The 56,825-nt window shown below is 62.6% G+C and carries 52 protein-coding genes, 2 tRNA genes and 4 pseudogenes (1 of these 58 running past the window's edge); 33 read left to right on the top strand and 25 right to left on the bottom strand.

What is annotated here, in order from left to right:
• Both Q1L50_RS15020 and Q1L50_RS15015 read left to right on the top strand, forming a co-directional pair.
• Window positions 1-304, top strand: partial view of a hypothetical protein gene (locus tag Q1L50_RS15020; RefSeq protein WP_300340096.1) — the 3' portion only. It extends 41 nt beyond the left edge of the window; the window shows 304 of its 345 coding nt (coding positions 42-345); its start codon lies off the left edge, out of view; its stop codon occupies window positions 302-304.
• A gap of 10 nt (window positions 305-314) precedes the next feature.
• The gene (locus tag Q1L50_RS15015) at window positions 315-545 is read left to right on the top strand and encodes a hypothetical protein (RefSeq protein ID WP_300340167.1); all 231 of its coding nucleotides are present in this window, start codon (window positions 315-317) and stop codon (window positions 543-545) included.
• Here the strand turns inward: Q1L50_RS15015 and Q1L50_RS20060 are convergent.
• The 18 genes and pseudogenes from Q1L50_RS20060 to Q1L50_RS14925 all read right to left on the bottom strand — a co-directional run bounded on the left by Q1L50_RS20060 (window position 473) and on the right by Q1L50_RS14925 (window position 26,706).
• A complete protein-coding gene (locus tag Q1L50_RS20060) occupies window positions 473-985 on the bottom strand; it encodes an ATP-binding protein (RefSeq protein ID WP_366145245.1) in 513 nt (170 codons plus the stop codon). The genes Q1L50_RS15015 and Q1L50_RS20060 overlap by 73 nt on opposite strands.
• Before the next feature lie 781 nt (window positions 986-1,766).
• Complete coding sequence (locus tag Q1L50_RS15005; protein WP_300340095.1) at window positions 1,767-2,672, bottom strand: glutamate/aspartate ABC transporter substrate-binding protein; 906 nt, start codon at window positions 2,670-2,672, stop codon at window positions 1,767-1,769.
• Between the two features lie 45 nt (window positions 2,673-2,717).
• Window positions 2,718-3,728: a C45 family peptidase gene (locus tag Q1L50_RS15000; RefSeq protein WP_300340161.1), complete on the bottom strand. Its 1,011-nt coding sequence runs from the start codon at window positions 3,726-3,728 to the stop codon at window positions 2,718-2,720.
• 5 nt (window positions 3,729-3,733) lie between these two features.
• Window positions 3,734-5,254, bottom strand: coding sequence for a biotin carboxylase (locus Q1L50_RS14995; RefSeq protein ID WP_300340159.1), 1,521 nt, complete (start codon window positions 5,252-5,254; stop codon window positions 3,734-3,736).
• Entirely contained in the window at window positions 5,255-8,071 is a 2,817-nt protein-coding gene (locus tag Q1L50_RS14990; RefSeq protein WP_300340093.1) for an ornithine decarboxylase, read from the bottom strand.
• A gap of 114 nt (window positions 8,072-8,185) precedes the next feature.
• Complete coding sequence (locus Q1L50_RS14985) at window positions 8,186-9,601, bottom strand: DASS family sodium-coupled anion symporter (protein ID WP_300340091.1); 1,416 nt, start codon at window positions 9,599-9,601, stop codon at window positions 8,186-8,188.
• Complete coding sequence (locus Q1L50_RS14980; protein ID WP_300340089.1) at window positions 9,598-10,155, bottom strand: hypothetical protein; 558 nt, start codon at window positions 10,153-10,155, stop codon at window positions 9,598-9,600. Before Q1L50_RS14980 ends, Q1L50_RS14985 begins: the two co-directional genes overlap by 4 nt.
• Before the next feature lie 502 nt (window positions 10,156-10,657).
• Entirely contained in the window at window positions 10,658-12,397 is a 1,740-nt protein-coding gene (gene sulP, locus Q1L50_RS14975) for a sulfate permease (protein ID WP_300340087.1), read from the bottom strand.
• 193 nt (window positions 12,398-12,590) lie between these two features.
• Window positions 12,591-12,734, bottom strand: a pseudogene (locus Q1L50_RS14970) (IS3 family transposase); the annotation flags it as partial.
• Window positions 12,735-13,020: 286 nt separating this feature from the next.
• Window positions 13,021-13,345 (bottom strand): annotated as a pseudogene (locus Q1L50_RS14965) (polyphosphate kinase 2); the annotation flags it as partial.
• A gap of 37 nt (window positions 13,346-13,382) precedes the next feature.
• Entirely contained in the window at window positions 13,383-14,153 is a 771-nt protein-coding gene (gene ppk2, locus Q1L50_RS14960) for a polyphosphate kinase 2 (RefSeq protein WP_300340157.1), read from the bottom strand.
• Between the two features lie 294 nt (window positions 14,154-14,447).
• Window positions 14,448-15,866: an efflux transporter outer membrane subunit gene (locus Q1L50_RS14955; RefSeq protein ID WP_300340155.1), complete on the bottom strand. Its 1,419-nt coding sequence runs from the start codon at window positions 15,864-15,866 to the stop codon at window positions 14,448-14,450.
• Window positions 15,859-19,062, bottom strand: coding sequence for a multidrug efflux RND transporter permease subunit (locus Q1L50_RS14950; protein WP_300340085.1), 3,204 nt, complete (start codon window positions 19,060-19,062; stop codon window positions 15,859-15,861). Before Q1L50_RS14950 ends, Q1L50_RS14955 begins: the two co-directional genes overlap by 8 nt.
• 6 nt (window positions 19,063-19,068) lie before the next feature.
• Window positions 19,069-20,301 (bottom strand): efflux RND transporter periplasmic adaptor subunit, encoded by a 1,233-nt coding sequence (locus tag Q1L50_RS14945; RefSeq protein ID WP_300340083.1) that lies wholly within the window; start codon window positions 20,299-20,301, stop codon window positions 19,069-19,071.
• Between the two features lie 278 nt (window positions 20,302-20,579).
• A pseudogene (locus tag Q1L50_RS14940) lies at window positions 20,580-21,701 on the bottom strand (ABC transporter permease).
• 4 nt (window positions 21,702-21,705) lie between these two features.
• Window positions 21,706-22,632: an ABC transporter ATP-binding protein gene (locus tag Q1L50_RS14935; RefSeq protein WP_300340081.1), complete on the bottom strand. Its 927-nt coding sequence runs from the start codon at window positions 22,630-22,632 to the stop codon at window positions 21,706-21,708.
• A gap of 1 nt (window position 22,633) precedes the next feature.
• The gene (locus Q1L50_RS14930; protein ID WP_300340079.1) at window positions 22,634-23,602 is read right to left on the bottom strand and encodes an HlyD family efflux transporter periplasmic adaptor subunit; all 969 of its coding nucleotides are present in this window, start codon (window positions 23,600-23,602) and stop codon (window positions 22,634-22,636) included.
• A gap of 215 nt (window positions 23,603-23,817) precedes the next feature.
• Window positions 23,818-26,706, bottom strand: coding sequence for an Rne/Rng family ribonuclease (locus Q1L50_RS14925; RefSeq protein WP_300340077.1), 2,889 nt, complete (start codon window positions 26,704-26,706; stop codon window positions 23,818-23,820).
• A 403-nt stretch (window positions 26,707-27,109) separates the two neighbouring features.
• Between Q1L50_RS14925 and Q1L50_RS14920 the strand changes: the two genes are divergently transcribed.
• The 4 genes from Q1L50_RS14920 to Q1L50_RS14905 are packed head-to-tail and all read left to right on the top strand — an operon-like array spanning window position 27,110 to window position 30,030.
• A complete protein-coding gene (locus tag Q1L50_RS14920; RefSeq protein ID WP_300340075.1) occupies window positions 27,110-28,102 on the top strand; it encodes an RluA family pseudouridine synthase in 993 nt (330 codons plus the stop codon).
• Window positions 28,086-28,742 (top strand): HAD-IIIA family hydrolase, encoded by a 657-nt coding sequence (locus Q1L50_RS14915; protein WP_300340073.1) that lies wholly within the window; start codon window positions 28,086-28,088, stop codon window positions 28,740-28,742. Before Q1L50_RS14920 ends, Q1L50_RS14915 begins: the two co-directional genes overlap by 17 nt.
• Window positions 28,721-29,071, top strand: coding sequence for a Rieske 2Fe-2S domain-containing protein (locus Q1L50_RS14910; RefSeq protein ID WP_300340071.1), 351 nt, complete (start codon window positions 28,721-28,723; stop codon window positions 29,069-29,071). Before Q1L50_RS14915 ends, Q1L50_RS14910 begins: the two co-directional genes overlap by 22 nt.
• A 5-nt stretch (window positions 29,072-29,076) precedes the next feature.
• On the top strand, window positions 29,077-30,030 hold the full coding sequence (locus Q1L50_RS14905; RefSeq protein WP_300340069.1) for a S49 family peptidase: 954 nt from the start codon (window positions 29,077-29,079) through the stop codon (window positions 30,028-30,030).
• A 39-nt stretch (window positions 30,031-30,069) separates the two neighbouring features.
• Here Q1L50_RS14905 and Q1L50_RS14900 read toward each other — a convergent pair whose 3' ends face one another.
• Together Q1L50_RS14900 and Q1L50_RS14895 are read right to left on the bottom strand one after the other, a co-directional pair.
• On the bottom strand, window positions 30,070-30,780 hold the full coding sequence (locus Q1L50_RS14900) for an SAM-dependent methyltransferase (protein WP_300340068.1): 711 nt from the start codon (window positions 30,778-30,780) through the stop codon (window positions 30,070-30,072).
• 27 nt (window positions 30,781-30,807) lie between these two features.
• Entirely contained in the window at window positions 30,808-31,398 is a 591-nt protein-coding gene (locus tag Q1L50_RS14895; RefSeq protein WP_300340066.1) for a Maf family nucleotide pyrophosphatase, read from the bottom strand.
• Window positions 31,399-31,604: 206 nt separating this feature from the next.
• On the opposite strand from Q1L50_RS14895, the gene Q1L50_RS14890 reads away from it, so the two are divergent.
• The 9 genes from Q1L50_RS14890 (at window position 31,605) to Q1L50_RS14850 (ending at window position 38,137) form a co-directional block, all read left to right on the top strand.
• Window positions 31,605-32,009 carry a YceD family protein gene (locus Q1L50_RS14890; protein ID WP_300340064.1) on the top strand — a complete coding sequence of 135 codons (405 nt, stop codon included), beginning with the start codon at window positions 31,605-31,607 and terminating at the stop codon, window positions 32,007-32,009.
• Between the two features lie 21 nt (window positions 32,010-32,030).
• On the top strand, window positions 32,031-32,210 hold the full coding sequence (gene rpmF, locus Q1L50_RS14885; RefSeq protein ID WP_300340063.1) for a 50S ribosomal protein L32: 180 nt from the start codon (window positions 32,031-32,033) through the stop codon (window positions 32,208-32,210).
• Window positions 32,211-32,273: 63 nt separating this feature from the next.
• Window positions 32,274-33,287 carry a phosphate acyltransferase PlsX gene (gene plsX / locus Q1L50_RS14880; RefSeq protein ID WP_300340153.1) on the top strand — a complete coding sequence of 338 codons (1,014 nt, stop codon included), beginning with the start codon at window positions 32,274-32,276 and terminating at the stop codon, window positions 33,285-33,287.
• Window position 33,288: 1 nt separating this feature from the next.
• On the top strand, window positions 33,289-34,251 hold the full coding sequence (locus Q1L50_RS14875; protein WP_300340061.1) for a beta-ketoacyl-ACP synthase III: 963 nt from the start codon (window positions 33,289-33,291) through the stop codon (window positions 34,249-34,251).
• An 11-nt stretch (window positions 34,252-34,262) separates the two neighbouring features.
• Window positions 34,263-35,201 carry an ACP S-malonyltransferase gene (fabD, locus tag Q1L50_RS14870; protein ID WP_300340059.1) on the top strand — a complete coding sequence of 313 codons (939 nt, stop codon included), beginning with the start codon at window positions 34,263-34,265 and terminating at the stop codon, window positions 35,199-35,201.
• Window positions 35,198-35,944, top strand: coding sequence for a 3-oxoacyl-ACP reductase FabG (gene fabG / locus Q1L50_RS14865; protein WP_300340058.1), 747 nt, complete (start codon window positions 35,198-35,200; stop codon window positions 35,942-35,944). The genes fabD and fabG overlap by 4 nt, the downstream gene beginning before the upstream one ends.
• 119 nt (window positions 35,945-36,063) lie before the next feature.
• Window positions 36,064-36,300, top strand: coding sequence for an acyl carrier protein (gene acpP, locus Q1L50_RS14860; RefSeq protein WP_291992740.1), 237 nt, complete (start codon window positions 36,064-36,066; stop codon window positions 36,298-36,300).
• A 111-nt stretch (window positions 36,301-36,411) separates the two neighbouring features.
• Window positions 36,412-37,650 (top strand): beta-ketoacyl-ACP synthase II, encoded by a 1,239-nt coding sequence (fabF, locus tag Q1L50_RS14855; protein WP_300340056.1) that lies wholly within the window; start codon window positions 36,412-36,414, stop codon window positions 37,648-37,650.
• A 52-nt stretch (window positions 37,651-37,702) separates the two neighbouring features.
• Window positions 37,703-38,137: a protein YgfX gene (locus tag Q1L50_RS14850; RefSeq protein WP_366145244.1), complete on the top strand. Its 435-nt coding sequence runs from the start codon at window positions 37,703-37,705 to the stop codon at window positions 38,135-38,137.
• Here Q1L50_RS14850 and nadB read toward each other — a convergent pair.
• Window positions 38,109-39,692, bottom strand: coding sequence for an L-aspartate oxidase (nadB, locus tag Q1L50_RS14845; RefSeq protein ID WP_300340052.1), 1,584 nt, complete (start codon window positions 39,690-39,692; stop codon window positions 38,109-38,111). The genes Q1L50_RS14850 and nadB overlap by 29 nt on opposite strands.
• 198 nt (window positions 39,693-39,890) lie before the next feature.
• On the opposite strand from nadB, the gene rpoE reads away from it, so the two are divergent.
• The 14 genes from rpoE to nagZ all read left to right on the top strand — a co-directional run bounded on the left by rpoE (window position 39,891) and on the right by nagZ (window position 50,771).
• Window positions 39,891-40,490: an RNA polymerase sigma factor RpoE gene (gene rpoE, locus Q1L50_RS14840; RefSeq protein ID WP_300340050.1), complete on the top strand. Its 600-nt coding sequence runs from the start codon at window positions 39,891-39,893 to the stop codon at window positions 40,488-40,490.
• Window positions 40,491-40,493: 3 nt separating this feature from the next.
• Entirely contained in the window at window positions 40,494-40,952 is a 459-nt protein-coding gene (locus Q1L50_RS14835; protein WP_300340048.1) for a sigma-E factor negative regulatory protein, read from the top strand.
• Window positions 40,953-40,992: 40 nt separating this feature from the next.
• Window positions 40,993-41,409: a SoxR reducing system RseC family protein gene (locus Q1L50_RS14830; RefSeq protein WP_300340047.1), complete on the top strand. Its 417-nt coding sequence runs from the start codon at window positions 40,993-40,995 to the stop codon at window positions 41,407-41,409.
• Window positions 41,410-41,498: 89 nt separating this feature from the next.
• Window positions 41,499-42,941 (top strand): DegQ family serine endoprotease, encoded by a 1,443-nt coding sequence (locus Q1L50_RS14825; protein ID WP_300340045.1) that lies wholly within the window; start codon window positions 41,499-41,501, stop codon window positions 42,939-42,941.
• Window positions 42,938-43,189, top strand: a complete 252-nt coding sequence (locus tag Q1L50_RS14820) for a glutaredoxin family protein (protein WP_300340044.1) — start codon at window positions 42,938-42,940, stop codon at window positions 43,187-43,189. Before Q1L50_RS14825 ends, Q1L50_RS14820 begins: the two co-directional genes overlap by 4 nt.
• 92 nt (window positions 43,190-43,281) lie before the next feature.
• Entirely contained in the window at window positions 43,282-45,072 is a 1,791-nt protein-coding gene (gene lepA, locus Q1L50_RS14815; protein WP_300340152.1) for a translation elongation factor 4, read from the top strand.
• Window positions 45,073-45,086: 14 nt separating this feature from the next.
• Window positions 45,087-45,875: a signal peptidase I gene (lepB, locus tag Q1L50_RS14810; RefSeq protein ID WP_300340042.1), complete on the top strand. Its 789-nt coding sequence runs from the start codon at window positions 45,087-45,089 to the stop codon at window positions 45,873-45,875.
• A gap of 12 nt (window positions 45,876-45,887) precedes the next feature.
• Entirely contained in the window at window positions 45,888-46,253 is a 366-nt protein-coding gene (locus tag Q1L50_RS14805) for a DUF4845 domain-containing protein (protein ID WP_300340040.1), read from the top strand.
• Window positions 46,250-46,927, top strand: a complete 678-nt coding sequence (gene rnc, locus Q1L50_RS14800; RefSeq protein ID WP_300340038.1) for a ribonuclease III — start codon at window positions 46,250-46,252, stop codon at window positions 46,925-46,927. Before Q1L50_RS14805 ends, rnc begins: the two co-directional genes overlap by 4 nt.
• A complete protein-coding gene (gene era / locus Q1L50_RS14795) occupies window positions 46,924-47,814 on the top strand; it encodes a GTPase Era (RefSeq protein WP_300340036.1) in 891 nt (296 codons plus the stop codon). The genes rnc and era overlap by 4 nt, the downstream gene beginning before the upstream one ends.
• 62 nt (window positions 47,815-47,876) lie before the next feature.
• The gene (gene recO / locus Q1L50_RS14790) at window positions 47,877-48,593 is read left to right on the top strand and encodes a DNA repair protein RecO (protein WP_300340034.1); all 717 of its coding nucleotides are present in this window, start codon (window positions 47,877-47,879) and stop codon (window positions 48,591-48,593) included.
• Entirely contained in the window at window positions 48,590-49,363 is a 774-nt protein-coding gene (locus tag Q1L50_RS14785) for a pyridoxine 5'-phosphate synthase (protein WP_300340032.1), read from the top strand. Before recO ends, Q1L50_RS14785 begins: the two co-directional genes overlap by 4 nt.
• The gene (gene acpS / locus Q1L50_RS14780) at window positions 49,360-49,737 is read left to right on the top strand and encodes a holo-ACP synthase (protein ID WP_300340030.1); all 378 of its coding nucleotides are present in this window, start codon (window positions 49,360-49,362) and stop codon (window positions 49,735-49,737) included. Before Q1L50_RS14785 ends, acpS begins: the two co-directional genes overlap by 4 nt.
• Entirely contained in the window at window positions 49,734-50,771 is a 1,038-nt protein-coding gene (gene nagZ / locus Q1L50_RS14775) for a beta-N-acetylhexosaminidase (protein ID WP_300340028.1), read from the top strand. Before acpS ends, nagZ begins: the two co-directional genes overlap by 4 nt.
• 69 nt (window positions 50,772-50,840) lie before the next feature.
• Here nagZ and efp read toward each other — a convergent pair whose 3' ends face one another.
• Together efp and earP are read right to left on the bottom strand one after the other, a co-directional pair.
• Entirely contained in the window at window positions 50,841-51,398 is a 558-nt protein-coding gene (gene efp / locus Q1L50_RS14770) for an elongation factor P (protein ID WP_300340026.1), read from the bottom strand.
• A 36-nt stretch (window positions 51,399-51,434) separates the two neighbouring features.
• Window positions 51,435-52,631, bottom strand: a complete 1,197-nt coding sequence (gene earP / locus Q1L50_RS14765; RefSeq protein ID WP_300340024.1) for an elongation factor P maturation arginine rhamnosyltransferase EarP — start codon at window positions 52,629-52,631, stop codon at window positions 51,435-51,437.
• Between the two features lie 44 nt (window positions 52,632-52,675).
• Here earP and uvrC point away from each other — a divergent pair, with 44 nt between their 5' ends.
• The 4 genes from uvrC to Q1L50_RS14745 all read left to right on the top strand — a co-directional run bounded on the left by uvrC (window position 52,676) and on the right by Q1L50_RS14745 (window position 55,428).
• Complete coding sequence (gene uvrC / locus Q1L50_RS14760; RefSeq protein WP_300340022.1) at window positions 52,676-54,499, top strand: excinuclease ABC subunit UvrC; 1,824 nt, start codon at window positions 52,676-52,678, stop codon at window positions 54,497-54,499.
• The gene (gene pgsA, locus Q1L50_RS14755; RefSeq protein ID WP_300340020.1) at window positions 54,499-55,077 is read left to right on the top strand and encodes a CDP-diacylglycerol--glycerol-3-phosphate 3-phosphatidyltransferase; all 579 of its coding nucleotides are present in this window, start codon (window positions 54,499-54,501) and stop codon (window positions 55,075-55,077) included. The genes uvrC and pgsA overlap by 1 nt, the downstream gene beginning before the upstream one ends.
• A 104-nt stretch (window positions 55,078-55,181) precedes the next feature.
• A tRNA-Gly gene (locus tag Q1L50_RS14750) sits at window positions 55,182-55,257 on the top strand.
• 97 nt (window positions 55,258-55,354) lie between these two features.
• Window positions 55,355-55,428, top strand: a tRNA-Cys gene (locus Q1L50_RS14745).
• A gap of 459 nt (window positions 55,429-55,887) precedes the next feature.
• On the opposite strand, the gene Q1L50_RS14740 is transcribed toward Q1L50_RS14745, so the two are convergent.
• Both Q1L50_RS14740 and Q1L50_RS14735 read right to left on the bottom strand, forming a co-directional pair.
• Window positions 55,888-56,595, bottom strand: coding sequence for a hypothetical protein (locus tag Q1L50_RS14740; RefSeq protein ID WP_300340019.1), 708 nt, complete (start codon window positions 56,593-56,595; stop codon window positions 55,888-55,890).
• A gap of 124 nt (window positions 56,596-56,719) precedes the next feature.
• A pseudogene (locus Q1L50_RS14735) lies at window positions 56,720-56,825 on the bottom strand (IS5/IS1182 family transposase); the annotation flags it as partial.

Here is a 56,825-nt window from a genome sequence, read left to right as displayed (position 1 = left end):
CCAGTGGTCTGAAGATGTCGGTTCCCCGGGTGAACAGGGAGCCAGCCAGTATGCCGGCTTTGACCCGCTGCCGCGCCGGATCGGCCTGCGCCTGGCAATTCGCCCGCGCCTCGTCGAGCCGGCAGCCTGGAATGTTGAGGCCATGCTCGGTGTGATTGAACAGGCGCCGGGCGCTTGCTTCGATCAGCGATTTCTTCCCCTGCGGCGAATCGGCTGGGACCGGACAGGTCTTGATCCAGTAGCCCTCGTAGAGCACACGCTGTTCATCGGGGCAGTTTCGGAAAGAGAGGAATGCTTGCCATGAGCAAAAAGTCATGCGCGTCCTGGCCCGATTTCAAGGGGCCTCTTTCACGACGAAAGAAGGCTCTGGAACCATCACGCTGCCGAGCGGCGTGCGTGCGGGCGGTGCATCGGGAGGTGGGGAACTTTACTTTCTGCACCTCGGCAGCGCTCCGGCCGTGCGCGGGCGCTTTCAGGTTTCGGTGCTGAAGAAGATGCCGACCTTTGCCATTGTCGTCACGCTGCCAACACCGATTGAAATCTGACACGGTTTTTTTCGCTTGCCACCGATATGAAACTGATACACCCCCAATGCTCTGTGATGGCGGAGGAGGCCCCACCTCCGCGGCGCCGCTAAACCCGCGGCGGTGGGCTTCCTGGCCTGAACCATTCCCGCCTGCAGCTGATGCTTGAGCGGGTGGCTTTCCCCGGTGATCGGCACGATCCGCGCGTGGTGGAGAACGCGATAGAGCAGTGCCGCCGGCAGCGCGGCTTCCTGGGCAAAGGTGGTATGCCAAGTGCAAAGGCAAGTGGCGTGGAGATCTGCTTGTTGTGCGAATTTTCGGGTTTCCGACAATTGCGGAGGGCTACATGTGCGCGAGTTGGGCAAGCGGCGTCGGGATGCGCCAATCCAGTGGCTCCGCCCTTTCTCGCTACCAATCACATGGCGGCAACAGCGTGCAAGGAGGTGCAAGAGGCAAAGCATTGCGCATGGCGATGATCGGGCGCAATGCTTGCTGCTGTGCGACTTGCGCCCGGAGGTCGCCGAGGAACGCGGTTGCCACCAAGGATCACCTGCTCCGGGTCGCGCTGAGCAACCGGAAAACCAACACGCAGCACCACGAGCATTGCGCGTAGTCAATTTCCAGTCACTCGCCACGGGGCGTCTTGCTTCCATGGTCAATGCACCGTTGGCGTGGCGATGGGCTGTGCTAGCACGGCCCCTTCGTCGCTCGCCGAAGTGATCCAAGCAATGCGCGGAGGTCGGAAATACGCGCAAGGCAGGCGGTAGTCGAGCCTGCTGTCGTTTGTCCGTCGCGAGATCCGGTCGAGCCTCTTCTTTCTTGGGGTGGTGAATGCCCTTGGCGCAAGTGGAGTAGATGCCCGGGAGCCAGGTCAAGGGCAGCCTGACGAAGCTTCCCGTGACGCAGCGGAGCAGCTTGGCTTGACGGCGGTGGTCGCTCGCGAAAACTCGTCGTACTGCGGTTCCAGGTAGGGCAGAATTTTCAGCTTGCGCTTCAGGCAGCGGACCGCCAGCGGTTCGCCAATCAGCAAGCAGGACTGGTCTCGAGGCGAGGAGGGCGCGGGCGACCATCCATCGCCGGAAAGCGGGTCAGGCGGCCGGTCGCGTAGCTGGATCGGCGACTGCCAGCAACGCGAAGCGGGCGCCTGCGAGAGCCCGCTTCGCGACTTCACCGGATCCTTCGCGCCGTCAGGCTGAGACCGTAGTTCGGGAAGAGCAGATGGCCTTGCCCTTGCCGCGAAAGCTAATCGTATGCCTTGTCGTTGGGCGACTTGTACAGCTTCTTGAGTGCGTACGAGAGTGCGAAGTTGAGGTTCAGGCCCTTCGGGGGGATTGGCTGCAGGAACCACTTGGCGTAGAGCTTGTCCGCTTCGCCCGAGGTCATCACCTTGGCGAGCGCCCCATCGACGACCTTCTTGAAGGCCTGGTCGTCCTTGCGCAACATGCAGCCATAGGCTTCATACGACTGTGGCGTACCGACCACGACCCACTCGCCGGCGTTCTTGGCTTTTGCCATTTCGCCGTACAGCAACACTTCGTCCATCACGAAGGCCGCCGCTCGGCCGCTTTTCAGGGTCAGGAACGCTTCCCCGTGATCCTTGGTGCTGATGATCTTCATCTTCATGTTGTTGTCTTCGTTCATCTTGCGCAGCAGACGTTCGGAGGTGGTGCCGGCGGTGGTCACGACATTCTTGCCAGCCAGATCGGGAAAATCCTTGATTCCGGAGCTGGTCTTGGTCATCAGGCGGGTACCGACGACGAAGATGCTGTATGAGAAGCTGACCTGTTTCTGACGTTCCGTGGTGTTGGTCGTCGAACCACATTCCAGGTCGACCGAACCATTCTGGACCAGCGTGATGCGATTCTCGGAGGTGACGGGCACCAGCTTGACATCAAGCTTGGCGAGCTTCAATTCGGCCTTGATCGCATCGACGGCCTTGAGCATCATGTCCTGCGAGTAGCCGATGACCTGCTGCTTGTCGTCGTAGTACGAGAACGGGATCGACGATTCGCGATGGCCGAGTGTGATCACCCCGGTATCCTTGATCTTCTTCAGCGTACCGGTCAATTCCTGCGCCATAACCGGCACCGACATCAGGGTGGTGGCAAGCGTTGCTGCAATGGCGAGGCGCCGCAAAATTGTGATCATCGTCTCTGTCTCCTTCTCAAACGGAAAATTGGTCAGCCGCCGGCTTCAGTTCGGGCCGGTCGGGAAAACGATGTCGCGCTCGCCGGCCTGCGGCGCGCGCAACGACTGCTGCCATCGCTGGTCTTGCCAAAGGAGTTCGACGACGCGATTCGCCGGCTGGTAGACGGCACTGTAAAGCGTGCCGTAGCCGCGTCGGTAACTGGTCTGAAACAGCGGTGGCCGCAGCAGCGCTGCGGCAACGTCGGGCAACGAATGGGTCTTATCTACCAGATGTTCCAACTCGGTCAGCCGCTCGACGGCAGAAGTCGCCTTGGCGTGCTCGGGCCAATCCACCTTGTGCTGGAAGTTGGTGATCGCCCGACGGCGACTCACATAGGTCGCCACGTCGGGTCCCACGAACACGGTGGCCCAGTGTCCTTCAGTGTCGAGAAGGGTGATGCTGTAGGACATGTGCACCGGGACGCGTTTGAGGATAGCGCAGGCGTCGTCGACCGTGCTCGACACTTCCAGCAGGTAGCGCATCACCAGGGGGATGCCGAAGCCCTGGCCGGCTTGAGTTCTGCCCCCGAAACTCAGTGAGGCGGCCAGGCCCGCCTCGTTCATGCCATCCAGCGCGCCCCAAAGACAATCGCTCATGGCCAGCACCCGCTGACCGCACCAGCGGCTGGCCAGCCAGTTTCCTTCCAGCAACGCCGGGGCGTAATCGTAGTTGCGCACCAGTGCCGGGCCTTGCGTACCGAGGGGATCAATCCACACCGCCTGCGCGCAACCGGCGATGTAGGCCGGCGGGCACCACATGGACAGCGCCCGCGCCTCGACATCGCCACCACCAGCCAACTCGACCAGCCGCTCCCAGACGGGCACCAGTTCGGGCATGTGCTGGCGCAGGGCGCGCCGGCTTTCAAGGTAACTGGGGCGACCGAAGACGCCGCTGCGCAGGTACCAGTCGCGGTACCCCGGCCAGCAGCGTTCGAAAAGCGCCTGCCACGATGGGCCGGGCGCGTCCTCCACCAGCGCGGTAAAGCGCTGGTGGATCGGCAGGTCCGCGTGCGGCACGGCGGTCAAAGGATCTTGAAGGCGCCGGGCTCTGGTGCTGCCTCGTGCTCGGTGGTTACGATCGGTTTGCCGGCATAGTACTGCTTGATGCCGCGAATCCAGTCACGGGCGCGCAGGTTGAGCTTGAAGTTGTCGTCCATCGAACGACCGCGCGTGATCAGGATGCCCAGGTCGGCCCCCTCGTAACGATAGTCACCCGAGCCGGTGATGCGCAGGAAGAAGGCCTCGCGCTCGCTATCGATCGCCTGGCGGTTATAGTCGAAGCGCTGGAAGCTGACGCTGCCGTCTTCGCTCATGCGGTAGATCCCGGTGCCCGGAGCATGCGTGACCTGATCGACGTTCTTGTCGGTGTACTTCATCACCACCTGCGACCAGGAGTCGATGAAATGCGGCTGCGCCCAGCGCTCGTTGATCTCCCTGACGTTGAGGTCAAATGGCACGCCGGAGAATTCCAGCAGGTGGAAGAGGAAAAGCGGGGCGTCGGCATAGGCGAACGCCGCATGGTTGGTCATCGGACTGGCGCCGCAGACGCGCGGGTTCAGTTCGCCCAGGTAGACCTCGCCGTCTTCCTGGTCGATCAGGAAATCGAGGTCGAAGTAACCCCGATAACCCTCCTCGATCAACTGGTTGCCAAAGCGCTCGGTCATCTCCCGGACCTTGGCGCGGACGGCTTCGGAGAAGGCACCCGGAAAAACCTCGTTGCCACACCAACCGCCCTTGTAGGGCGTCAGTTCGCTGGCGCCGACGACTTCGGTAAGCATCGGCCCGACCAGCGTTCCCGACTGCGTGGCGCAGGCTTCGAGCGTCGCCCCACGGCAGTTGATGCGCTTCATGATCTTGATTTCGGGATCTTTGCAGATGTCGTCCTGGTGCTTGTTGAAGTCGTCTTCCGACGAGATGAAGAAGGTCGTGTGGCCGGAATCGCCGAAGGCCGACTGCAGGACCAGGTGCTTGCCCAGTCCGTGGCGTTCGGCAATCTCCATCAGATTGGCGAAGCTGCTCACCTTCTCAAGCGCATTCGGTACCGACAGTACGCCGGCCTTGTTGCCGATGCGCACCGTTTCCATCTTGTTGTCGCAGCGCTGGCGCAGCTTGGCCGGCGGAAACCAGACTTCCATGCCCAGTTCCTGGGCCAGCGCCTCGGTTTTCTCGTCGAACATCAGGAAGGTGGCTGCCGGGCTACCACCCCGGCGCTCGATGAAGTCGATTACGTCCTTGTGCTGCAACATGTAGTTATTGATGTCTTCGATCGATGTGAACTCGTCGTGCGGCGTCTCCTGCGGAACGAAGACGTTCGGATGCCGGCCATCGAAGCAATCGATGTAGCTGATGAACCGGAAGCGATTGACCCACTGGTCGATTCCGAGCAGATTGAAGTTGGTGGCGCTGATGAAATAGATCGGCCGCTCGTTGCGGTGGAACATCAGCCGCAGGTCGGAAATCGTCTTAACTTTGAAAGTCATCTCTGTCTCCTCTTGGTTATTGTCATAACAGGACTGCTGTGCTGGCGCCGGCCACCGGTCAATTCATTCGCTTTCCACCTGCGCCGCGGTTGAATTGATCTGGGCTTTCCAGACCGCGTTCGCCTGCCCGGCTTGCTCCAGTGCCGCCTCGGTATAGATGCGAAAACCGAGATCGGGCCGGAAACCATGGATCTCGCGCACGTCGAGCGCCTGCATGAACTGCAGTATTTCGGCGCTGATCACCTGCCCCGGCACCAGAATCGGGAATCCCGGCGGGTAGGGGATGACGAATTGCGCAGAGACGCATTCGCGCCCGTTCTTGATCGCCTGCGCCGTTTCTTCCATGGTCAGGTACTCGCAGTTGCCGTCTTCGTAGCCAAGGAAGAAAGCGCTGCGGACGTCGCCATCGCGCGTCTCGGTCCGCCCGTCGAGGCTGCGGCCGCGGAACGCCTGGTGGAAGCAGGAGAAGTTGGGCAGCGGCGGCAGCTCCAGGGTGAGCGAACGCACTCGTTTGTCATGGATGCGGCGTTCCGGGGTGCTCATGTCGGCCACCCGCTCGTCAACGTCGCCGGCGATCTTGACCAGCACGCCGAGCAGGTAGGCGATGGTCGAGCGGGTGGTGCCGATGTTGGTCATGAACAGCACCGTATTGCGCGAGGTCTTGTTGATCTGGATGTCGTACTTGTCCATCAGGTACTTGTTCTTGATCGTGTCACCATCCATTCCCGTCAGACCGATGGCCAGCGTCGCGCGACTCGGGTCGAGCGCAAACTCGTCGAAGCGCCAGGCTTTCAGCAGGTTCGCCCAGCCGGTATCGATGTTGTACAGCGATTCGACCTGCGACTCGCGAAACTCCTCGGGTACCAGATCGGTCACGGTCAGGAAACGGAAGTGGCGGCGGAGCAGCGGGTGAGCGGCCACGTGATCGCGGAGATTCATCGCCAGTTCGAGTTGGCGCTGTACCAGTTCGTAGCCTTCCATTTCGACTTGCCTTCGACCCACGTCGAGCGAGGCGAGGATCTGGTAGTTGGGTGAAGTCGAGGTGTGCGTCATGTACGCTTCATGGAAGGCCTCCTCGGTCTTGTCCTTGAAGTCCTGATCCCAGACGTGGATCATCGAGCCCTGGCGCAGCGACGTCAGCGTCTTGTGCGTCGACTGCGTGGCGTAGACGCGCACTCGAGCCTTGCCGGGGTCGGGCAGCAGACGGGTGTTCAGCACCTTCTCGTCGTCAGCCCAGGCGGCGTCGTCAAAACTGCTGGCGAACTCCGCGTAGCGTTTGGCATACTCCTCGCTCTGGAACATCTGCGTCAGCTTGGCGGCGCTTGCCATTCCCGTGCGTTGGCGGTAGACTGGGTGGAATCGGGCGAACGCGAACCAGGCCTCGTCCCACAGGAATACCAGGTCAGGCTTGATCGCCAGGCATTCGAGCATCAGCCGCTCGACGTTGTAGACGATGCCATCGAAGGTGCAGTTGGTCAGCAGCACCATGCGCACGCGGTTCAGCGTTCCCGCGCGGCGTAGCTCGAGCAGCGTTTCCTTGATGTGGCGGATCGGCACCGCGCCGTACATCGAGTACTCGTGCAGCGGATAGGCCTCCAGGTAGGTGACCTGCGCGCCGGCGAGCACCATCCCGTAGTGGTGCGACTTGTGGCAATTGCGGTCGACCAGAACGATGTCGTCGGGCCGGACGATCGCCTGGACGACGATCTTGTTGGCGGTTGACGTTCCGTTGGTGACGAGGAAGGTGCGGCGCGAGCCGAAGGCGCGCGCAGCGTACTCCTGGGCTAGCTTCAGCGAGCTGGTGGGCTCGAGCAGCGAATCGAGCCCACCCGAGGTGGCTGATGTCTCGGCCATGAACAGGTTCATACCATAGAATTCGCCGAGGTCGCCGATCCAGTTCGAATTCATGATCGACTTGCCACGCGCCAGCGGCAGCGCGTGGAAAACGCCGGTAGGCTGTTTGGCGTACTTGCGCAGCGCTTCGAAGAACGGCGTGTGATAGCGCTCGGCAACTCCCTGCATGAGCGAGTGGCCGAGTTCCAGCTTGTCTTCCTCGCCGAAGAAGATGCGGTTGAAGGTATCGCCCGCCTTCGCGGCGACGTCTTCGACATTGACGTCGGTCACCAGATAGAGGTCCAGTTCCGGGCGCAAGTGTGCGATCTGGCGACCCAACAGCGGACCGCGTTCGGATTCGGGCAGCAGTTCGCCGTCGACGTCGGCACCTTCAAGAAAGCGCCGCATTGTCAGTTCGGCGAAATGGATCGAGCGGTAGGGAAAGTCGTAGCGGATGACCACCGCCTGCAGGTTGAAGTTCACCATCGTGGCGACCAGTGCATCCTCGAAGGTCGGCACGACCACGACGTCGTAGACGAAATCGTCGTCGGCTCTGCGCTCGCTGCGTACACGCCGATGCAGCGACTCTTCTTCATCGGCCGGCATGTCGTCGACGACCAGAACCTCGAAATATGGGCAGCGCAGCTGCGCCCGGTACTCTTGCTCGCTCTCGATCTGCGAGGGCAGGTGGGCGTCATTCTTTGGCGCCGTGCCTTCGTGGCGGTACGTCAGCGAGGCCAGCGTCCGATGAATGCGGCGAGCGCCGACCGCGGCCAGCGCAAGATCGCCGCGGTCAATAAAGGTACACAGGTCGGTGAAGGCGCGGCGGCCCGGAAACGCCCAGCAGGCTTCAATCGGTCGCAAGGCTTCGGTCAAGGCTTGCACCGTCGTCAAGCGGTCTTCCCGACTGGGGTCATCAAGGGGCAACTTGGCGAGCTGCGACAGTTGATCGACCAGCCCGATCCAGCTTTCCGATCGAACTTCCCAAACACTGCGGTGGCGGCTCAGCGGGGCCGCACTGCGGCCAGTTCCGGGGTCCATACTCATATGACTTGTCTCCAGAAGTGCCGGCTGATCGCTGCTGCCGGCTAGGTGGGCGCCTTGGGTCGAATGAGACACCCGCGGTGAGCGCGCGGGCGGGGAATCGCCTGCTGGTTCTGACTAGCCGCCGACCCAGAGAATCCAGGGGGTGCCGATGACCAGAAACACCACAGTACAGAAGAGAGTCGTCGCCAGTCCCAGGCGATAGAGTTCTCCCTGCTTGAGATAGCCGCTGGCGACGAAGATGATGTTCTGGCTACCGCCTTGTGGCGTAATGACCGAAAAGTAGCTGCTGGCAAACAGGAGCGCGAAGGCCATCAAATGGACAGGAACGCCCGACTTTACGCCAACGTCGAGAAACACTCCGAGCAGCGCCAGAACCTGCGCATTCTGACTGACGAAACCGAAGTGGAGCAGCACATAGATGACCAGCAGGGCGACGTAGGCAACCGGCCAGGCGAGACCTTCGAGTCCCACCGCCAGTCGCTCGCCGACGTAGCCCATGAAGCCCATTTCGTTGAGCTGGCCGCTCATGCCGAAAAGCACCGCCAGCCAGATGAAGGTAACCAGCGTGCCGCCCTGCTTGCCCATGTCATCCATCGTGAGAACGCCGGTGATCATCAGCGTGGCAAGACCGGCGAGGGCAATTGCCGTCAGGTTCAGCTTGTACGGAGCGGCGAGTATCCAGCCGGTGACCATGACGGCGAAGGTGATCGCCGTAATCCATTCGTGGCGCGACATCGGGCCCATTGCACGCAATTCCTTGCGTGCGTTCTCCGGTGCATCCGGGGTGCTGGTGATTCCGGGTGGGAAGAGCTTGTAGAGCAGCAGCGGCAGGATCGCGATCACCACCAGGCACGGCACACTGGAAGCGAGCAGCCATGACCCGAAACTGATCGCCATCCCTTGTTCGGCGGCCAGCGACGCGCCGACCGGGTTGCCCGACGTGGCGGTGAACCACAGCGCCGAGGTAATGGCCAGGCTGGACATGCCGCAAAACATCAGGTAGCCGCCCAGGCGTCGCTTGCTCTCGTCGTCGGGGGTCGAGCCGCTGTTTTGCGCCAGGGCCAGGATGACCGGGAAGAGCACGCCTCCGCGCGCGGTATTGCTCGGGAAGCCGGGGGCGATCAGGGTGTCGGTGATGTAGATGCTGTAAGCCAGGCCGAGCGTCGATTTCCCGAACACCGTGATCACCCGCAGACTGATCCGCTTGCCGAGACCACTCTTGACCACCGCTTGCGAGACCAGAAAGGCCGTTACCACCAGGAGGACGATGGCGTTGGCGAACGCGCCGTAGGCCTTGGCCGGTGTCAGTGTGTTGGTGAGCACGACGATCGCACAAGCCACCAGCGACGACGTGAATAGCGGGAAGACATTGAGCACGACGGAAGTTATCGCCGACGCGAAGACGGCAAAGAGATGCCAGGCCTCGACGGTCAGGCCCTCGGGTACCGGCGTGAACCATAGGCCGAAGAACACCACCAGGAGGATCACCAACTTTACGATTCTTCCCGTTCCGAAAGCGGCTGTACTCATTTTGGACCTCCTGCAGTGGTGGGAGCAACCGCACTGGGCGATCCAAGGCGCGCCCAGCCACTCAGACCGACGACCCGCCCGGTCAACTCGTTGCCTTCGATAGCGCCGAGGCGCTTCCATTTGAAGCTGTATTCACCGCTTATCCCGACGTAGCGCCCGCTGCCGCCGACGAACTTTCCTTCGATCAACTGGCCGGGGCCAATCCCTTCGCCACTCAACTCGCTGAAGACCTTGTCGCCATGTTCGTCAGTCCACACACTGCGGCCCTGCATGCCGGTGGTGGTGTCGGAGAAGCCGATGAGGTGGGCTTGAAAACCGCGATTTATTCGTTGCTCGCCGCTCAGGAGCAACGAACCGCTGAGCTGGAAGACTGCTGCCTGCTGGCCCGGTCCGAGGTCCATGACCTGTCGGCTGCCAATGGTGGTCCAGTCGCCCGTAAAGGGTCGCCTGTCGTCGGTCGCCCCAGGTGCCACGGTGCTCACCGCAGTCGTCGTCGTCGCCGCCGGCGGACTCTCCGTCTGGCCGCAGGCCGACACCAAGAGCACGCCGAGCAAGGCGATGCTTCTCGCAAAATGGCGCTTGCATGATTCGCGTGGTAAACGCATGGTCGTGCCTCCTGTAGGAAGAAGAAGCGGCAAAACGCAAGCGGCCTGGTCGGTACGAGCTATGCAGGTGGCCCCCGCGCCTCCTGAAGTCAAGACTAGCACTTTGCAATTTGGGTAGCCAAGCATTTTTTCCGGGACATCAACTGCTCCAGATAGTTGCCAGCGTCCTAGCGGATGTGCATGAGGTGCTCTGACACAGGCTCTTGTATAGAGTTCCGGTACACGGGGCCGTGCCACGCAGGAACTTGCCAGATGGATCGCCACGCGTGCAGACCGAACCGGCCGCCCGACGGAATGCGCGGCGACCGAGTGTTCCGGCGGCGAGTGACGTGCGTCAGGGAGGGGCCTTGAACCGTTCTGGCGCGCCTGTGAGTCGGCCTTCGACAGAGTCAAGCAACAGGAGTCGCGGCGTTCCCGGAAATGACGACTGACAGCCTTGCGTCGTCGACGCTTACGAAACGGATGGCGTGGCCGCTGCGGGCGGTTTGTCCTCGGCCGCGCAATACTGATCGTATGCCGCCGCAGCCTGCTTGACCGAAACGAAGAAATCCTGCCTGCCGATTTCCTCGGAAAGGCCGACCTTGGTCAGCTCCTCAAAGAATGGCCGCGGGGCGTCGGCAATCTTGACGTCAATGCCCTCGTCGGCAAGTTCACGGTGCAGTTCGGCAAAGCGCTGCGCGGCGGTGACGTCAATGTCGTGAATCGCCTGGGCGTCGATCACCAGCCATTTGACCGGCGGTTCGGCTTCGTCGACCAAAGTCCGGATACGATTCATCACATGCCTTGCATTGGCGAAGATGAGCGGCGCGTAGAGCCGATAGACCAGCAGGCCCGGTATGCTGTCGGCCTCGTCGTCATCCAGGCAGTCGTGGAACTTGCCGTCGCTACGCAGCCGGCGAAGCACGGCGTCATCGGGGCGCGAGACCTCGACCAGCACCGAAATCAGCGACAACAGCAAGCCCAGAATGATGCCCGGCACGACCCCGGCAATCAGGATCGCCGCGGTCACCCCCACCGCGATGCCGAACTCGAGACGATCGATCTTGTACAAACCCTTGAGCGACGCCACTTCCAGCATCCCGATGGCGGTCACGATCAGGATTGCACCGAGCGCCACCTTCGGCAGCAGCGCCACCAGACCGGTGAGGAAGAACAGGAACAACAGCAGGCCGAAGGCCAGGATCAGCTGCGCAACCTGCGTCCGGCCGCCGGCCGAATCGACGATCGAGGTACGTGACTGGCTGGCCGAAACCGGAAACCCCTGCCACAGCCCGGCCAGAATGTTCGCCGATCCCAGAGCGACCAGTTCGCGGTTCGGGCGTACCTCGTAGCCATTCTTCTCGGCGAAGGTCTGCGCCAAAAGAATGCCGTCGGAAAACGCCAGGAAGGCGATCGCCACGGCGGCCGGCGCAAGAGCCGCGATATCCGCCCAGCGAAACGACGGAATCGTCAGCTGCGGTATTCCCGACGGGACCTTGCCGACCAGCGCTATCCCGTAGCTGCCAAGGTCGAAGACGAAGGTCGCGGCGATCGCGACCGCGCAGACGGCCAGCGCACCGGGGACGCGCGGCAGCCATCGCGCCAGTCCGACCAGCAGCCCGACCAGCAGCACCCCGAGCGCGAAGGTCGGCACCTGCGTCTGTGGCAGCTTCTCGACGACCGTCAACACCAGCTCGAAGAACTCCTCCCCCTCCGTCTTGATGCCGAACATCTTGCCAAGCTGCGTGGCGATCAGGACCAGTGACGCACCGTTCAGGTAGCCGATGAGCACCGGACGCGACAACAGGTCGGCGATTACGCCCAGCTTCAGGCGCGCGGCGAGCAGCAGTACGACCCCTGACAGGAGGCTGAGCAGCGCCGCCAGCACGACGATGCGCGCTGGGTCACCCCCCGACAGCGGCAGGATCGCCGAACCGGCGAGCAGCCCGATCGCGGCATCTGGCCCGGCGATGACGTGTCGTGAACTGGAAAACAGCGCGTAGCCGATCGCCGCCGCCAGTGCCGCGTACAAGCCGGTGATCGCCGGCAGGTGTACCAGCTCGGCATAGGCGATCACCGACGGAATCGAGACGATGCACGCTGAAAGCCCGGCGATCGAATCCTTGCCGAGCCACGCCAGCCGGTACTCTCGCAGCGTCGAAAGCAGTGGCAAGCCCGACTGCAGGTACTTGGAGAAGGCAGAAGCATTCATGTGCTGACCTCCAGACGAAAAGACACTGCTTGGCAATATACCTTGGTCGGCCGTGAATTCGGCGAAAATTCGGCGAATGTACCGATCTCGGCCGCTACAGCCATGAATATGCTCAAAGCGTTTATGCCATGGCGCTGCACACAGCTTCAGTCTGGTGTCTCGAGGCTGGTCGTCTGGCGTCGCCCTGTAGTGGTCAAGCGATTTCGGACACTGGGATAGGTTGTTTCTGTGCCATTTGCTGTTCATAGACATTCGGCGGCAGGTAACCTAGTCTTGGGTGCAGACGGGCGCTGTTGTAGAAGGCGACGATGTGGTCGGTCACATCGCGGGCGCTCTCGGCGACCTTCGTCGCAGTGGCAACCGGACGCAAGAAGGGGTAGCGAGCCGGTGCTGGACGCAACGCAGGCTCTAATGCCTGACGAGCGTACTCGGCGGTCGGAAGCGTTATCGGGGCGTAGAGCGGAGGCGCCTGCTGCTCAGCAAGATGGGCGTGACGCGTGGAAAGCCAAGGTCAGATCGCCCTGGTCGATTCCTGTTTGGGGATCGGCGAGACAGCAAACGTGTCAGGAAAGCTCCGGAATGTTCTTCACGGGATGGTCTATTTCCCGGTACTTTCCAGGGCTTTACCGTTTGGGCAGGGTAATCTTCGCTGGCTTCGGCACCTCGTAGGGGATGCTCTTCAGGAGGTGCGTGATGATGTTGAGCCGCAGCCGCCTCTTGTCGTCGGATCGTGTCGCGAACCACGGTGCCCATTCCGAATCCGTAGCCGCGAACATGTCGTCGCGTGCTTGCGCGTAGTCGTACGAGCGGCTGTAGGACTTGAGGTCCGTCGGCGGCGGTTTCCAGCGCTTGCGCGGGTCGGTGATGCGTCCCTCGATGCGGCGTATCTGCTCGTCCATGTCCACTTCCAGCCAGCATTTTGAGCAGGATGATGCCGTTCTTGCCGACCACACGCCGTGGGCATCACCCCGCGCCGGCTCCATGCTTAATAGACTTCCGGAACGTGCTTGAGCGACAGCTTGGGCTCCTTGTAGTCCCCCTTCTTCTGCCTCGGCGGCAGCTTGATCTTGGGATCCCTGGGCACTTCGTAGGGGATGCTGTCCAGGATGTGCTGGATGATGTTCAGGCGAACGCGCTTCTTGTCGTTGGAATTGGCGACGAACCAGGGTGCCCAATCGGTGTCGGTTTCCTTGAACATTCTGTCGCGGGAGCGCGAATAATCGTACCAGCGGCTGAAGGACTTGAGGTCCATCGGGGACAGCTTCCACTGCTTGCGCGGGTCGGTGATGCGTGCCTCGAGGCGCCGCTCCTGCTCGTCCATGTCCACTTCCAGCCAGTACTTGAGGAGGATGATGCCGTTTTCCTCCACCGCTGCCTTCTCGAACATCGGCGCCATCTTGAGGAAATGCTGCACCTGATCCTCGGTGGCGAAGCCCATAACCTTTTCGACGCCTATCCGGTTGTACCAGCTGCGGTCGAAGATCACCACTTCGCCGGCTGCCGGAAAGTGCTCGATGTAACGCTGCACGTACATCTGGCTCTTCTGGCGGTCGGTCGGCGCGGGCAGGGCGACGACGCGGAAAACGCGCGGGCTGACGCGCCCAGTGATCGCCTTGATCGTTCCGCCCTTGCCGGCCGCATCGCGGCCTTCGAAGACCAGGATGACTTTGAGGCCCTTTCTGATTACCCAGGACTGGAGATGAACGAGTTTCGCCTCGAGCTTCTCGAGTGCCTTGAGGTAGGCCCGATCGGACATCTTCTTCTTCGGCTTCTTGGCTTTTCCAGTGACTTCTGCGTTATCGATCGCCTCGGGGCTCGCGTCGATCGCCGCTTCTGGCGGCAGGGCCGGATTGATGTTTCCCTCGACTGGGGCTTCCGTGCTCGGCTTGTGCTTCTGGCTCATTGTCTCCTCCTCCGGAGTGGTCAGTGGACACTTCCCTGCTGGAAAAATAGCCGACGGCGAAGCCGGCGACCAGCTGCGGCGCTGTTCAGGGCACCGCTCATTGCCAGTGCCGAGGCGGGCGGCAGCCTGCCTGACACTGAGTGGCGATCACTGCACTACGCTCGCGCCGGTCATCTTGTCGGCCTCGCTCACCCAGCCACCGCCCATCGCCAGGTAGAGGTTGATCATCGCCTGGAACTGCGTCTGCTGCGTCTGCGTGAATTGCAGCTGGACGTTGAACAGGCTGCGATCGGCGTCAATGACTTCGATGTAGCTGCTGTAGCCGTTGTCGTAGCGCAGCCGGGCGGTCGCGGAGTACTGCTCCAGCGCTTGCACCTGTTGTTTCTGAGCCCGCAGTTGCTCGCGTGTCCGGTCCTGATTCACGAGTGCATCATTGACCTCGCGAAAGCCTTGCTGGATGGCCCTCTGATAGGCGAACAGCGCTTGTTGTTGCACGGCCTCGGCGGACTGAACCTGGCCGGCGATGGCGCCGGCGGTGAAGATCGGCATCGTGATCGGCACGCCGTAGCTCCACACCTTGTTTTGGCCCTGGAACAGGTTGCTCAGGCTGGTGCTGGAGTAGCCGAAGAGCCCGGTCAGCGAGATGGTCGGAAAATAAGCCGCCCTGGCGGCGCCGATCAGCGCATTGGTGGCGATCAGGTTCTGTTCCGCGCGCCGGATGTCGGGGCGTCGCTCGAGCAGTTCGGACGGCAGGCCGGCCGGGATCGCCGGTAAGGTCAGTTGATCGATGTCCTTGCCACGCGAAATCGGGCCGGGGTTGCGGCCAAGCAGCACGCTCAGGCCGTTCTCCTGCTGGGCAATTGCTTTTTCGATCGGCGGGATGCTGGCCAGGGCTTCATCGTACTGCGACTTGTTCTGGCTCAGCTCGAGCATCGAGATGACCCCACCCATGTAGCGATCCTTGAAGATGTCGTACGACTCGCCGCGGATTCTTGCCGTTGCCTGGGCGATTTCCAGCTGGCGATCGAGGTCGCGGAGGTTGACGTAGGCGCCGGCAACGCTGCCGACCAGGGACAGGATCACGCCCCGCCGGCCCTCTTCACTGGCCAGGAGTTGCGCGCGCGCCGCCTCGGTCTGGCGGCGGATGCGGCCCCAGATGTCGATCTCCCAAGTAGCGCTCAAGACGGCGTTGTAGCTGTTGTAGGCGGTACCGCTGCCGGCGCCGACCACCACCGCGCTGATATCCCGTTGCCGCTTCGCTTCGTAGCCCGCACCCACCTGCGGGAAAAGACCGGCGCGAACGAGGCCGTAATTGCCGGCAAATTCCTCGATGCGTGCGGCGGCGATCATCAGATCGTGGTTTTCGCGCAGCGCGGTGCGCACCAGATCGTCGAGCACCGGGTCGTCGAACTGTTGCCACCAGGCGGTGTTGGCAAGGTCATTGGCGACCCGTTCGCTGAGGCGCCAGGCAGGCGGCGTCTCCACCTGCGGGCGAACGTAGTCGGGGCCGACCGTGCAGCCACTGGCAAGCAGCGCCAGCAGCGCCGCAGTCAAGGACTTACGCATGATGGCCATCCTCCTTTCCAGCCGCTTCTTCGGCAAGGCCGGCCTGGCTGGCGTCGGGGCCGCCGTCATGGTGGGAGGCTCCCGTGTCGCCCTTGTGCGACATCCTTTCGACGACATAGAAAGTCACCGGAATGATGAAGATCGCAATGCCAGTGGCGGCCAGCATGCCGCCGATGACCGCGCTGCCCATGACCTGCCGCGAAAGGGCGCCGGCGCCGCTGGCGATGGCCAGCGGCACGCAGCCGAGGATGAAGGCGAAGGAGGTCATCAGGATCGGCCGAAAGCGCAGTTGCGCGCCCTTGAGGGTCGCCTCGGCGAGCGAAAGTTCGCCCTTCTCGTATTCCATCTTGGCGAATTCAACGATCAGGATCGCGTTTTTGGCCGCCAGGCCGATCAGCATGACCAGACCGATCTGCGCATAGACGTTGAGTTCCTGGCCGCGCAAGAGCAGCGCCGCAAAGGCGCCGGCGATGGCGATCGGCGTGCCCAGCAGCACCGAGAATGGCAACGACCAGCTCTCGTACTGCGCCGCCAGGATCAGGAAGACGCAGAGCAGCGAGAAGCCGAAGATGACGGCCGGTGAGACGCCTTGCTGCGCCTTCTGCTCCTGGAACGACATGCCCATGTAGTCGTAGCCCATTTCACTGGGCATGGTTTCGGCGAAAACCGCCTCAAGCGCCCGCATGACCTGCTCCGAACTGTAGCCGGGCGCCGCCGAGGCGTTGATCTGCGCGCTGCGGTAGAGGTTGTAACGCATGGTGAATTCCGGCCCGGAGATATTGCGGATCGAGGTCAGCGCCGACAGCGGCACCGCCTCGCCCTTGTTGTTGCGCACGTAGAAGCGGCCGACATTCTCGATGTTGGTGCGGTAGTCACCCTCGGCCTGGACGTACACCTGCCACTGCCTTCCGAAGCGATTGAAGTAGTTGATGAAGCCGCTGCCCAGGAAGCTCTGCAGCGTCTTGTACACGTCGCTGAGGAGGACGCCCTGTTTGAGCACCTTGTCCTGGTCGACGTCGATGAAGAGCTGCGGCACGGTCGGCCGGAAAGTGGTCGAAACGCCGGCGAGTTCGGGGCGTTTTTTTGCCGCTTCGACGAACTTGGTGGTGTTCTCGGCGAGGAAGGCGATGTCCTTGCCGGCACGGTCTTCAAGAACAAAAGTCGCGCCGCCCGAGGTGCCGACGCCCTGGATGGCCGGTGGCGGAAACGCAAAAGCGATGGCGCCGGGGATGCCGGCAAGCCGCTTCGTCAGCTCAGCCTTGATCGCCGTGTACTGCTCCTCGGGCAGCTTGCGTTCGCCCCAGTTCTTGAGCGTGATGAAGAAGAAGGCGCTGTAGGTATTGGTCACCTGGCTCAGCATGCTGTAGCCGACGACGGTGGTCGTGTATTGGACGCCTGGGACCTTCATGATCAGCTCTTCGGCCTGGGCGGCAATGTCCGACGTGCGCTGCAGAGACGAGGCATCGGGGAGCTGGATTGCGGCATAGACGTAACCCTGGTCTTCATCGGGGAGGAATGCGGCGGGGACAAGCTTGCCAAAGAAACCTGCGCTGGCGGTGACGGCGACAAGAAAGATGACGCTGATCACGCTCCGGCGAACGGCGATCCGGCAGACGCCGACATAACCCGTTGTTACGCGGCCAAAGATTCGGTTGAAGCCGTCGTAGAATCTCTGCAGCGGGCCGCTGCCCTTGACCTTGGGCTTGAGGAGCATCGCGCAGAGCGCCGGGCTCAGAGTCAGCGCGTTGAATGCGGAAATGATCACCGAGATGGCGATGGTGACCGCAAACTGCTGGTAGAGCTGGCCGGTGATTCCGGGGATGAACGCGGTCGGGACGAAAACGGCGGCCAGGATGACGGCGATGGCGATCACCGGTCCGGTGACCTCCTCCATCGCTCGCAGCGTGGCGTCCTTGGGTGACATGCCGTTCTCGATATGATGTTCCACCGCTTCCACGACAACGATGGCGTCATCGACCACCAGGCCGATCGCCAGCACCAGACCGAATAGCGACAGGGTGTTGATCGAAAAGCCGAACATCGGGAAAAGCATGAAGGTGCCGACCAGCGACACCGGTACCGCCAGCAGAGGAATCAGCGTCGCCCGCCAGCCCTGCAGGAAGACGAAGACGACGATCATCACCAGGACCAGCGCTTCGAGCAGCGTATGCTGGATTTCCTTGATCCCTTCGGTGACCGATAGCGTCGTGTCGAGGGCAATGACGTAGTCGAGGTCGGGCGGGAAACTCTGCTTGATCTTCTCCATCAGCTTCTTGGCGCCATCGGCCGCATCGAGGGCGTTGGCGCCAGGCATCTGGTAGAGGGCGACGAGGGCAGCGGGCTTGCCGTTGAGCCGGCCCTGCTGGCTGTAGGTCTGGGCGCCTAGGTCGATGCGCGCGACGTCGCCGACGCGAACGATCGAGCCGTCTGGGTTGGCGCGCAGCACGATGTTGCCGAACTCTTCGGCGCTTTGCAGGCGGCCCTGGGCGCGCACCGCATAGGTGAACTCCTGGCCCTGCGGGACCGGTTCGGCGCCGATTGTTCCGGCCGGATTGACGGTGTTCTGCGCGTTGACCGCGTTGATGATTTCCGGAATCGTGATGTTCAACTTGGCCAGTTGGTCGGGTTTGACCCACAGGCGCATCGCATACTGGCCGGCGCCGAAGATGGTGACGCTGGCGATTCCCTTGACCCGTGTCATCTGGTCATTGATGTTGATGTACGCGTAGTTGGCGAGGAAGACGTTGTCGTACGTGCCGTTCGGCGAGTAGAGCGCGAACATGATCAGCGGCGAGGAGGTCGACTTGGCGACGGTGACACCGTAGTTGCGAACCTCCGACGGCAGTTGTGATTCGGCCTGGCCTTCGCGCATCTGTGCGAGCAGCTGGTCGGTGTTGGCGTCGGTGCCCAGCGCGAAGTTCACATACAGTGTGGACTGGCCATTGTTGGCGTTGATCGAATACATGTAGTCCATGTTGTCGACGCCGGACATCTGCTGCTCGATTGGCGTCGCCACGGCCTGTTCGACGGTCAGTGCGTCGGCGCCGGTGTAGGTGCTGCTGACGTTGATCTGCGGCGGAACGATGTCCGGGAACTGGGCGGTCGGTAGCCCGGCCATGGCGACCAGACCGACGATGGTCATCAGGATCGAGATGACCATGGCCACGATCGGCCGGTTGATGAAGAATTTGGACATGGCGGTTTACCCCTTGCTTTCGGGCGCAGGTGCCGCCGGTCTTTCCCCGGGTTGCGTCGGCTTGGCGGCGGCTGGCGCCGGCGGCTCGAAAGGCTTCGGGTTGACCGTCATTCCCGCCTTGACCTTCTGGGTTCCTTCGGCGATCACTTTTTCACCCGGCTGCAGGCCGCTGGTAATAATCCAGTCCGAACCGATCCGGTCGCCGACGCTTACCGGACGAATGTCGACCTTGTTGTCGGCGCCGACCACGGCGAGCAGGTACTTGCCCTGGATTTCGGTAACTGCCCGTTGCGGCACCAGCAGCGCGCCTTCGGCGACCGACATCGTAGCCCGGATGCGGCCATACTGTCCCGGGCGAAGCAGACGTTCGGGATTCGGGAAGAGGGCGGTGGCCTTGAAGGTTCCGGTGCTCGAATCCACCTGCCGGTTGAGCACCGCGAACTGGCCCTCATGCGGAAAAATCGAGCCATCGACGAGGATCAACTCGATCGGAACGCGCTTGCGCTCGTGTTTGGGGCCTTCAGCGAGCATGGCGCGGGCCAGGGGAAGGTATTCCCGCTCGCTGATGTTGAAATAGACCTTGATCGGATCGACGGTCGATACGGTGGTCAGTTCGGTCGGCATGCTCGGGCTCAGCAGGTCGCCGATCTGGGCTTTGGCGATGCCGGCGATCCCCTCGATCAGAGAGGTGATGCGGGTAAAGCTGAGGTTCAGCTTGGCCGTTTCCAGCGCGGCTTCAGCGGCGTCAAGCGAGGCCTTGGCGGACAGTTCGGCGCCGGTGGTGTCGTCGAGATCCTTCTGGCTGAGCGCGTTCTTGGCCGCCAGCGGCTTGACCCGCGCCAGATTTGCCTTCGCGGTCTGGTAGAGAGCGCGTTGCTGCGCAACCAATCCCTTCGCCTGATCGACCGCGGCTGCGAAAGTTCGCGGGTCGATCTGGAAGAGCAACTGACCCTTTTTCACCAGGTCGCCTTCGCGATAGTACTGCTTGATCAGGTAACCGGTCACCTGCGGACGGATGACGGCATTGACGTCGCCGTCCAGCGAGCCGATCCATTCCTGGTAGATCGGCACGTCCTTCTGCACTACCGTTACGACGTCGACGGTTGGCGGCGCGGGCGGCGCGGCCTCTTCTTTCTTGCCACACCCCGTCGTGAGCAGCAGTGCCACGCTGGCCAGGGCGGCGGCGGTGCTGCTGAGAGTGCGGCGTGCGAATGACGAGGAAAATGGTGTCGAGGTCATGACAGCTCCTGCTTGCGGACAGTTGGCGTGGCTTGCTGTTGTTTCGGGAGTTCCCGACGGAAACGAGAATGGTAGATAAGGCAGGTCTCGTCTGCTCCCAGCATTGTGGGAAACGGAAAATACCAGAGTGACTTGGAGTATTAGGCGCGGATTATGCAGGATGCCCGGTTTCAAATCCAGCCCGGCAGGTTGGTTGCGAGCCAAAATGCTGAGCTCGGTGCTGAAGCAGCAGCACCGAGCTTGCAGAGCCGACCAGGCCATCCAGGGGCCGGGGAAGATCAATCCAGTGTCCGGCGGAAGGTCTTCAGGCCGACCGCGAGTACCACCGCGATGAATGCGAGGATCGGCCAGGCCTGGTCCCACACCGTATCCAGGCCGTTGCCCTTGAGCAGGATTCCCCTAACCAGCAACAGGAAGTGGGTGAGTGGCAAGATGCTGCCGATCACCTGCGCCTATTCCGGCATGCCGCGGAATGGAAACATGAAGCCCGAGAGCAGCATCGAAGGCAGAAAGAAGAAAAAGGTCATCTGCATCGCCTGCAACTGGTTCTGGGCGATCGAGCTGAAGGTGATGCCGAGCGTCAGGTTGGCGCAGATGAACAGCAGGACCACCGCGTAGAGCAGCAGCAGGCTGCCGTGCATCGGCACGTCGAAAATCCAGCGGGCAGCCAGCAGTACCAGTGTCACCTGGAGGAGCCCGATGAGGATGTAGGGGACGATCTTGCCGGTCATCACTTCCAGCGGCGTGGCCGGTGTCGAGAGCAGGTTCTCGAAGGTGCCCCGCTCGCGCTCGCGGGTCATCGCCAGGCCGGTCATGAGCACCATGGTCATGGTCAGGATGACACCCAGCAAACCGGGCACGACGTTGTAGGCGGTGATCCCTTCGGGGTTGTAACGGCGATGGATACGAAGATCCACCGGCGGCGTCGCGGCAGCCTGTCGACCGGGCAGGTCGGCGGCGAACACCTCGCTGCCCAGTTGCCTGAGGACCGAGATCGCGCCGCCGGTGGCCATCGGGTCGGTGGCGTCGGCTTCCACGAGCAGCGTCGGGCTTCGGCCACGCACCAGGTCCCGGTGGAAACCGGCCGGGAAGGTGACGACGAACTGCACCTCGCTGCGGTCGAGCAGCTCGCCGGCCTGACGCTGGTCCACCTGCCCGACGATCTTGAAATACTGGCTGTTGGCCATCGCCGCGACATAGGATCGGGCGAAGGGTCCGGGGTCGGCGACGACCACCGCGGTCGGCAGGTGCTTGGGGTCGGAGTTGATCGCGAAGCCGAACAACATCAACTGAATGATCGGGATGCCGACGATCATTCCGAAGGTCAGACGGTCGCGCCTGAGCTGGATGAATTCCTTGAGCAGGATGCCCAGCCAGCGGGAGAAAGAAAAGCCTTGCATGATCTCAGCTCGCGAATGGGTCCTGGCTGTGCTGCATCAGGTGAATGAAGGCATCCTCCAGCGACGGCGCCACCGCCGTGCTCTGCAGGCCGGATTCGTCGCTCAGCGCCTGCAGGCTGGCCCGCAGAAGAGGGCCGTCACGGCCACTGACGTGCAGCGTCGCGCCGAAGCTGGCGACCTGCTCGGCGCCCGCCATCCGGCGCAGGCGCTCGGCCACGCCGTGGATGCCTACGCCGCTGATTTGCCAGGTGTTCAGCCGGCAGCCGGCGACCACCTCCTGGGCAGTACCCGATGCCAGCAGACTGCCATAGGCGATATAGGCCAGGCGATGGCAACGTTCGGCCTCGTCCATGTAGTGGGTGGAGACCAGGATGGTGATCCCGGCGGCCGAGAGACGGTGGATTTCCTCCCAGAAGTCTCGGCGCGCCTTGGGATCGACGCCGGCGGTGGGTTCGTCGAGGAGCAGCAGGCGGGGCGCATGCAGCAGGCACGAGGCGAGTGCGAGCCGCTGCTTCCAGCCACCCGACAGGGTGCCAGCCAGTTGCTGGCGGCGGCCGTCGAGGCCGAGATCGACAAGCGCCCGGTCGACCGCTTGCCGGCGATTGGCCATCCCGAACATGCGGGCCACGAAATCCAGATTTTCGGCGATCGTCAGGTCGTCCCACAGCGAAAACTTCTGGGTCATGTAGCCGACCTGCCGCTTGATCGCGGCGCTGTCCTTCAGGACGTCCAGGCCGAGACACGTCCCGCGGCCGCTGTCCGGCGTCAGCAGGCCGCACAGCATGCGGATCGAGGTTGTCTTGCCACTGCCGTTGGGGCCGAGAAAACCGTAGATTTCACCTTCGCGGACCTGCAGCGTCAAGTCCTTGACCACGTGCTTGTCGCCAAAACGCTTGTTGATGCCGCTGACATCGATGGCCAGAGCGTCCATTTCAGTTTCCGACAATCCTTACGTCGACCGGCAGTCCGGGCCGCAGCGTCGCCGCCTGTTCGAGCGCCGGCGCCGCTTCGACGCGGAAAACGAGCTTCTCGCGGCTACCGCGACTGTAGATCACCGGCGGCGTGTATTCGGCCTGCGGTGCGATGAAGTCGATGGTGGCCCGGATCGGTTCGCTACAGCCATCGCAGCGCGCTTCAACGCGCTGCCCCGGTTGGAGTCCGGCGATCAGCGCTTCCGGGACATAGAAGCGCAGTCGCCGACGCGCATCCGGCAGAAAGCTGGCGACCGCCGCAGCTGCCGGTACCCACTCGCCGGGTTGGTAGTAGGTGTCGGCAACCTCGCCCGCCGCTGGCGCCGTTACCGTTTTTCGCTCCACCTGCCAGCGCTTTTGCGCCGCGGCCGCGGCCGCGGCCTGCCGTTCGGCCTCGGCGCTGCGCACTTCGAACTGGCGGCCAAGGGAACTGCGGACGTTGGCCAACTGCTGCCTGGCTGCCTCGCGCTGGGCGGCATTGCGATCACGCGTCGTCCTGGCTTCATCGAGTCTGGCCTGCGACACGAACTGCTGCCTGGCCAGCGCCTGTTGTTGATGGAACTGCGTTTGCGACAGTTGCAGGGCCGCATCGGCGGCCCGGAGTTCGGCCTCCAGGGCGGCAATTTCGGGCTGACGGCGGGGTTCGGCGAGATTGTTGACCTTGTCGCGAGCGGCGTCGCTGCGGGCCTCCGCTTCGGCAAGAGATAGCGAATCCGGGTCAGACTCGACGGTAAAGAGGACTTGTCCTTCCTTGCTGCGACTACCGCGCGGGCGGTCGAGCGACTTGAGATAGCCGGCCTGCGGCGCAGCCAGGTACAGGTATTCGCCTTCGACGTAGCCCTGGTAAGCGGGTGGTTGCTGGTCGCCGCAAGCGGCGAGAAGCGCCACGATGATGGTGGCGACCAGAAAGGATTGCCTTGAAGGGTTCATCGTGCGGGGCTTTCCAGCGGGTTTGCGGGAGCGAGTCTGGCGCACGGGGTCCACCGGCGCCGGTCCGCGCACGGATCTTCCCGGCTGACAACCGATGCCAGTCAGAGCAGTCAATGCTCGGCTTTTCGGGAGGGTCGGCCTTTTCGCGTCGCTGGTCTGCTGCGCCATCGAGACGAAAAGCATCGGCCCTCACCGAAGGGCTGGTCTTCCATCGCTTACTTGCGCGTTTCCACCATCACCATCGGTTCGTCGGCAACAGCCGGGGCGCTGCGCTTGCGGCGTGGCTGCCGTGTCGTCGTGGCTTCGGGGGCTTCGGGGGCTTCGGGCTGCCACGCTTGAGTCTTGTCCTTGCTCGTCTCGACCATCACCATGCCGCTGCTCTCCACCGTGCTCCGGCTGACCGGCGTAGCGGTGGTGGTCGCGAGCGCTGCGGCCACGGCGGCGCCGTCCGCCACCGGCGGGGTCGCGACAAGCTCTTCCAGGCGTGGCGTTACGTTAAGCGCTTCGACGTTCGCGACTTCGACGACCTCCTGAACGTCGATGGTGGGCGGCGCTGCCGGTGCGGCGGCCACTTCACGTACGATCGGCACGTCGGCTGCGGCCGGCTCCGATCTTTCGATCGCCGCCTCCGTGTCAACCGGTCCAGTCGCGGCCGCACTGGTCGGGGCATCCTGGGCGATCGGTGCTTCGACGACCAGCGCCGGCAGGGCAGCGTTGCCAGGGAGCTGATCTTCGACAGTATCTGCAGCAGCTCGATCCGTGCCGACTGGCGCTGCCCGGACTGCCGGCGCGGCCGGCAGCGGAGCTGCCGTGGCGGTGCTCGTCGTCGCGCCGGACTGGCTGTCGAGGTCCGCCAGCGGGCCGGCGTGCAGATCTGCATCTGCCGCTGCCGCACTCTCTGTGGCGGGACTCGTTGGCGTTGGCCCTGCGGTCAGCAGGTCGAGCTGCTTCTCCGGGGTCTCGCTTCTCTCGCCGCGCTCGCGGCGGCCGCCGCGACGGCCACGGCGACGGGGGGCGCTGGCGGTCTCGTCGCTTGCCTGCTCCTGGGCAGGGCCATTAGGTACAGGCGCCGTTGCCGGCGGGACCGCGACGACCGCGTGGGCGACCGGCGTCACGCCTTGCTCCTGGCGTTCGCTGCGCGGTTCCCCGCGAGGGCGCCGCGGTGGGCGGGGCTCACGAGGTTTTGGTGGCTCGCTCCGTGCAGGCGCCGGAATTTGTTGTGGCGGCGCTTCCTGCTGCTCACGGTTGACGCTCTGGGGAGGTGCTGCGCGCGTTTCGTCTCGGCGAATGTTGTTGCGGGTGGCGCCGCGGCGAGGCTCGCGCTGCGCGTCACGAGTCGGGTTGCTGCCGCGGGTAGGCTTGGCGGGATCTGGCGGTGTGGCGGGCTCGGTCTTGGGCTGGAACCAGGACAGAATCCGGTTGAGGAAGCCGCCAGGCGCCTTTCCCGGCTTCACGGCGACGGTTGCGGGCGCGTCGCTGCGCAGTGGCGCCGGCTGTGACGGAGTGATGCCCTTGATCGCCGCTTCCGGGCGAGCTGCCTTGGTGTCGCTGGCGGCAATCGTCTCGCTGCCGTCGTCCACGGTCGGCATGGCGACCATCCGGTACGATGGCTGTTGCTGTTCTTCCGGGCCCAATTCGTCCTGGCGAATCCGGCTGATCGTGTGCTGTGGCGTTTCCAGGTGCATATTGGGAATCAGCAGAACACTGACCTTGTGCCGCAGTTCAACAGCCTGGACATCGGTACGCTTCTCGTTGAGCAGAAAAGTGGCGACGTCGACCGGTACCTGTGCGTGCACCGCTGTCGTGTTGTCCTTCATCGCCTCTTCTTCGAGGATGCGCAGGATGTGCAGCGCGGCGGACTCGGTGCTGCGGATGTGGCCAGTCCCCGAACAACGCGGGCAGGCGATGTAGCTGGTTTCAGCAAGCGCCGGGCGCAGGCGCTGGCGCGACAATTCGAGCAGGCCGAAGCGGCTGATCTTGCCGGTCTGCACGCGTGCGCGGTCGAAGCGCAGGGCATCGCGGACGCAGTTCTCGACATCACGCTGGTTGCGCTGGCTTTCCATGTCGATGAAGTCGATGACGATCAGTCCGCCGAGGTCGCGCAGTCGCAACTGGCGGGCGACTTCCTCGGCTGCTTCGAGGTTGGTTTTCAGCGCCGTTTCTTCGATGTCGGCGCCGCGCGTCGAGCGGCCAGAGTTTACATCGACCGAGACCAGTGCTTCGGTATGGTCGATGACGATCGCCCCACCCGAAGGGAGGCTGACCTGGCGCGAATAGGCCGATTCGATCTGGTGTTCAATCTGGAAGCGCGAGAACAGGGGCACGTCGTCGCGATAGCGCTTGATGCGATTGACTGTCCCCGGCATCACGTGCTCCATGAACTGCGCCGCCTGCTCGAACACTTCGTCGGTGTCGATCAGGATCTCGCCGATGTCCGGCTGGAAGTAGTCGCGGATGGCGCGGATGACCAGGCTGCCTTCCTGATAGATCAGGAAGGCGCCTTTCTGCTGCTGGGCGGCTGCCTCAATCGCCTTCCATAATTGCAGCAGGTAGTTGAGATCCCACTGCAGTTCTTCGGCGTTGCGACCGATCGCCGCCGTGCGAGCGATCAGGCTCATGCCCTGCGGCACCTGCAACTGATCCATCACTTCACGCAGTTCGGCGCGCTCGTTGCCCTCGACGCGGCGCGAGACGCCGCCGCCGCGCGGGTTGTTCGGCATCAGCACCAGATAACGGCCGGCCAGACTGACGAAGGTGGTCAGGGCAGCGCCCTTGTTGCCACGTTCGTCCTTGTCGACCTGAACGATCAACTCCTGGCCTTCGCGAAGCGCCTCCTTGATGGTCGTTCGGCCGGCGTCCACACCAGGCTGGAAGAACGCGCGCGACACTTCCTTGAACGACAGAAAGCCATGCCGTTCCGAGCCGTAATCGACAAATGCCGCTTCCAGGCTGGGTTCTATGCGGGTAATGACCGCTTTATAAATGTTGCTCTTTTTTTGTTCCTTGGAGGCTGATTCAATGTCCAGATCAATGAGTTTCTGACCGTCGACAATGGCGACACGCAGTTCCTCGGCCTGTGTCGCGTTAAAAAGCATGCGTTTCATGATAGATAGGGCTCCCACGCGCTCGCACGGGGAAGTGCCTGGTGCAGGCAGCGACGGATTAGTTGTGGGCGGAACGTTTGAGGGGCGGTCCGATGGTGCAACTAAAAGGGGAATCTCGCCGACTCGATTGCTCGTTTGGCCTTGAAATTCAAGGGATCCGGAATCTGCCTGAGTGGGTCCACAGGTGCTAGGCGCGCGCAGTTCAAGTAGTATCGCTACTTTGTGGTGAGCGACCTTAACCAGGTGGATGCGTTGGGTGACCTTGCGCAGGTTGGCGCAAGCGAGGCGGCTGATGCCTGCCGGAAAGTGCGTCGCAGTTGCTTCAGAATCGGCGTCGCTCGACGGTCTTACGGGTCAGCGCCTCTTTCAACCCAAGACGCAAAACGAGCGAAGTATATTCAAAATGGCCGAAGTTAGCAAAACCTCCGTGGTCCAGGAGCTAATTACCGAGAACGAACACGGACAGCGGCTGGACAACCTGTTGCTGAAGAAGTGCAAGGGTGTGCCCAAGAGTCACGTGTACAGCATTGTCCGTAGCGGCCAGGTGCGGGTCAATGGACGGCGCGCTGAAGTCTCCTATCGCCTGCAGGCCGGCGACCTGGTACGGATTCCACCGATGCGGACCGCGAGGGTCGAGCAGGAGGTCGTGGACGGCGCCGCGTTGAAGGCGCAACTGCCCGTGCTCTATGAAGACGACGCCCTGTTGGTGGTCGACAAGCCGGCAGGAATCGCCGTGCACGGCGGCAGCGGCGAGAGTTTCGGGGTCATCGAGGCGCTGCGTCGGCAGCGGCCGCAGGCCCGTTTTCTTGAACTTGCGCACCGTCTGGACCGCGAGACGTCAGGTGTTCTGCTGGTTGGCAAGAAGCGGTCGGCGCTCCTGGCCTTGCACGAGATGTTCCGCGAAGGTGCCCGCGGTAACGGTGTGCCGGGCGCGGACAAACGCTATCAGGTCCTCGTCGTCGGGCGCTGGATGGACCCGCTGCGCAACGTCAGGCTACCTTTGCACAAGTATTTGCTCGAGTCCGGCGAGCGCCGGGTGCGCGTGGCTGAGGACGGCAAGACCGCCCACACGGTGTTTCGGCTGTTGGCGCGCTGGCAGAGCTTCAGCCTCCTGGAGGCACAGTTGAAGACTGGGCGAACCCACCAGATTCGCGTTCACCTGGCGCACCTCGGCTATCCGATTGCCGGCGACGAGAAATACGGCGATTTCGGGATGAACCGGACGCTGGCCAGGGAGGGACTGAAGCGCATGTTCCTGCACGCCTGGAAGATGTCTCTGGCGCATCCCCTGGAGGGTCGCGATCTGGTGCTGACAGCGGCTTTGCCCCGGGCCTTGCAGCAGTTCCTGCAAAGTGTGTCGGCAAAGGAGGTGCAGGACCATGGCAGCAAGATTTGAACTGCTGGTTTTCGACTGGGATGGAACGTTGCTCGATTCGGCGGGGGCCATCGTCGGGGCGATCAATGCGGCCTGCCGTGACCTGGGTTTGCCGATCCCCGGCGAGGAGCGTTCCCGGCATGTGATTGGGCTCGGTCTGCGTGAGGCCCTGCGCCATGCTGTGCCAGACCTGCCAGAAAGCCGCTATCCACTGATTGTCGAACGTTACCGCCATCATTACCTGTTGCATGATCACGAGTTGCAGCTTTTTGACGGCGCGGCGGCGCTGATCGCTGAACTGGCCGGGGCTGGTTTCCTGCTCGCGGTGGCCACCGGCAAGAGTCGGGCCGGCCTCGACCGAGCCTTGCGGGCCAGTGGTGTTGGCGCTTGCTTTCACGCTTCGCGCTGCGCTGACGAGTGTTTTTCCAAGCCGCACCCACAGATGCTCGCGCAATTGATGGACGAACTGTCGGTCGAGCCTGGGCGGACGTTGATGATCGGCGATACCACCCACGACCTGCAGATGGCCAGGAACGCTGGTGTCGCCTGTCTGGCCGCTGCTTATGGCGCGCACCCGGCGGCAGCGCTGGACGCATTGGGGCCGCTGGCGCGTTTTCAGGAGATCGAGGAGATGGCCCGATGGCTGCGCAAGAACGCTTGATCTGTCTGTCCGGTGACTTGATCGACGGCGGGGAGGGTGTGCGCTTCACTGTCTGCCAGGAGACGGTGGACCAGCCCGCTTTTGCCGTGCGCTTTCATGGCCGCGTGGTGGCCTACCTCAATCGCTGTGCGCATGTGCCGATCGAGATCGACTGGCAGCCTGGTCAATTCTTCGATGATTCCAAGTTATACTTGATCTGCGCGACGCATGGCGCGCTGTATTCTCCTGCCGACGGTCGCTGTCTGGGCGGTCGTTGTCAGGGCAAAGGTCTGACGCCCTTACCCGTCGAAGAACGTGGTGGCGTGATTTACTTTACCCCGAGCGAGTGAAAACCTTGACTACCCCTGAAAGCGAGTCTCATTGGGAACGGCAGTTGCTTGAGAAATGGGCCTTGGCGGCGCTGCAGGAGCAGAAGGCGAAGCGTCGCTGGGGGATCTTCTTCAAGCTGCTGGGCCTCTCTTACCTGGTCGCCGTGCTGGTTCTGCTGGTCGATTGGGGCGGCCCGGAGAAGCTTGCCGACGGTAGCCGGCATACCGCCGTGGTGCAACTGAACGGCGTCATCGAGGCCAGCGGCGAGGCCAGCGCCCAGACGATCAACCAGGCTTTGCAATCCGCTTTCGGCGACAAGGGTACGGCTGGCGTCATCCTGCAGGTCAACAGCCCTGGCGGCAGTCCGGTTCAGGCCGGAATCGTGCACGACGAAATTCGGCGCTTGCGCAGCAAGCATCCGCAGATTTCCCTCTACGTGGTGGTCGAGGATCTGTGCGCTTCCGGCGGTTACTATGTTGCCGTGGCGGCGGACAAGATCTTTGTTGACAAGGCCAGCATCATCGGGTCGATCGGTGTGCTGATGGATGGTTTCGGTTTCACCGGGACGATGGAAAAGCTCGGTGTCGAGCGACGGTTGCTGGTCGCCGGGGTGAACAAGGGCTTCCTTGACCCGTTCTCGCCGCAGGATGTGACGCAGAAGGACCACGCACAGGTACTGCTCGGTGAGATTCACAAGCAGTTCATCGAAGTTGTCCGGCGCGGACGGGGCGAACGGCTGAAGGAAACGCCGGACATGTTCAGCGGCCTGATGTGGACCGGCAGTCAGAGCGTCCAACTGGGCCTGGCCGATGGTTTGGGAACTGTCGGGTCGGTCGCGCGCGACGTGATCAAGGCCGACAAAATCGTCGACTTCACGATCAAGGACAACCTCGCCGAGCGCCTTGCCAAGCGTCTGCGTGCCGGCGGGACGCCGGGCGTTGCGTCGCTGCTGGGCATCGGTCAGCCCCTGCTTCGGTGACTGCCGCTCGCACCGATAACGCGGCGCCCGCACGGCTCGCTAGGCGTGCAGCAGGAATACCGTCGGGCGGCGATTGATGTCCGGTGGCGGTTGCGCTTGCCATGCCGAGACCGGGCGCGTCCGGATTTGTTCGCTGTCCAGGGTAAGATCGGTGGCGAGGCAGATTCGCGTGTCCGGCGCGCAGGCCTTGAGCAGCGATTCGAGCATCTGACGGTTGCGGTAGGGCGTCTCGATGAAGATCTGAGTTCGTTGCGACTGCAGGGAGTCCTTCTCGAGTTCGCGCAAGCGCTTCTCGCGCTCCTGGCTTGCGCTTGGCAGGTAACCGTGGAACGTGAAGCCTTGGCCGGTCAGTCCGGAAGCCATCAAGGCCAGGAGGATGGACGAGGGGCCAACCATTGGCACGACTTTGATACCCGCCTCGTGGGCCATGGCCACCAGGGTGGCGCCAGGGTCGGCGACGGCCGGACAGCCGGCCTCGGAAATCAGCCCGACATCGTTTCCTGCCAGGAGTGGTTCCAGGAGTTGCTGGAGCGCGCTGTCCGGCGTGTGCTCGTTGAGCTCCACAATCCCGATCTGCTGCAGGGGCAGGTTTGCGGGCAGCGACTTTAGGAAGGCGCGCGCCGACTTGGCGTTCTCGGCAACAAAATGAGCGAGTCCTTGTGCGCAGGCCAGGACGGGCTGTGGCAGGGCGGCGGCGGCTTCCGTTTGGCCGAGCGGCACCGGGATCAGATACAGCCTGCCCTTGCTCATAGAGTACCTTGTAAGTAGTACATGACGCTATGGTTGCAATACGGATACGTTCTCGATTCTAAGAAGGTCGCAGAGCGCTATGAGGGGCAGTCCAATCAGTGCATTCGGGTCTTCACCGTCGATTCTGGCAATCAGTGCGATCCCCAGTCCTTCCGACTTGGCGCTGCCGGCGCAATTGTAGGGCCGTTCCTTGTGCAGGTAGTCTGCGATTTCTCCGTCGGCCAGATCGCGGAAGGTGACCAGCGTGGGGACGCCGCGCAGATGGGCGCGTCCGCTGACGGCGTCCAGGAGACACAGACCGGTAAAAAAGTTGACGCGGCGTCCGCGCATCAATTGCAGTTGGCGCAGCGCGTTTTCGTACGTTCCGGGTTTTCCGAAAACCTGGCCATCGAGATATGCAACCTGATCGCTGCCGATGATCAAGGCCTGGGGGAAAAGCGGGGCGACCGCCTGCGCCTTGGCGTGCGAAAGCCGCAGGGCGCCCGCCGCCGGCGTTTCGCCCGGCAGCAGCGCCTCTTCGACGGCCGGATTGGCCGTTTCGAAGGGCAAGCCAAGGCGGGCAAGGAGCTCGCGTCGGAACGGCGAGGTCGAGGCGAGAACGAGCGGCGGTCTGGTCATCGGTTGCTCGATAGCTGCGCGCAGGGCGCAGTGCAGTGGAAAAAATCTGGAAATCCCATCTTTTCCCGCGCCGCGGCTTTGACTTCAAAAGCCGGAAATAATATCATGCCGGCCTTATGTCGCGACGCGTTGTCATTGATAGTCTGGCTTTTGGGCATGAGGGGAACTCGCTGGAGGGCGAACTGCCGCTCGCCGAACTGACGCGATTGCACGACCTGCTGACCGATTCGGCGGGCTCTCTGGCGTATCGGGTCGAGGGCGGAGTGGGGTCTGGTGACAGATCGCAATTGCTGGTTCAGGTCGACGGTGTCGTTCACCTTTGCTGCCAGCGCTGTCTGGAAACGCTGGAGTACCCGCTGGCGTTGCGCAGTCTGCTTGAATTCGTCGATAGCGACGGCGACCTGACGCAGGAGGAACTTGAGGACGACTCCCGGGACTTTCTTCCCGCTCAAAAGGAGCTGGATGTTGCCGTCCTGATTGAGGATGAAATCCTCCTTGCGCTTCCCACGGTGCCGCGGCACGCGGATTGTGTTCTGCCCGGCAGCGGGCAGGGATTGGCACAAGAGTCGCCGTTTTCAGTACTGGCCGGCCTCAAGGGCAGGGCCCAGTGAGTTTGATTTTAGGAGTTCGTCATGGCAGTTCAACAGAACAAGAAATCCCCGTCCAAACGTGGCATGCATCGTGCGCACGATTTTTTGAGCACCCCACCGCTGGCGGTCGAGCCGACGACCGGCGAGGTGCATCTGCGTCACCACGTGAGCCCTACAGGCCATTACCGCGGCAAGAAAGTCGGCAAGGTCGTGGGCGAGTGATTCGTCGGCATTGGGCGGGTATCTTCCGCTGACAGTGAATTGCCTGCCGTTGTCCGCCGCCCGCTGATGATTACCGTTGCCATCGATTGCATGGGCGGGGACCACGGTCCCCGGGTGACCGTTCCGGCAGCGCTTGATTTTGTCCGCGACCAGCCTGACGTTCGCGTCATTCTGGTGGGTATTACCGAGAGCATTCGTCCATTTCTGGGCGATGCGGCGGTAGGTCGGGTCGCCGTTCGCCATGCCACCGAAGTCGTGGCCATGGACGAATCGCCGTCGGTCGCGCTGCGCACCAAGAAGGACTCTTCGATGCGCGTCGCGATCAGCCTGGTCAAGAATGGCGAGGCGGATGCCTGCGTTTCGGCCGGGAATACGGGTGCCTTGATGGCTATTTCCCGCTTCGTTCTCAAGATGTTGCCGGGTATCGATCGTCCGGCGATTTGCGGCGTTCTGCCGACCATCACCGGCCACACGCACGTTCTGGATCTTGGCGCCAACGTCGACTGCAGCCCCGAGCACCTGTTGCAGTTCGGCATCATGGGTGCATCGCTGGTTTCGGCGATCGAGCATCGGGATCGACCAACGGTGGGCATCCTGAATATCGGTCAGGAAGAGATCAAAGGCAACGATGTGGTCAAGCGGGCTGCCGAACTGCTGTGGGATTCGGGCTTGAATTTCATTGGCAATGTCGAAGGCGACGGGCTTTACAAGGGTGAGGCCGACGTCATCGTCTGCGATGGCTTTGTCGGCAATGTCGCCCTGAAGGCTTCGGAAGGCCTGGCGCAACTGCTGGCCACTTTTCTACGTCAGGAGTTCAGACGCAGCTGGTTCACCAAGCTCGCTGCGGTGGTCGCGCTGCCCGTGGTCAAGCGCTTCAAGCGCCGGGTCGACCATCGGCAGTACAACGGTGCCGCCCTGCTCGGCTTGAAGGGGATTGTCGTCAAGAGCCACGGCTCGGCCGACGCCTTCGGTTTCGTGCACGCCCTGCGGCGCGCCGCGGAAGAGGCACGAAGTGGTGTTCTGGCACGGATCAGCGAGCGCGTGGCGCAACAACAACCGCTTCAGGAGTCGGCATAGCATGTTCTCCCGTATTACCGGTATCGGCAGTTTCCTGCCGGGTCAGCCAGTCAGCAACGACGATCTCGCGCGCCGGGGTATCGAAACCAGCGATGAGTGGATCGTCAGTCGGACCGGCATCCACTTCCGGCATCTCGCGGAGAACGGTGAGACCGCCAGCGATCTGGGACTGCAGGCGAGCCGCCGGGCGCTGGCTGCTGCTGGGCTCGAAGCGTCGGATATCGACCTGATCATTGTCGCCACCTCGACGCCGGACTTCATTTTTCCGAGCACCGCGTGTCTGCTGCAGAGCAAGCTGGGGAATCAGGGTGCAACCGCCTTCGATGTGCAGGCGGTGTGCAGCGGCTTTGTTTACGGGCTGACGATTGCCGAGAAATTCATCGCCTCGGGCAGCCATCGGCGCGCCCTGGTGGTTGGCGCCGAAGTGTTTTCACGTATTCTCGACTGGTCCGATCGTGGCACCTGCGTGCTGTTCGGCGATGGTGCCGGTGCGGTGGTGCTCGAGGCTTCAGACGATAGGCCGGGGATTCTGGCGACCGCGCTGCATGCCGACGGCGCGCATCACGGTATTCTGTCGGTCCCGGGCAGCGTTTGTGGCGGCAAGGTCACTGGTGACCCCTTCCTGCGCATGGATGGGCAGGCGGTGTTCAAGTTTGCCGTCCGGGTGCTCGCCGAAGTGGCGGACGAATGCTGTCAGGCGGCGGGGGTTGCTCCCTCGGACATCGACTGGCTGATTCCGCACCAGGCGAATATTCGAATTCTGGAGGCCACCGCGAGAAGAATGAAGGTGGCGATGGACAAGGTCATCGTCACCGTCGATCGGCACGGCAATACCTCGGCGGCGTCGGTGCCTCTGGCGCTCGACGAGGCCGTTCGCGACGGACGCATCCGGGCCGGACAGAAGGTCATGCTCGAAGGCGTCGGTGGCGGTTTTACCTGGGGCGCGGTTCTGGTCGAGATGTAAGGGGAGGGTGCATGGCGTTTGCGTTTGTTTTTCCGGGTCAGGGCTCACAGTCGGTCGGAATGATGGCCGCCTATGGCGACTCGTCGGTGCTGCGCGCGACCTTCGACGAAGCGTCGGCAGTGCTTGAGCAGGATCTTTGGCGATTGCTTGCCGATGGCCCGGCCGACGCTCTGGCCCAGACCGTAAACACCCAGCCGGTGATGCTCACCGCTGGCGTTGCCGTCTATCGCTTGTGGCTCGACAAGGGCGGCAAGCTGCCGGCCGTCGTCGCCGGGCACAGCCTTGGTGAGTATGCGGCGCTGGTCGCCGCGGGGGTGCTCGCCTTCAAGGATGCGGTACCGCTGGTTCGCCTGCGTGCCGCCGCGATGCAGGAAGCGGTACCGGTGGGCGCCGGCGCGATGGCGGCGATTCTCGGTCTCGATGACGAAAGTATTGCCGAGGCCTGCGCCGAAGCTGCAGGCGCTGGCGCGGTCGTCGAACCCGTCAACTTCAATGGTCCGGGACAGATGGTAATTGCCGGTAGCAAGGCCGCTGTCGAGCGCGCTTGCACTGCCTGCAAGGCGCGTGGAGCCAAGAGGGCTGTGCTGTTGCCGGTTTCGGCGCCGTTCCATTCCTCGCTGATGCGCCCGGCGGCCGACAAGCTGGCTGCGCGACTGGCAGATTTGAGTCTTGCTGTCCCGCTATTCCCGGTCATCAACAACGCCGATGTGGCGATCGAGTCGGACCCGGCAAGGATCAAGGACGCCTTGATCCGGCAAGCGTACTCGCCGGTGCGCTGGGTCGAGACGATGCGCAAGATGGCCGCAATGGACATCGACACGGTAGCCGAATGTGGGCCGGGGAAAGTTCTGGCAGGACTAAGCAGGCGCTGTGCAGAAACCCTGACGGGCGTCGCGCTCGCTGATCTGGCGGCCGTCGACGCCGCGCTCGCCAACCTGGGGCAGCCATGACGCTCGCCGGAGAAGTTGTATTGGTCACCGGTGCTTCTCGTGGTATCGGGCGCGCCATAGCCCTCGACCTAGGCAGGCTCGGCGCCACAGTGATCGGTACGGCGACGAGCTCAGAGGGTGCCGCCAGAATCTCGGCCGACCTGGTTGATGCGGCCGGCTGCAAGGGCGAGGGCGCGGTCCTGGAGGTGCGCGACGCGACGCAGGTCGAAGCGTTGATTCGGCACATCGAGAACACCTACGGAGCGGTGTCGGTGCTGGTCAACAACGCTGGCATCACGCGTGACAATCTGTCGATGCGCTTGAAGGATGATGAGTGGGACGCGGTCATCGATACCAACCTGAAGGCCGTCTTCCGACTTTGCAAGGCGGTGATGCGGGGAATGATGAAGGCTCGCCGGGGCCGAATCATCAACGTCACCTCGGTGGTCGGTCACGCAGGGAACCCGGGTCAGGTCAACTACTGCGCTGCCAAGGCAGGCGTCGCCGGAATGAGCCGGGCGCTGGCGCGGGAGCTGGGTAGCCGCAACATCACCGTGAACTGCGTCGCGCCGGGGCTGATCGATACCGACATGACCAGATCGCTGGACGGCCAGCAAAAGGAGCTGTTGCTGGCCAGCATTCCGCTCGGTCGCCTTGGGTCGCCGCAGGATGTTGCAGCCGCGGTGTCGTTTCTGGCGTCGGCGGGAGCGGCCTATGTCACCGGAACGACGATCCACGTCAACGGCGGCATGTTCGTCGGGTGAGTGTCGGGCTGGCACGGCAAGACGTCCTGTTGGCGCGGACGGATAATTGGTAAGTTTCGGTCATTTTGCTAGAATGGCGCATTTATGTTGGTACATGAACTCTCGGAAGGAGCGTTTTGATGGAAAATATTGAGCAACGTGTCAAGAAAATCGTCGCTGAACAACTCGGCGTCAATGAGGCTGACATCAAGAACGAATCGTCGTTCGTCGACGATCTCGGTGCTGATTCGCTGGACACCGTCGAATTGGTGATGGCCCTGGAAGAAGAGTTCGAGTGCGAAATCCCGGACGACGAGGCCGAGAAGATCACCACCGTTCAGCAGGCCATCGACTACGTGGTCGCTCACAAGAAGTAACCTTGAGCTGGGGTTCCGCGGTCAGGCTCGATGAGCGGCCGTGCCCAGCGGGGAGTGTTCACGACCACAGGTCTTCTCCCGCTTCCGCATTCTTTTACCTCGGAGCACAAGTTGGCACGTCGTAGAGTCGTTATCACTGGCCTGGGAATTCTTTCCCCAGTTGGCAATTCCGTTGCGGAAGCGTGGCGGAACATCCTTGCTGGACGTTCCGGGATTGACCGTATTACCCGTTTCGATGTATCGGCTTTTCCGGTACGGATTGCCGGTGAGGTCAGGAATTTCGATATTGGGCAGTATCTCTCGGTCAAGGAAGCGCGGCGGATGGACGTGTTCATCCATTACGGGATGGCGGCGGGGATACAGGCGATCCGTGATGCGGGACTCGAAACGTCTTCGGTGCAGGCCGAGCGCGTTGGCGTGTCGATCGGTTCGGGGATCGGCGGTCTGCCAATGATCGAGAACACCTGCGACGATTTCGCTGCGGGCGGTGTGCGCAAGGTGTCGCCGTTTTTCGTTCCGGGTTCGATCATCAACATGATTTCGGGCAATCTGTCGATCATGTACGGCTACAAGGGTCCGAACATTTCGCTGGTCAGCGCCTGTTCGACGGGCACCCACAGCATCGGTGACGCCGGGCGTCTGATCGAATACGGTGACGCCGATGTGATGATCGCCGGCGGCGCGGAAGGCTGCCTGTCGAAGCTTGGACTCGGCGGCTTCTGTGCTCCGCGCGCCTTGTCGACGCGCAACGATGATCCGCAGACTGCCAGTCGCCCCTGGGATCGCGACCGCGACGGATTTGTCCTCAGTGAAGGCGCCGGCGTCGTGGTGCTCGAGGAATACGAGCATGCCAGGGCGCGAGGTGCCCGGATCTACTGCGAGCTGGCGGGGTTTGGCATGAGTGCCGACGCCAATCATATGACTGCGCCTTGCGAAGACGGTGATGGTGCCGCGCGGTGCATGACCAACGCCCTGCGCAACGCCGAAGTGAATGTGGAGGATGTGCAGTATGTCAACGCGCATGGCACTTCGACGCCCTTGGGCGACAAGGCGGAAACGATCGCCGTCAAGCGCGCTTTCGGCGAGCACGCGAAGAAGCTGGTGGTCAATTCGACCAAGTCGATGACCGGTCACCTGCTCGGCGCCGCCGGTGGCGTCGAGGCTCTGTTTACTGCGCTGGCGATCCATCATCAGGTGTCGCCGCCGACCATCAACATCATCAATCAGGATGTCTCGTGCGATCTCGACTACTGCGCCAATGAGGCGCGCCAACTCAAGATAGATGTCGGTATCTCGAACTCTTTCGGCTTCGGCGGTACCAACGCCACGGTCGTCTTGAAGCGGATCTAGGACTGCCGGAACCGGCACCTGGCATTGTTCAGAACCGCAAAGCCGGCTTGGTTTGCAGTTTCCGATTGACATCGAACTGCGCCGCTCGCGGCTTCTGTCAGGCTTGACGGTCCTGTTCCACCTCCTGGCTGCGTGCTGTATGCTGATTCTCCCCTGGCCCGCTGCGTTGCGCTACGCGCTGCTGCCGTTCGCTGCGGTTTCAGCGTGGTACGCGCTGCGGCCTTCGCGTTTTCTCGGCCTGCGTCTGCGGAAGGGCGGTGAGCTGGACGGCCTGCTGGCCGACGGCGAAAGCATCCCGGTACTGGTGCAGCCAGGCACTGTGGTATTCACTCAGTTGATCGTTCTGCGTGTGCGGGATCACGACAGCGGTCGGGGTGACAGTCTCGCGTTATTGCCCGACAGCATGTCGGCCGAGCACTTTCGCCTCCTTCGTCTGTGGCTGCGCTGGCGGGTAGAAGCTAGCGGTCGGGTCGAAGGCGGCGTTTGAGAACCGTATTGCGGGCGTGTGCCAGGGTTTCCGGGTAATTGCGACTGGAGTGCAAACCCCGGCTTTCATGGCGTCGGAGCGCGCAACGGATGATCAGGTCGGCGGTGACCACCAGGTTGCGCAGTTCGATCAAGTCGTGGCTGACCCGGAAGAGCGAGTAGAAATCATCGATTTCACGCATCAGCAGGCGGATCCGGTTCTGCGCGCGCTGCAGCCGTTTGGTCGTGCGGACGATCCCGACGTAGTCCCACATGAAGCGTCTCAGTTCATACCAGTTGTGGGCGATGACGATCTCCTCGTCGGGGTCGCTGACGCGACTGGCATCCCATGGTGGCAACTCGGGTAGCGCGCGCGCAGGCTGTTCAAGAATGTCATTGGCCGCCGCTTCGGCAAAGACCAGGCATTCCAGTAGCGAGTTGCTGGCCAGGCGATTGGCACCGTGCAGGCCGGTGCAGGACGCTTCGCCAGCGACGTAGAGCCCCGGAACGTTGGTTCGCGCCCGCAGGTCGGTGACCACGCCGCCGCAGGTATAGTGCGCGGCCGGAACCACCGGGATCGGTTGGCGGGTGATGTCGATGGCCAGTTCCAAGCAGCGCGCCTGAATGTTCGGGAAGTGCGCCGCGAGAAAGGCCGCCGGTTTGTGCGAGACGTCGAGATAGACACAATCCAGTCCGCTTTTTTTCATTTCGAAATCGATTGCTCTGGCGACCACGTCGCGTGGTGCGAGTTCCGCCCGCCGGTCGTGCCTGGGCATGAAGCGCGTGCCGTCAGGCAGGAGAAGTCGTCCTCCTTCGCCGCGGACCGCCTCGGAGATCAGGAAAGACTTCGCCTGCGGGTGGTAAAGGCAGGTCGGATGAAACTGGATGAATTCCATGTTGGCCACCCGGCAGCCGGCGCGCCAGGCCATCGCAATGCCGTCCCCGGTCGACGTATCGGGATTGGTCGTGTACAGATAGACCTTGCCGGCTCCGCCAGTCGCAATCACCGTGTGCGGTGCGCCCAGCGTCAGCACCTCGCCGCTGCCGGTGTCCAGCACGTAGGCGCCGTGGCAACGTCCGTCTGTCAGTCCGAGCTTCTGGCTGGTAATCAGGTCAATCGCGATGTGCTGTTCGAGAATCGTGATGTTCGGCTGCTGGCGAACCTTGCTGGTCAGAGTGCTCTGCACCGCCAGACCGGTCGCGTCCGCGACATGAATGACCCGGCGGGCGCTGTGTCCACCCTCGCGCGCCAGATGGTAGCCATCTTGGTCGCGCGTGAAGGGGACGCCTTGTTCAATCAGCCAGTCGACTGCTCGGCGACCGTTTTCGACCACGAAGCGCGTGGCTCGGGGGTCATTCAGAAAAGCGCCGGCTGTAATCGTGTCGCGGATGTGCGCTTCGATCGAATCGCGGCTGTCGAGCACGGCAGCGATTCCGCCTTGAGCCCAGCTCGAAGCGCTGTCTTCCAGTGCCCGCTTGCTGATCAGTGCCACCTTGAGTGTCTCGGCCAGCCGCAGCGCGGCTGCCTGTCCCGCCAGGCCACTGCCGATGATGAGAACGTCGAAGCGAAGCGCCACGCTGGAGGCCCTGCCAGGAAAGGGCTGCAACTATAGCACGCGCATCGCCGCGCAATGGCGCCCCCCGTTTGGCGCTGAACCATTGCCTGGCAGAACGAGTCAGAGCAGGAGCTCACGCACTGTTACGATGACAATTGAGCGCTTGCGCTATACTTCCGCGCAAAACACCATACGTCATCGACAGGATAAGCAAAGAGCATGAGCGAACGCGAAATTGACCAGTTGCTGGTCGAACGCGCGCAGGCCGGCGATAAGCACGCTTTCGAGATTCTGGTCGGAAAATACCAGCGCAAGCTCGCGCGATTGTTGTCGCGCTTCGTGCGCGACCAGGCGGAGGTCGAGGATGTCGCGCAAGAGGCGTTCATCAAGGCTTATCGGGCGCTGCCTTCGTTTCGTGGAGACAGTGCCTTCTATACCTGGCTCTATCGAATTGGCATCAACACCGCCAAGAATTATCTGGTTGCGCAAGGGCGTCGCGCGCCGACCTCGACCGAGTTTGACACCCATGACGCCGAAAGCTTCGAAGACGCCGGGCAATTGCGCGACATCAATACGCCGGAGAGCCTTCTGCAGTCGAAGCAGATCGGTGAGACGATCAATGCGGCGATGGAGGCCTTGCCGGAAGAATTGCGCAGCGCGATCGTCCTGCGCGAGATCGAAGGCTTGAGTTACGAGGAAATCGCCGAGGCGATGAGTTGTCCGATCGGTACGGTGCGTTCGCGCATCTTCCGTGCGCGTGAGGCGGTGGCGGAGAAGTTGCGGCCGCTGCTCGATACTGCTCCTGATCGCAGGTGGTAAGCCATGACCGAACAGATGTCGGCATTACTGGATGGCGAACTGGCCGGCCTTGACCAAGCGGGACTCAGGGCGGCCTTGAAGTGCCTCTGCGAGGACAGCAACTTGCGTTGTGACTGGGCGCTGGCGCATCTGGTCGGAGATCATCTGCGCGGTCAAGGTGCGCTGAAGGTCGATTTTGCGCGACGGCTGAGGGAACGCCTCGCGGCCGAAACTACGGTGGTGATGCCGGGTTCCTTGACGTCGCGCCACGCGCCGCTCTGGCTGGCCTTGTCGGTCGCCGCGTCGGTGCTCGGCGTTGCTGTGGTGTGCTGGGTGGTGTTGGCGATCAATTCGCCGCAGGCCTTTGAAGTGGCGATCGCACCCCAGTCGCTGCCCACTGCTTCGGGCGGCAGCGTCGGCGAGGCGCAGCCTCGCCGGCGGAGCTGGCGGCCGAGTCTGGTGAATTCCCTCCGGCAACCGTAGCTGCGCCTTGCCCAAGCTTAGGCACTGAGGTGACTGGATGATGAGCGGTGCGTGGGGTACTGTTGCGGCGCTGGATGGCGAGTATGCCTTGATCCGCATGGACGACAGTGGCTGTGGTCGGTGTCGGGAGCCGGGTGGCTGCGGCGGCAGCAATGCCGCCAGCTTTTTGTGCAGGGCGCCGCGCACTTTCCGGGTGCCGAACCCCGAGCACCGGGTCATCGGTGAGCGCGTTCGGGTGCGCGTTGCCGAGGGCGCGATTGGGCACGGGGCGCTGCATGCCTATGCCTCTCCCTTGCTGGCGCTGCTGATCGGTGCGCTGGCCGGTTCCACCTTGGCCGACGAAGCCGGCGCGATCGTCGGCGCGGTCGCCGGCTTGCTGGTTGGTTGGGCGGGTTTGCGGCGTGCGCAGCGGCGCAACACCGGCGACCCGCGTTTTCAGCCATCGATCAAGTCTTGACTTTCGCCCGGTTGTCCTCAAATTCGTCGTTCTGGTCGTGGTCTGGAGTTTACTGCCACGAGCTGACACTCAGGAGGGTATGTAGTGCCATGAGACAATTGTTTGCGGCTTTCTTCTTGACCGTTTTTTCGCTTCTGGCACATGCCCAGAATCGGGGGCTGCCAGATTTCACGGAGTTGGTGGAGAAGCACGGGGCGGCGGTGGTTAATGTCAGCACCATGCAGACCGCGCGTGGCGGTGGGCGCGGTGCGCAGCCCTTCCCGTTCGACGAGAACGACCCGATGTACGAGTTCTTCCGTCGCTTCATGCCCCGCCAGCCAGGGGTGCCGGGATTGCCCGGAGCGCCGCGCGAGTTCGAGAACCGGTCGCTGGGCTCCGGATTCATCGTCAGTTCCGACGGATATATCCTGACCAATGCGCATGTCGTCGATTCGGCGGACGAGGTCGTCGTTCGTCTGACCGACAAGCGCGAATTGAAAGCGCGGGTCATTGGCGCCGACAAGCGCACCGACGTGGCCCTGATCAAGATCGAGGCGACCGGGCTGCCGACCGTTCGTCTGGGTGACCCGAGCGTTCTCAAGGTGGGCGAGTGGGTGGTGGCGATTGGCTCGCCGTTCGGCTTCGACAACAGCGTGACGGCGGGCATCGTCAGCGCCAAGGGGCGGTCACTGCCGCAGGAGAGCTACGTGCCCTTCATCCAGACCGATGTGGCGGTCAATCCCGGCAATTCAGGGGGGCCGCTGTTCAACCTGAGGGGTGAAGTGGTTGGCATCAACTCGCAGATCTATAGCCGTTCGGGTGGTTTCATGGGCATCTCCTTCGCCATTCCGATCGACGTGGCGATGGAGGTTCAGGCGCAGCTGCGTGCGACCGGCAAGGTGAGTCGGGGGCGAATCGGTGTCGTTATCCAGGAAGTGACCAAGGATCTGGCCGAGTCTTTTGGCTTGAACCAGGCCACGGGGGCAGCGGTCAACGCGGTCGAGAAGGGCGGACCGGCGGAAAAGGCGGGTATTGAGCCGGGCGACGTGATCCTCAAGTTCGACGGCAAGACCGTCACCAATTCCAGCGATCTGCCACGGATTGTCGGCGCCACCAGGCCGGGCAGCAAAGTGACCATGCAGTTGTGGCGCAAGGGCCATAGCCGCGAGGTGACGGTGGTCGTCGGCGAAATCCCCGACGAAAAGCTCGCCGCTCGCGGTACCCGGAACGCGAAGCCGGTCGAGCGCGCCGCCAATCGGCTCGGTCTGGTGGTCTCGGAGCTGACTGCCGACCAGAGGCGCGAGCTCAACGTCAGCGGTGGTCTGGTCATTGACGACATCCGCAACAATGCGGCGCGGGCCGACCTGCGGCCTGGCGATCTCATCCTGGCGATCATTGCGCGCGGCGAGAGCACCGAGATCAAGAGCGTCGAACAGTTCAACAAACTGCTGGCACCCCTGGACAAGTCAGCCAGTGTCACGCTGCTGGTGCGGCGGGGCGATCAGCAAACCTTCGTCACCATCAAGGGTCTGCCCGACAGACGCGCGGAGTGACGCAGCCGACTAAGCTGACGCTGCTTTCGCGTCGCTACTGCCATCTCTGCCACGATATGGAACGGGCATTGGCACGTTTGTCTGCCGAGTTGGGGATCGAAGTCGAAGTGGTGGACGTCGATGCCGATGCCGCGCTCGAAAGCCGGTACGATGAATTGGTGCCGGTGCTCCTGCACAATGGCCGGGAGCTCTGCCACTACTTCCTCGATGTCGCCAAAGTCCGTGATTATTTGAGCGAAATCCGCTAGAATCCGCGTTTTAAGGCAGTTCGACCAAGGGTGCCCACCGGCACCTTTTTTTTCAGGGGCGGCGCGGTCGTGACGGCGCCGACACGATGTCCATAGAACACATCCGCAATTTTTCCATTATCGCGCATATCGATCACGGCAAGTCGACGCTCGCCGACCGTATCATTCATCTTTGCGGCGGCCTTTCCGACCGGGAGATGGAGGCGCAGGTGCTGGACTCGATGGACATCGAGCGCGAGCGGGGAATTACCATCAAGGCACAGACCGCGGCGCTGCAGTACCGGGCGCGCAGTGGCGAAATCTACAACCTCAACCTGATCGACACCCCGGGCCATGTCGACTTCTCCTACGAAGTGTCGCGCTCGCTGTCGGCCTGCGAGGGCGCCCTGCTGGTGGTCGATGCGTCGCAAGGCGTGGAAGCCCAGACGGTCGCCAACTGCTACACGGCGATCGAACTTGGTGTGGACGTGCTGCCGGTGCTGAACAAGGTCGATCTGCCGTCGGCGATGCCGGACAAGGCGCGCCAGGAGATCGAAGACGTGATCGGAATCGACGCCAGCCAAGCTGTGCTGGCGTCGGCCAAGACCGGCCTCGGCGTCGAGGACGTTCTGGAAGCGATCATCGAGCGTATTCCAGCACCCGCAGGTGACCCGCAGGCGCCGCTCAAGGCCTTGCTCGTGGACGCCTGGTTCGACAACTACGTTGGCGTGGTGATGCTGGTCCGCGTCTTTGACGGCACGCTGCGAGCCAAGGACAAGATTCGCCTGATGGCCACCGGTTCGACGCACCTCTGCGAACAGGTCGGCGTGTTTACGCCCAAGGCGATGCCGCGCGATGCCTTGCGGGCTGGCGAGGTCGGCTACATCATCTCGGGGATCAAGGAACTGCAAGCAGCGAAGGTCGGAGATACGGTTACCCTCTCGGACCGGCAGGCCGCGCAGGCCTTGCCGGGGTTCAAGGAAATCAAGTCGCAGGTATTTGCCGGGCTTTATCCGGTCGAGTCCAACCAGTACGACTCGCTGCGCGAGGCACTGGAGAAGCTGAAACTAAACGACGCCTCCTTGCGCTACGAACCAGAGGTCTCGCAGGCGCTTGGTTTCGGCTTCCGCTGCGGCTTTCTCGGCCTGTTGCACATGGAGATCGTCCAGGAGCGTCTCGAGCGCGAGTTTGACCAGGATCTGATCACCACCGCGCCAACCGTCGTCTATGAGGTTCTGCTGCGTGACGGCAGCTTGGTCAATGTGGAAAACCCGGCCAAACTGCCGGAACTGTCGAAGATCGAGGAGATCCGCGAGCCGATCATCACGATCACCGTTTTCGTTCCGCAGGACTACCTGGGCAACGTCATCACCCTGTGCAACCAGAAGCGTGGTAATCAGGTCGACATGACCTATCACGGGCGGCAGGTGCAACTGGTGTACGAAATGCCGATGGCCGAAGTGGTGATGGATTTCTTCGACCGCCTGAAGTCTGTTTCACGTGGCTATGCCTCGCTGGATTATGACTTCAAGGAGTATCGCGCGTCCGATGTCGTCAAGCTCGATATTCTGATCAACGGCGAAAAGGTCGATGCCCTGTCTGTCATTCTGCATCGCGCGAACTCGGTCTATCGCGGCCGCGAGCTGGCGGCCAAGATGCGCGAGTTGATCCCGCGCCAGATGTACGACGTCGCCATCCAGGCGACGATCGGCGCCAACATCATTGCCCGAGAAAACGTCAAGGCGATGCGCAAGGACGTGCTCGCCAAGTGTTACGGCGGCGACATCTCACGGAAGAGGAAACTGCTCGAGAAGCAGAAGGCAGGCAAGAAGCGCATGAAACAGGTCGGTTCGGTCGAGATTCCACAGGAGGCTTTCCTTGCTGTGCTACGTGTCGGCAAGTAAAGGGAGGTAAGCAAGTGAATTTTGCATTGATCCTGTTGATCCTGCTGCTGGTCAGCGGTGCCATCTGGGCCGCCGACGCCCTGGTCTTCCGGAAGCGTCGGGTCGCCGACGCCAAGGATCCGTGGTGGGTCGAGTATGGAGCAAGCTTCTTTCCAGTCATTCTGATCGTTTTCGTCCTGCGCTCGTTTATCGTCGAACCGTTCAAGATTCCATCGGGTTCGATGATTCCCACCCTGCTGGTCGGGGATTTCATTCTGGTCAATAAGTACACCTATGGCATCCGGCTGCCGGTCGCCAACCTGAAGGTCGTCGATGTCAGCAGCCCGCAGCGTGGCGACGTGATGGTCTTTCGCTACCCGGAAGATCCGTCCCTCGACTACATCAAGAGGGTCGTCGGCGTACCGGGCGACAAAGTGGCCTACCAGAACAAGCGATTGACGATCAATGGTGTGCCGGTGCCGATGACGCGGGTCGGCGATTATCTTCACCCGGAACGACTCTACTATTCGGAGCAGTTTGTCGAAACCATGGGCGAGGGGGAACATCATGTGCTCAATGATCAAGACGCGCCACCATTCATCCCGCACCCTGGGCAGTTTCCGCATCGCGACGATTGCTCCTACAATACTGCCGGCGTGATCTGCACCGTACCTCCGGGCGAGTACTTCGTGATGGGCGACAATCGCGACAACAGCCGCGACAGTCGCTTCTGGGGCTTTGTTCCGGAAGAGAACATCGTCGGCAAGGCCTTTTTCATCTGGTTGAATTTCAGTGATCTCAAACGGATTGGTTCGTTCAGGTAAGGAGCGGTGACTATGAATCGTCAGCGTGGGTTAGCACTTTCGGCCTTGCTGATCTGGGGCATCGTGATTGGCCTGGTCGCCATTCTTGTCATCCGGGTTCTTCCGGATGTCATCGAGTATTACAAGATCAGGCACGCGGTCAAGGCGGTTGCCGCCGATTCCGGCGGCAAGACCGTTTCGGAGATCCGGCAGGCTTACGGCAAGTATGCTGAAGTCGAGCATATCAAGACCTTCACCTCTGCTGAACTCGACGTCTTCAAACAGGACAACCAGGTGGTGGTGGCTTTTTCATACGAGCGACGCATTCCGCTGGCTGGCAATGTCAGCCTTTTGATCGAATTCCAGGGTTCGGCGTCGGCGCGCGATTCGGGTCAATGATCGATCGCGGACTAGAACAGGCCTTCGGTTACCAGTTCCAGGATCGCGAACTCCTGCAGACGGCGCTGACGCACCGCAGTTACTGTTCTCCGCACAACGAGCGGCTCGAGTTTCTCGGCGACGCCATTCTCAACGCGGTCATCGCGCGTCGCCTGTTCGAGTCCTTTCCAACGCTTCCGGAAGGTGATTTGTCGCGCCTGCGCGCCAATCTGGTACGCCAGGACAGCCTGCACCGGCAGGCTGTGGCGCTTTCGCTGGGCAGTTTTCTTCGCCTTGGCGAGGGCGAGCAGAAAAGTGGTGGGCATCGACGCCCATCGATCCTGGCCGATGCCCTCGAGGCCTTGTTTGGCGCGGTCTGGCTGGATTCCGGTTTCGACGCCGCCAGCAGGGTCATCGTCCGCCTCTATCAAGAGATGCTCGATCAACTGACCCCGACCCCCGGACAGGAGATCAAGGACGCCAAGACGCGCTTGCAGGAGTGCCTTCAGGGTCGGCGCCTTGCCTTGCCACAGTATTCGCTGATCGCCACCGAAGGCGAGGCGCATGCCCACCTGTTTACCGTGGCCTGTGTGATCGATTCACTGCGCATCCGCAGCGAGGGGAGTGGTGGAACGCGCCGGGCTGCGGAACAGATGGCCGCGGAACGCGCGCTGGAAAACCTGGCCCGGACATGAGCGAAGCCCAGGTCCGGTCCGGACAGATTGCCATTGTCGGCCGCCCGAACGTCGGCAAGTCGACCCTGCTCAACGCGCTGATCGGTGAAAAACTCAGCATCGTTTCGCGACGCGCGCAGACCACGCGCCACCGGATCATGGGAATCCTCACCGAAGCCGATGCGCAATACGTTTTTGTCGACACGCCGGGCTTCCAGACCCGGTACGACAACGCACTGAACCAGATGATGAACCGCGGCGTCCGGCAGGTGCTGGCCGAGGTGGATGTCGTCCTGTTCGTGGTCGAGGCCGGCCGCTTTGACGAGCGCGACCGTGCGGTGCGCCAGCTCGTCGCGGACGGCTGCCCGGTGATCATCGTCGTGAACAAGATCGACCAGATCAGGAACAAGGCCGATCTGCTGCCTTATCTGGAGCGCCTTGGCGGCGAGGGAGCCTTCACGGCGCTGATTCCGCTCAGCGCGACCCGCCGGGCACAACTCGACGTGCTGCTCGCCGAGATCCGCAAGCACTTGCCGAACGACGGGCTGCTCTACGGCGAGGACGAGATCACCGACCGCAGCGAGAGATTCCTGGCCGCCGAATACATTCGTGAAAAGCTTTTTCGCCTGATCGGCGACGAACTGCCGTATGGCGCTGCCGTCGACATCGAGAAATTCGTTGTCGACGGTGAACTGCGCCGGATTAGCGCGGCGATTGTCGTCGACCGCGCCGGTCACAAGTCGATCATCATCGGCAGGGGCGGTGAAGTCGTCAAACGAATAGCTTCCGAGGCCAGGCAGGACATGGAGCGCATGTTCGGTGGTCCGGTTTTCCTCGAAGTGTTTGTCAAGGTCAAGTCGGGTTGGGCCGACGATGCGCAACTGCTCAAGAGCCTCGGCTACGAATAGACGGAAGAACAGGCAGGAGAGGCAATGGGTTTGTCGCAGTACGCTGGCCGGCGAGTCGGGAAGTGAATCAGCGGCACAAGGTCGATGCACAGCCGGCGTTCGTGCTGCATGCCTACCCGTACAGCGAGACCAGCCTGATCATCGACGTCTTTTCGCGCGACTTCGGTCGTGTCGCCCTGCTGGCGCGCGGTGCGCGGCGGCCGCGCTCGATATTGCGCGGCGTTCTGCTGGCTTTTCAGCCACTCGAGGTCGGCTGGGCGGGCCGGGGCGAGGTGCAAACGCTGATGAAGGCCGAGTGGCGCGGCGGGCAGCCGTTGCTGGCAGGTAAAGCCTTGTTCTGTGGCTACTACCTCAACGAACTACTGATCCACCTGCTGCCCCGCGAGGACGCGCACGCGCGGCTCTTCGCGGCCTATGCCGAGACCTTGCGTCGTTTTGCCGATGGTGCGCAGGAATCGGACTTGCGGCGTTTCGAGCGGACGCTGCTGCAGGAACTGGGCTACGGTCTGAGCCTCGAGACCGATACCGACGGTCTGGCGGTCGACGACAGCGCGCACTACGCCTACGAAATCGAACGTGGTCCGGTGCGTTTGCCGGGCCCCGGCAACTCGGCGCTGTCGGTAAGTGGCAGGACCTTGATCGACCTGGCGCGAGAGGATTTCTCCGATCCGCGTTCGCTGGCCGAAGCCAAGCAACTGATGCGCACGCTGATCGGCCACTACACGGGCGGCAGGCGTCTGGCAAGCCGCAGAATCTTCATGGAGCTACAGGAACTATGATTGAACTCGGCGTCAATATCGACCACGTGGCGACGATCCGGCAGGCGCGCTGCACCTACGAGCCTGATCCGGTCTGGGCGGCGGTCGAGGCACACCTTGGCGGTGCCGATGGCATCACCATTCACCTGCGCGAGGACCGGCGGCACATCCAGGACGCCGACGTCGAGAAGCTGCGTGATCTGGCGCAGATCAAGCTCAATCTCGAAATGGCCGCGACCGACGAGATGGTCGCCATCGCCTGTCGGGTCAAGCCGCAAATGGCGATGCTGGTCCCGGAAGGGCGGCACGAAGTGACCACCGAAGGGGGGCTCGACGTCCTGGCGCAGGAAGCCCGGCTGCGCCAGGCAGTGGACCGGCTCGCCGAGGCGGGGATCGTCAGCAGCGTATTCATCAATGCCGAGCCGGCGCAGGTCGAGGCCGCCGCGAAAATCGGCGCGCGCGTCTGCGAAATCCACACCGGCCCCTATGCGCACGCCTTCTACACCCAGGGGCGTGATCCCGAGAGCACTGCGGTGCTGGCCGAGATCGAAAAGATCAGGCTGGCCGGCGAGACCATTCGCCAGCTCGGCATGCGTTTCAACGCCGGACACGCGCTCAACTACTTCAACGTCCAGCCGGTGGCGCAACTGGCCGGGATCCGGGAACTGCACATCGGACACGCGATCATCAGCCGGGCGGTCTTCGTTGGCCTGCGCGAAGCAGTGCGGGAAATGAAACGCCTGCTTCGCGAAGCGCAGGGATCAGGGTTGGCACCTGCGCCGGCGCCATGATCGCGGGCATCGGCACCGACATTGTCGCGATCGCCCGTCTTGGCACGCTGTACGAGCGGCACGGCCAGCGCGCACTGGCGAAACTGCTGTCACCGCGCGAGTGCACCGAGTTTGCCGGCACGCGGCAGCCGGCGCGGTTTCTCGCCAAGCGTTTCGCTGCCAAGGAAGCCTTCGGCAAAGCGCTCGGGATCGGTCTCGCGGCACCGGCCACCTTGCCGAATATCGGTGTCACTCACGATGCACTGGGCAGACCGGTATTCGAATACGCGGCCGCGCTCGCTGCCCATCTGGCGACGCGCGGGCTGGTCGCGCACCTCTCGATCAGCGATGAGGAAGACTTCGCCGTCGCCTTCGTGATCATGGAGCAGGCATGAACACCGTCAACCCCCCCGAGCGGCTGCCACTCGGACCGCTGATGATTGACCTCGCCGGACCGACCCTGTCCGCGGGCGAGAGCCAGCGTTTGCGCCACCCGCTGCTTGGCGGGGTGATCCTGTTTTCCAGGAACTACCAGTCGCCGGAGCAACTCGAGCGATTGACGGCGGCGGTACATGCCCTTCGGTCGCCGCCCCTGGCCATTGCCATCGACCACGAAGGTGGCCGGGTGCAGCGCTGCCGACAAGGCTTCACGCGGTTGCCGCCGATGCGCCGTCTCGGCGACTTGTGGGACCGCGACCGGCCGCTGGCCCGCGCGACCGCCCGCGAGCTGGGCTATGTCCTGGCGGCCGAGTTGCGGGCGCGTGGCGTCGACCTGTCGTTTACGCCGGTGCTGGACCTCGACTGGGGGCGCAGCGGCGTCATCGGTGATCGGTCTTTCCACGGCGATCCGGCTGCCGTCGTCGACCTGGCCGGCGCGTTCATCGAAGGTCTGCATGGCGCCGGCATGGCCGCTTGCGGCAAGCACTTTCCGGGTCACGGCTGGGCCGAGGCGGATTCGCATGTCGCCTTGCCAGTGGACGAGCGCGGCCTGGACGAAATGGCTTCCGATCTGGAGCCCTATCGCCGGCTTGGCCTGGACGCGGTGATGCCGGCGCACGTGATCTATCGGCAGGTGGACCATCGGCCGGCGGGCTTCTCGCCGGTCTGGAATCGTCTGCTTCGGGAAGAACTGGCCTTCGCCGGCGTAATCTTCAGTGACGATCTGTCGATGGCCGGCGCCGGAGTTGCCGGCGACATCGTCGCGCGCTGCACGGCGGCGTGGGACGCCGGCTGCGACATGCTGCTGGTGTGCAATGCTCCACAGGCGGTCGGCGAAGTGCTGGCCAAATGGCAGCCGGTTCCCGATGCCTTACGAGCAGGGCGTATCGAGCGCCTGTTACCGGTGACGGCAGCGGTCGACTGGTCGAGCCTGCAGAAAGACGCGAGCTATCAGTCCGGCGTTGCCGCGGCGCTGCGCTTGTCTACCTGACGCCAATAGAACAACAGGCAGCCAAAGCTGCATGCTGGATACGCGACCGACAACGGTCAGACGCGCGGACTACTTGGCCCGCGAGCGATATTCGTTGGTACGGGTGTCGATTTCGATCTTGTCCCCGATCTCGACAAACGCCGGAACGGGCAGTTCGAAACCGGTGGCCAGCCGGGCAGGTTTCAAGACCTTGCCCGAGGTGTCGCCCTTGACCGCAGGCTCGGTATACACCACTTCACGAACGATGCTGCTCGGCAACTCGATCGAGATCGCCTTGCCGTTGTAGAACACCGCCTCGCAAGGCATCCCGTCTTCAAGGTAGCTCAGGGCGTCAGCCATGCAGTCGGGCTCTATTTCGTATTGATTGTATTCGGCGTCCATGAATACATAGAGCGGGTCGGCGAAGTACGAATAGCTGACTTCCTTGCGTTCAAGCTGGATGACGTCGAACTTGTCGTCGGCACGATAGACGGTTTCGCTGGGCGATTCGGTCAGCAGATTCTTCATCTTCATCTTGACCACCGATGCGTTACGCCCGGATTTGACGTACTCGGATTTCAACACCACCATCGGGTTGTCGCCGACCATGAAGACGTTGCCTGCGCGAAGCTCTTGTGCGGTTTTCATCGAACGTTCCAGAAAGCAGTTTGGATAAGCCGATGATTATAACTTGGAATGGGCGAAGCGTAGCAGGCGGCTGGCCAGATCGTCCTGTCGGGCCAGGCTTTCCTGCCAGCGCTGAGCGTGCTCGCGCAGGGTCGGAAGACTCGCGGCCAGTTTTCGCCAGGACGCCGATTCGATTCTTCCCGCATTCCACTTATGCCAGAATTCGCGCAAGGCTGTGGTGCCGCCCGCCGGCAGCTCGGCACAGTAGAGCGCTAGAAAGGCGTCGAGCTTGATGACGTGGGCGCCTGCCGCCTGCGGGTAGATGTGCCAGACCAGCGGCTTCGCTGCCCATTGCGCGCGAACGAAGGAATCTTCGCCACGGACGAAATTGAGGTCGCAGAGCCATAGCAGCTGGTCGTAGTGGTCCTGTTCCAGGAACGGCAGGATGCGGATTTCCAGTGCGCCACGGCGGAACGTGTCGCCGGCTTCGATGGACCGCCCAGCGTAGCTGCGAATCTGTGGTAGCGCGCGCGACAGCGGCGCCAGGCAGCAGACGGGGATCTCCGACACTTCCCATGCGGCCAGCAGGTCGTTGATCGCCGGGGTCTCGTAGGCGAACAGCGAGACCAGCAGACGGTCGCCTGGCGGCGGAACGCAGCCCGCCTGGCGCCAGAAAGCGATCTGCAAATCAGCGTCGCCGGCGAAGTGCCGGCGGCGACCCAGCAAGTCGTGCTCGCGCAGCAGGCCACCGGTGGCGCCGGTGAATCCGGGGAAGAAGAAGAACTTGTCGAGCGGCAACCGCGGGTGCGGCGAGGGCAGGGTATGGCAGCCAGCGACCCAGTCTTCGGCACTCAGGTAATCGAGATTGATCCACGCCGGGCGCGGCGAACGTTGCGCCATACTTACCACGAAAGTCTCGGGCAGGCGGCAGGCGAAGGTTTCCAGCACCACCGCGGCGGGAGCTATCGCGGCGAAGCGCGGTTCCCAGCGCCGGACTTCGATCCCCTGCACGAGCTGCATCGCCAGCGTCGGGTCCACCTTTGGGCAGAGCACATTGAAGGTCTGCAGCTGATCGACCCACAAGCGCACCCGCAAACGGTGTTCGCTGGCCAGCTGTCGGGCCAACCGCCAGCAAACGCCGATGTCGCCGAAGTTGTCGATGATCCTGCAGAAGACATCCCAGTCGGGGCCGGCGGCCGTGTCCGGCTCGGGTGCAACGGGTGGCAAGGGTGGCACTGGCGGGCGTGATAACATCGAAAGCGCTATCCTACGTCAGCCGGCCGCCACCGCGAAAGCTCATGGAACACCCCTTCGACGCCAAATCCCTGCTGGCCACGCTGACTGAGCTGCCCGGAGTCTATCGGATGCTCGATGGCTCCGACACCGTGCTCTACGTCGGCAAGGCCAAGAACCTCAAGAAGCGCGTCGCGTCGTATTTTCGCGATCGCCACCCAAGTCCGCGGATCGCTCTGATGGTCGCCCAGATCGCTCGCGTCGAAACCACGGTGACGCGCTCGGAGGCCGAGGCGCTACTGCTCGAAAACAACCTGATCAAGAGCCTGTCACCACGCTACAACATCCTCTTTCGCGACGACAAGTCCTACCCCTACATCGTGCTGACGCACGATCGCTACCCGCGCCTGGGCTTTTTCCGTGGCGCGACCGACCGGCGCGCCGACTACTTCGGTCCCTTTCCATCGGTACTGGCGGTGCGTGAAAGCATTCATCTGCTGCAGAAGATGTTTCGCCTGCGCACTTGCGAGAACGGGGTGTTCAACAACCGCTCGCGGCCGTGCCTGCTGTACCAGATCAAGCGTTGTTCGGGGCCCTGCGTCGGGCTGATCGAAGCCGATCGCTATGCCGAGGACGTCGAGATGGCGAACATGTTTCTGCAGGGGCGCCAGCAGGACGTCATCGGACGCCTGTCGGCAGCGATGGACACGGCGGCAGCCAATCTCGCTTTCGAGCAGGCTGCCGTTTGCCGTGACCAGATCCAATCCTTGCGTCAGGTGCAGGACAAGCAATACGTCGACAGCGGCAAGGGCGGCGATGTCGACATCGTCGCCGCGGTTGACGAACATGGCATCCTGTGCGTCAACCTGGCGATGGTCCGCGGCGGTCGGCATCTCGGTGACCGGCCGCAGTTTCCCGGTAATTCTGCCGATTCGTCAGCACCAGAAGCGCTGGCCGCCTTTCTCACCCAGCACTATCTCGTGCACCCGATACCCTTGCAGATCCTGGTCAACTTGCCGCCGGCAGATGGCGAGCTTGCGGATTGGCTCAGCGAAGCAGCCGGCCGACCGGTCAGGGTCGCCGAGGCCAGGCTGACCATGCAGAGGATCTGGGTGGAAATGGCTGAACAGAACGCGCGCCTGGCCATCGCCGCGCGCCGCAGTGTGCTGTCGCGGCAGGGGCAGCGGCTTGAAGCGTTGTGCCAGGTGCTCGAGTTCGAGGTCGGGGAGGGCAAGGAGGGACGCCTCGAGTGTTTCGACATCAGTCATACGCAAGGCGCGGCGACGGTCGCGGCGTGCGTCGTCTTTCAGGGTAGCGGCATGCGCAAGTCCGAGTATCGGCGCTTCAATATTCGCGACGTTCAGCCCGGCGACGATTACGCGGCGATGCGGCAAGCGGTACTGCGTCGCTACGAGAAGCTGCTTACCGGCGACGGCGACGGCGCCGTGCCGGATCTGATCCTGATCGATGGTGGCAGCGGCCAGGTCAGCGCCGCGGGCTCGGCGCTCGAGGAACTCGGCCTGGCGCAGCTGCTGATCCTTGGCGTTAGCAAGGGCGAGGCACGCAAGCCGGGTCTGGAAACGCTGGTTTTCGCGGATGGCCGCGACCCGTTACAATTGCCGTCTGAACATCCCGCTTTGCATCTGATCCAGGAAGTCCGCGACGAGGCGCATCGCTTTGCGGTTTCGGGACACCGCGCCAGGCGTGGCAAGACAGCGCGAACTTCGCGGCTCGAAGAGATCGGGGGTATCGGGCCAATGCGGCGTAAAGCACTGATCTCTCGTTTTGGCGGCTTGCAAGGCATTGCGGGTGCCGGGATAGACCAACTGACCGCAGTTCCGGGAATCAGCCGGGAACTCGCCGAGAAAATTTACGCGGCCTTGCACTGATGCCACTGAACATACCGATTTTGTTGACCTGGCTGCGGATCGTCCTGATTCCGTTGATGATCGCCATCTACTACGTCCCCGAGTCCTGGGTGCACTTCGTCGGGCGCGATCTGGCGGCAACGGTGGTGTTCGTCGTCGCGGCCGTCACCGACTGGCTTGATGGCTATCTTGCGCGTCGCTGGCGGCAGACGTCGGCTTTCGGCGCTTTCCTGGATCCGGTGGCCGACAAACTGATGGTCGCTGCAGCGCTGATCGTCCTTGTTCAACTGGGCCGGCTGGATGCCATTCTGGCGGCGATCATCATCGGTCGCGAGATCACCATTTCCGCCCTGCGCGAATGGATGGCGCAGATTGGCGCGCACCGCAGCGTGGCCGTATCGATGATCGGCAAGATCAAGACCACCGCGCAGATGGTGGCCATTCCGCTGCTGCTTTACCATTCTCCCCTCCGGGGCCTGGATGTCTCTATGGCGGGCACCTGGCTGATCTACGTGGCCGCCGTGTTGACCCTGTGGTCGATGGGATATTACATGCGGATGGCCTGGCCGCACCTGATTGAAGAGGATCGAAGGCGCTAGGTACGAATCCAGGCAAGTAGCGCAAGGACAGAATAGTGCGCCAGGAATGCTTGACAAGGCATTGACAGCGATCGACAGGCCTTTATAATGCGCCTTCGCTTCACGCGGGAGTAGCTCAGTTGGTAGAGCGATACCTTGCCAAGGTATAGGTCGAGAGTTCGAGACTCTTCTCCCGCTCCACAGGCTCTGCCGAGTGGTCCGCTTGTTAACACGATTCGTCGAAGGTTGGTCGCAGTCCAGTCGAAAGCAGCGGCATTTCCTACCGCCAGGTAGGCACGGCGCGATAGCAAAGCGGTTATGCACCGGATTGCAAATCCGTGTAGGTGGGTTCGACTCCCGCTCGCGCCTCCAGACAAAACAGCCGCTTGTCGCGGTCAAGCGGTTATGCTTTTGTGCTTCTTCGGATCCGGGAAGCGGATAGTAAGCAGGATTCAGCAATTCAGATCGACGTCACCGTAGAACAACCCGTCACGCCGCCAGGTCGGTTGGGGTCATGCGGTCGGTCCACTGTGGCGCGCTCGCCGGCAGCAACAGGCAGGTACCCGCCTGAGCGAAGCAAGAGCGGGCAGCGGAGACAATTGCGAGACTACTCCGCCGCCGACTGTTGCCCGGCACGGTGCTCGCGCGCCATGTAAACCGACAACTCACCGATCAAATCAACAAACCCTCAGCGGTTGCTAGTAGGCAGTCATGTTGAAAGGCGATGATGCAGGCCACCGAGCTTGCGCCTGACATTCCTGGCTCATCGGATAGGCCGAGTCTCATCCGATTCATCGGATTCAAATTGACTGACTATGAATGGGTCTGCGCTCATCCCTCTCCGGTACCACCTCTAACCTTCCCTGCCTTGTGCTTGTGCTTCCAAGAGTCCTCGCACGGCGTGCCGTGATCACGGATGTCCGACACCTTTTCGCCGCCAAATCGCCATTTTCCGTCCGACGTGTAGTCCATCAATTGCCGGCGCCGATTCTTGCTGGCCCATGCGCCGTGGTGGCCTTTGCTATCCGGTCTGAGGTAATAGCAGATCACGGCAGCCACAAATTCAGATTCGGAAAGAGGACTCTCCTGGTGCCGCAGGGCCAGATCGTGTTCCACTTCGCCTGAGGGCGTGAAGTAAGCGCTGTTGTCGAACAGCGTCGCCGACACCGCCAACAGGTGATCGAGCGTCGAATCGCGGCAGAGCAGTTGCAGAACATCATCGATGTGGGAAGTGTCGGTCCTCGGAAAGACGATGCGGGATCGCCTGAAATCCGCCGCGCCTGGCGAAGCATTTCGCCCCTCGTCATCGCGAACGTTGAACTTCGCTTGCGCCGAGAGGCTGGCGAGAGATGAGGTCGAAACCAGCACCCCGCGCACCCGGAAAGTCGATGTCCGGCCCGCAAATTCCACCTCCTGGCCGCTGGCTGCCAACTGGCGTTCAACCACATGCGGCATGTACAGCGTGCAAACGACCTTGGAGTCCGACCAGCCGCCCCGGGCCCCCAAGGTCAGGCCTTTCGGATCGACAAAGCCGAGCACTTGCGTCCGCGTTTCGTAGTCCAGAATCCAGTGTAGATGTCCTCGGTGGCCCAGTGGAATTCGGTGTCCTCGCCGGTCGATTTGACGTAGCGGGCACCGGCTTTGCCCTAGAGTGTGTTGACATTCAAGCGAGCCAAATGACGGATGCGGCGAGGGCGATGAAGGAAGCGAAACGCTCGGCGAGTTTGTCGTAGCGTGTGGCGATACGTCGAAATTGCTTGATGCGGCAG

The sequence above is a fragment of the Accumulibacter sp. genome, assembly GCF_029255145.1.
Taxonomy (GTDB): Bacteria; Pseudomonadota; Gammaproteobacteria; order Burkholderiales; family Rhodocyclaceae; genus Accumulibacter.
Note: the sequence above shows the minus strand (reverse complement) of the source record. Positions and strands in the feature narration are given on the sequence as shown.

What these genes read in the sequence shown, in the direction of transcription:
- Q1L50_RS15005 (WP_300340095.1), bottom strand. Translation starts at nt 2,672, where the DNA reads ATGATCACAATTTTGCGGCGCCTCGCCATTGCAGCAACGCTTGCCACC.
- rnc (WP_300340038.1), top strand. Translation starts at nt 46,250, where the DNA reads ATGATCGATCGCGGACTAGAACAGGCCTTCGGTTACCAGTTCCAGGAT.
- Q1L50_RS14805 (WP_300340040.1), top strand. Translation starts at nt 45,888, where the DNA reads ATGAATCGTCAGCGTGGGTTAGCACTTTCGGCCTTGCTGATCTGGGGC.
- Q1L50_RS20060 (WP_366145245.1), bottom strand. Translation starts at nt 985, where the DNA reads ATGCTTTGCCTCTTGCACCTCCTTGCACGCTGTTGCCGCCATGTGATT.
- Q1L50_RS14930 (WP_300340079.1), bottom strand. Translation starts at nt 23,602, where the DNA reads ATGAACCCTTCAAGGCAATCCTTTCTGGTCGCCACCATCATCGTGGCG.
- Q1L50_RS14945 (WP_300340083.1), bottom strand. Translation starts at nt 20,301, where the DNA reads ATGACCTCGACACCATTTTCCTCGTCATTCGCACGCCGCACTCTCAGC.
- sulP (WP_300340087.1), bottom strand. Translation starts at nt 12,397, where the DNA reads ATGAATGCTTCTGCCTTCTCCAAGTACCTGCAGTCGGGCTTGCCACTG.
- Q1L50_RS14955 (WP_300340155.1), bottom strand. Translation starts at nt 15,866, where the DNA reads ATGCGTAAGTCCTTGACTGCGGCGCTGCTGGCGCTGCTTGCCAGTGGC.
- Q1L50_RS14900 (WP_300340068.1), bottom strand. Translation starts at nt 30,780, where the DNA reads ATGAGCAAGGGCAGGCTGTATCTGATCCCGGTGCCGCTCGGCCAAACG.
- efp (WP_300340026.1), bottom strand. Translation starts at nt 51,398, where the DNA reads ATGAAAACCGCACAAGAGCTTCGCGCAGGCAACGTCTTCATGGTCGGC.
- Q1L50_RS15015 (WP_300340167.1), top strand. Translation starts at nt 315, where the DNA reads ATGCGCGTCCTGGCCCGATTTCAAGGGGCCTCTTTCACGACGAAAGAA.
- rpoE (WP_300340050.1), top strand. Translation starts at nt 39,891, where the DNA reads ATGAGCGAACGCGAAATTGACCAGTTGCTGGTCGAACGCGCGCAGGCC.
- Q1L50_RS14910 (WP_300340071.1), top strand. Translation starts at nt 28,721, where the DNA reads ATGGCTGCGCAAGAACGCTTGATCTGTCTGTCCGGTGACTTGATCGAC.
- Q1L50_RS14985 (WP_300340091.1), bottom strand. Translation starts at nt 9,601, where the DNA reads ATGAGTACAGCCGCTTTCGGAACGGGAAGAATCGTAAAGTTGGTGATC.
- Q1L50_RS14830 (WP_300340047.1), top strand. Translation starts at nt 40,993, where the DNA reads ATGAGCGGTGCGTGGGGTACTGTTGCGGCGCTGGATGGCGAGTATGCC.
- fabD (WP_300340059.1), top strand. Translation starts at nt 34,263, where the DNA reads ATGGCGTTTGCGTTTGTTTTTCCGGGTCAGGGCTCACAGTCGGTCGGA.
- Q1L50_RS14920 (WP_300340075.1), top strand. Translation starts at nt 27,110, where the DNA reads ATGGCCGAAGTTAGCAAAACCTCCGTGGTCCAGGAGCTAATTACCGAG.
- uvrC (WP_300340022.1), top strand. Translation starts at nt 52,676, where the DNA reads ATGGAACACCCCTTCGACGCCAAATCCCTGCTGGCCACGCTGACTGAG.
- Q1L50_RS14785 (WP_300340032.1), top strand. Translation starts at nt 48,590, where the DNA reads ATGATTGAACTCGGCGTCAATATCGACCACGTGGCGACGATCCGGCAG.
- era (WP_300340036.1), top strand. Translation starts at nt 46,924, where the DNA reads ATGAGCGAAGCCCAGGTCCGGTCCGGACAGATTGCCATTGTCGGCCGC.
- Q1L50_RS14925 (WP_300340077.1), bottom strand. Translation starts at nt 26,706, where the DNA reads ATGAAACGCATGCTTTTTAACGCGACACAGGCCGAGGAACTGCGTGTC.
- pgsA (WP_300340020.1), top strand. Translation starts at nt 54,499, where the DNA reads ATGCCACTGAACATACCGATTTTGTTGACCTGGCTGCGGATCGTCCTG.
- acpS (WP_300340030.1), top strand. Translation starts at nt 49,360, where the DNA reads ATGATCGCGGGCATCGGCACCGACATTGTCGCGATCGCCCGTCTTGGC.
- Q1L50_RS14915 (WP_300340073.1), top strand. Translation starts at nt 28,086, where the DNA reads ATGGCAGCAAGATTTGAACTGCTGGTTTTCGACTGGGATGGAACGTTG.
- Q1L50_RS14935 (WP_300340081.1), bottom strand. Translation starts at nt 22,632, where the DNA reads ATGGACGCTCTGGCCATCGATGTCAGCGGCATCAACAAGCGTTTTGGC.
- nagZ (WP_300340028.1), top strand. Translation starts at nt 49,734, where the DNA reads ATGAACACCGTCAACCCCCCCGAGCGGCTGCCACTCGGACCGCTGATG.
- Q1L50_RS14825 (WP_300340045.1), top strand. Translation starts at nt 41,499, where the DNA reads ATGAGACAATTGTTTGCGGCTTTCTTCTTGACCGTTTTTTCGCTTCTG.
- acpP (WP_291992740.1), top strand. Translation starts at nt 36,064, where the DNA reads ATGGAAAATATTGAGCAACGTGTCAAGAAAATCGTCGCTGAACAACTC.
- Q1L50_RS14895 (WP_300340066.1), bottom strand. Translation starts at nt 31,398, where the DNA reads ATGACCAGACCGCCGCTCGTTCTCGCCTCGACCTCGCCGTTCCGACGC.
- rpmF (WP_300340063.1), top strand. Translation starts at nt 32,031, where the DNA reads ATGGCAGTTCAACAGAACAAGAAATCCCCGTCCAAACGTGGCATGCAT.
- Q1L50_RS14875 (WP_300340061.1), top strand. Translation starts at nt 33,289, where the DNA reads ATGTTCTCCCGTATTACCGGTATCGGCAGTTTCCTGCCGGGTCAGCCA.
- ppk2 (WP_300340157.1), bottom strand. Translation starts at nt 14,153, where the DNA reads ATGTCCGATCGGGCCTACCTCAAGGCACTCGAGAAGCTCGAGGCGAAA.
- Q1L50_RS14950 (WP_300340085.1), bottom strand. Translation starts at nt 19,062, where the DNA reads ATGTCCAAATTCTTCATCAACCGGCCGATCGTGGCCATGGTCATCTCG.
- fabG (WP_300340058.1), top strand. Translation starts at nt 35,198, where the DNA reads ATGACGCTCGCCGGAGAAGTTGTATTGGTCACCGGTGCTTCTCGTGGT.
- earP (WP_300340024.1), bottom strand. Translation starts at nt 52,631, where the DNA reads ATGTTATCACGCCCGCCAGTGCCACCCTTGCCACCCGTTGCACCCGAG.
- Q1L50_RS14990 (WP_300340093.1), bottom strand. Translation starts at nt 8,071, where the DNA reads ATGAGTATGGACCCCGGAACTGGCCGCAGTGCGGCCCCGCTGAGCCGC.
- Q1L50_RS14835 (WP_300340048.1), top strand. Translation starts at nt 40,494, where the DNA reads ATGACCGAACAGATGTCGGCATTACTGGATGGCGAACTGGCCGGCCTT.